Source organism: Arsukibacterium sp., assembly GCF_018402695.1.
Lineage (GTDB): Bacteria > Pseudomonadota > Gammaproteobacteria > Enterobacterales > Alteromonadaceae > Alishewanella.
Genome location: NZ_JAGYIM010000011.1, coordinates 288358 through 346028, shown reverse-complemented (window position 1 = coordinate 346028; position 57671 = coordinate 288358). Strand labels below are relative to the sequence as shown.

Annotated in this window: 57 protein-coding genes, 1 other RNA gene and 2 pseudogenes (2 of these 60 only partly in view); 20 read left to right on the top strand and 40 right to left on the bottom strand. The window is 50.1% G+C overall.

Annotated features, from left to right (window positions below):
* The 9 genes and pseudogenes from KG631_RS06400 to KG631_RS06355 all read right to left on the bottom strand — a co-directional run.
* Positions 1-128, bottom strand: partial view of an altronate dehydratase family protein gene (locus KG631_RS06400; RefSeq protein WP_365868309.1) — the 5' portion only. The gene continues 1348 nt to the left of window position 1, outside the view; only the first 128 of its 1476 coding nucleotides appear in the window; it begins with the start codon at positions 126-128; its stop codon lies beyond the left edge, outside the window.
* Between the two features lie 332 nt (positions 129-460).
* Positions 461-1807 carry a glycoside hydrolase family 28 protein gene (locus KG631_RS06395; RefSeq protein WP_213996879.1) on the bottom strand — a complete coding sequence of 449 codons (1347 nt, stop codon included), beginning with the start codon at positions 1805-1807 and terminating at the stop codon, positions 461-463.
* 258 nt (positions 1808-2065) lie between these two features.
* On the bottom strand, positions 2066-3106 hold the full coding sequence (locus KG631_RS06390; protein WP_213996877.1) for a LacI family DNA-binding transcriptional regulator: 1041 nt from the start codon (positions 3104-3106) through the stop codon (positions 2066-2068).
* Between the two features lie 10 nt (positions 3107-3116).
* A complete protein-coding gene (locus KG631_RS06385) occupies positions 3117-3902 on the bottom strand; it encodes an IclR family transcriptional regulator (protein WP_213996874.1) in 786 nt (261 codons plus the stop codon).
* 24 nt (positions 3903-3926) lie between these two features.
* Positions 3927-5221, bottom strand: a pseudogene (locus tag KG631_RS06375) (TRAP transporter large permease).
* Positions 5221-5721: a TRAP transporter small permease gene (locus tag KG631_RS06370; protein ID WP_213996867.1), complete on the bottom strand. Its 501-nt coding sequence runs from the start codon at positions 5719-5721 to the stop codon at positions 5221-5223. Before KG631_RS06370 ends, KG631_RS06375 begins: the two are co-directional and overlap by 1 nt.
* Entirely contained in the window at positions 5714-6724 is a 1011-nt protein-coding gene (locus tag KG631_RS06365) for a TRAP transporter substrate-binding protein (protein WP_213996865.1), read from the bottom strand. The genes KG631_RS06370 and KG631_RS06365 overlap by 8 nt, the downstream gene beginning before the upstream one ends.
* A 91-nt stretch (positions 6725-6815) precedes the next feature.
* Positions 6816-7658, bottom strand: coding sequence for a 5-dehydro-4-deoxy-D-glucuronate isomerase (gene kduI / locus KG631_RS06360; RefSeq protein WP_213996859.1), 843 nt, complete (start codon positions 7656-7658; stop codon positions 6816-6818).
* A gap of 26 nt (positions 7659-7684) precedes the next feature.
* Entirely contained in the window at positions 7685-8443 is a 759-nt protein-coding gene (locus tag KG631_RS06355; protein ID WP_213996858.1) for an SDR family oxidoreductase, read from the bottom strand.
* Positions 8444-8863: 420 nt separating this feature from the next.
* Between KG631_RS06355 and KG631_RS06350 the strand changes: the two genes are divergently transcribed.
* From KG631_RS06350 to KG631_RS06340, 3 genes are all read left to right on the top strand, one after another.
* A complete protein-coding gene (locus tag KG631_RS06350; RefSeq protein WP_213996855.1) occupies positions 8864-11647 on the top strand; it encodes a TonB-dependent receptor in 2784 nt (927 codons plus the stop codon).
* Between the two features lie 157 nt (positions 11648-11804).
* Entirely contained in the window at positions 11805-14291 is a 2487-nt protein-coding gene (locus KG631_RS06345) for a glycoside hydrolase family 88 protein (RefSeq protein ID WP_213996852.1), read from the top strand.
* A 3-nt stretch (positions 14292-14294) separates the two neighbouring features.
* Complete coding sequence (locus KG631_RS06340) at positions 14295-15056, top strand: rhamnogalacturonan acetylesterase (RefSeq protein WP_213996848.1); 762 nt, start codon at positions 14295-14297, stop codon at positions 15054-15056.
* A gap of 47 nt (positions 15057-15103) precedes the next feature.
* Here KG631_RS06340 and grpE read toward each other — a convergent pair whose 3' ends face one another.
* Positions 15104-15697: a nucleotide exchange factor GrpE gene (gene grpE / locus KG631_RS06335; protein WP_213996844.1), complete on the bottom strand. Its 594-nt coding sequence runs from the start codon at positions 15695-15697 to the stop codon at positions 15104-15106.
* 29 nt (positions 15698-15726) lie between these two features.
* Positions 15727-16755: a heat-inducible transcriptional repressor HrcA gene (gene hrcA, locus KG631_RS06330; protein WP_213996838.1), complete on the bottom strand. Its 1029-nt coding sequence runs from the start codon at positions 16753-16755 to the stop codon at positions 15727-15729.
* Positions 16756-16901: 146 nt separating this feature from the next.
* On the opposite strand from hrcA, the gene nadK reads away from it, so the two are divergent.
* The 3 genes from nadK to bamE all read left to right on the top strand — a co-directional run bounded on the left by nadK (position 16902) and on the right by bamE (position 19987).
* Complete coding sequence (gene nadK, locus KG631_RS06325; RefSeq protein WP_213996834.1) at positions 16902-17783, top strand: NAD(+) kinase; 882 nt, start codon at positions 16902-16904, stop codon at positions 17781-17783.
* A gap of 112 nt (positions 17784-17895) precedes the next feature.
* Positions 17896-19569 carry a DNA repair protein RecN gene (gene recN / locus KG631_RS06320; protein ID WP_213996826.1) on the top strand — a complete coding sequence of 558 codons (1674 nt, stop codon included), beginning with the start codon at positions 17896-17898 and terminating at the stop codon, positions 19567-19569.
* 67 nt (positions 19570-19636) lie between these two features.
* Positions 19637-19987 (top strand): outer membrane protein assembly factor BamE, encoded by a 351-nt coding sequence (bamE, locus tag KG631_RS06315; protein ID WP_213996825.1) that lies wholly within the window; start codon positions 19637-19639, stop codon positions 19985-19987.
* Between the two features lie 139 nt (positions 19988-20126).
* On the opposite strand, the gene KG631_RS06310 is transcribed toward bamE, so the two are convergent.
* Together KG631_RS06310 and KG631_RS06305 are read right to left on the bottom strand one after the other, a co-directional pair.
* Positions 20127-20459 carry an RnfH family protein gene (locus KG631_RS06310; protein ID WP_213996819.1) on the bottom strand — a complete coding sequence of 111 codons (333 nt, stop codon included), beginning with the start codon at positions 20457-20459 and terminating at the stop codon, positions 20127-20129.
* Complete coding sequence (locus tag KG631_RS06305) at positions 20452-20895, bottom strand: type II toxin-antitoxin system RatA family toxin (protein ID WP_213996815.1); 444 nt, start codon at positions 20893-20895, stop codon at positions 20452-20454. The genes KG631_RS06310 and KG631_RS06305 overlap by 8 nt, the downstream gene beginning before the upstream one ends.
* A 127-nt stretch (positions 20896-21022) precedes the next feature.
* On the opposite strand from KG631_RS06305, the gene smpB reads away from it, so the two are divergent.
* The 4 genes from smpB to KG631_RS06285 all read left to right on the top strand — a co-directional run bounded on the left by smpB (position 21023) and on the right by KG631_RS06285 (position 22819).
* On the top strand, positions 21023-21505 hold the full coding sequence (smpB, locus tag KG631_RS06300; protein WP_213996813.1) for an SsrA-binding protein SmpB: 483 nt from the start codon (positions 21023-21025) through the stop codon (positions 21503-21505).
* Between the two features lie 171 nt (positions 21506-21676).
* Positions 21677-22037: a transfer-messenger RNA gene (gene ssrA, locus KG631_RS06295) on the top strand.
* Between the two features lie 143 nt (positions 22038-22180).
* The gene (gene vapB, locus KG631_RS06290; RefSeq protein ID WP_213996811.1) at positions 22181-22414 is read left to right on the top strand and encodes a type II toxin-antitoxin system VapB family antitoxin; all 234 of its coding nucleotides are present in this window, start codon (positions 22181-22183) and stop codon (positions 22412-22414) included.
* Positions 22415-22819 (top strand): type II toxin-antitoxin system VapC family toxin, encoded by a 405-nt coding sequence (locus tag KG631_RS06285; RefSeq protein ID WP_213996806.1) that lies wholly within the window; start codon positions 22415-22417, stop codon positions 22817-22819.
* Between the two features lie 36 nt (positions 22820-22855).
* On the opposite strand, the gene arfB is transcribed toward KG631_RS06285, so the two are convergent.
* Positions 22856-23275: an alternative ribosome rescue aminoacyl-tRNA hydrolase ArfB gene (gene arfB, locus KG631_RS06280; protein ID WP_213996805.1), complete on the bottom strand. Its 420-nt coding sequence runs from the start codon at positions 23273-23275 to the stop codon at positions 22856-22858.
* 331 nt (positions 23276-23606) lie between these two features.
* On the opposite strand from arfB, the gene KG631_RS06275 reads away from it, so the two are divergent.
* Together KG631_RS06275 and KG631_RS06270 are read left to right on the top strand one after the other, a co-directional pair.
* Positions 23607-24449, top strand: coding sequence for a PEP-CTERM/exosortase system-associated acyltransferase (locus tag KG631_RS06275; RefSeq protein ID WP_213996799.1), 843 nt, complete (start codon positions 23607-23609; stop codon positions 24447-24449).
* 43 nt (positions 24450-24492) lie between these two features.
* Positions 24493-25461 (top strand): metal-dependent hydrolase, encoded by a 969-nt coding sequence (locus tag KG631_RS06270; RefSeq protein WP_213996797.1) that lies wholly within the window; start codon positions 24493-24495, stop codon positions 25459-25461.
* A gap of 28 nt (positions 25462-25489) precedes the next feature.
* Here KG631_RS06270 and KG631_RS06265 read toward each other — a convergent pair whose 3' ends face one another.
* Complete coding sequence (locus KG631_RS06265) at positions 25490-26746, bottom strand: ABC transporter permease (RefSeq protein WP_213996791.1); 1257 nt, start codon at positions 26744-26746, stop codon at positions 25490-25492.
* Positions 26737-27450 (bottom strand): ABC transporter ATP-binding protein, encoded by a 714-nt coding sequence (locus KG631_RS06260; protein WP_213996788.1) that lies wholly within the window; start codon positions 27448-27450, stop codon positions 26737-26739. Before KG631_RS06260 ends, KG631_RS06265 begins: the two co-directional genes overlap by 10 nt.
* 57 nt (positions 27451-27507) lie before the next feature.
* Between KG631_RS06260 and KG631_RS06255 the strand changes: the two genes are divergently transcribed.
* Positions 27508-28053, top strand: a complete 546-nt coding sequence (locus KG631_RS06255; protein ID WP_213996785.1) for a DUF3299 domain-containing protein — start codon at positions 27508-27510, stop codon at positions 28051-28053.
* 82 nt (positions 28054-28135) lie between these two features.
* Here KG631_RS06255 and KG631_RS06250 read toward each other — a convergent pair whose 3' ends face one another.
* Positions 28136-28762 carry a DUF2796 domain-containing protein gene (locus tag KG631_RS06250; protein WP_213996783.1) on the bottom strand — a complete coding sequence of 209 codons (627 nt, stop codon included), beginning with the start codon at positions 28760-28762 and terminating at the stop codon, positions 28136-28138.
* 147 nt (positions 28763-28909) lie between these two features.
* Between KG631_RS06250 and KG631_RS06245 the strand changes: the two genes are divergently transcribed.
* The 3 genes from KG631_RS06245 to KG631_RS06235 are packed head-to-tail and all read left to right on the top strand — an operon-like array spanning position 28910 to position 33345.
* Positions 28910-30436, top strand: coding sequence for a cryptochrome/photolyase family protein (locus KG631_RS06245; RefSeq protein WP_213996778.1), 1527 nt, complete (start codon positions 28910-28912; stop codon positions 30434-30436).
* Positions 30433-31827: a DASH family cryptochrome gene (locus tag KG631_RS06240; RefSeq protein WP_213996772.1), complete on the top strand. Its 1395-nt coding sequence runs from the start codon at positions 30433-30435 to the stop codon at positions 31825-31827. Before KG631_RS06245 ends, KG631_RS06240 begins: the two co-directional genes overlap by 4 nt.
* A gap of 6 nt (positions 31828-31833) precedes the next feature.
* Complete coding sequence (locus KG631_RS06235; RefSeq protein WP_213996768.1) at positions 31834-33345, top strand: deoxyribodipyrimidine photo-lyase; 1512 nt, start codon at positions 31834-31836, stop codon at positions 33343-33345.
* A gap of 18 nt (positions 33346-33363) precedes the next feature.
* On the opposite strand, the gene glnB is transcribed toward KG631_RS06235, so the two are convergent.
* On the bottom strand, positions 33364-33702 hold the full coding sequence (gene glnB, locus KG631_RS06230; protein ID WP_213996766.1) for a nitrogen regulatory protein P-II: 339 nt from the start codon (positions 33700-33702) through the stop codon (positions 33364-33366).
* Between the two features lie 145 nt (positions 33703-33847).
* Between glnB and nadE the strand changes: the two genes are divergently transcribed.
* Both nadE and KG631_RS06220 read left to right on the top strand, forming a co-directional pair.
* On the top strand, positions 33848-34672 hold the full coding sequence (gene nadE, locus KG631_RS06225) for an ammonia-dependent NAD(+) synthetase (RefSeq protein WP_213996763.1): 825 nt from the start codon (positions 33848-33850) through the stop codon (positions 34670-34672).
* Positions 34673-34819: 147 nt separating this feature from the next.
* Positions 34820-35329 (top strand): GspH/FimT family pseudopilin, encoded by a 510-nt coding sequence (locus tag KG631_RS06220; RefSeq protein ID WP_213996758.1) that lies wholly within the window; start codon positions 34820-34822, stop codon positions 35327-35329.
* Here KG631_RS06220 and KG631_RS06215 read toward each other — a convergent pair.
* The 19 genes and pseudogenes from KG631_RS06215 to murJ all read right to left on the bottom strand — a co-directional run bounded on the left by KG631_RS06215 (position 35326) and on the right by murJ (position 54585).
* Positions 35326-35778 (bottom strand): type IV pilin protein, encoded by a 453-nt coding sequence (locus tag KG631_RS06215; RefSeq protein ID WP_301003635.1) that lies wholly within the window; start codon positions 35776-35778, stop codon positions 35326-35328. The genes KG631_RS06220 and KG631_RS06215 overlap by 4 nt on opposite strands.
* Positions 35778-36956 (bottom strand): hypothetical protein, encoded by a 1179-nt coding sequence (locus tag KG631_RS06210; protein WP_213996752.1) that lies wholly within the window; start codon positions 36954-36956, stop codon positions 35778-35780. Before KG631_RS06210 ends, KG631_RS06215 begins: the two co-directional genes overlap by 1 nt.
* Positions 36946-37329 carry a hypothetical protein gene (locus KG631_RS06205; protein WP_213996749.1) on the bottom strand — a complete coding sequence of 128 codons (384 nt, stop codon included), beginning with the start codon at positions 37327-37329 and terminating at the stop codon, positions 36946-36948. Before KG631_RS06205 ends, KG631_RS06210 begins: the two co-directional genes overlap by 11 nt.
* An 87-nt stretch (positions 37330-37416) precedes the next feature.
* A complete protein-coding gene (locus KG631_RS06200; protein ID WP_213996747.1) occupies positions 37417-38367 on the bottom strand; it encodes a PilW family protein in 951 nt (316 codons plus the stop codon).
* A 2-nt stretch (positions 38368-38369) separates the two neighbouring features.
* A complete protein-coding gene (gene pilV / locus KG631_RS06195) occupies positions 38370-38873 on the bottom strand; it encodes a type IV pilus modification protein PilV (protein WP_213996742.1) in 504 nt (167 codons plus the stop codon).
* Positions 38874-38950: 77 nt separating this feature from the next.
* Positions 38951-39358, bottom strand: coding sequence for a type IV pilin protein (locus KG631_RS06190; protein WP_213996740.1), 408 nt, complete (start codon positions 39356-39358; stop codon positions 38951-38953).
* Between the two features lie 8 nt (positions 39359-39366).
* The gene (locus KG631_RS06185) at positions 39367-42807 is read right to left on the bottom strand and encodes a PilC/PilY family type IV pilus protein (RefSeq protein ID WP_213996738.1); all 3441 of its coding nucleotides are present in this window, start codon (positions 42805-42807) and stop codon (positions 39367-39369) included.
* 10 nt (positions 42808-42817) lie between these two features.
* Positions 42818-43336, bottom strand: a complete 519-nt coding sequence (locus KG631_RS06180; RefSeq protein WP_213996735.1) for a PilX N-terminal domain-containing pilus assembly protein — start codon at positions 43334-43336, stop codon at positions 42818-42820.
* Entirely contained in the window at positions 43314-44294 is a 981-nt protein-coding gene (locus KG631_RS06175) for a prepilin-type N-terminal cleavage/methylation domain-containing protein (RefSeq protein ID WP_213996733.1), read from the bottom strand. The genes KG631_RS06180 and KG631_RS06175 overlap by 23 nt, the downstream gene beginning before the upstream one ends.
* Positions 44291-44707 carry a type IV pilus modification protein PilV gene (gene pilV, locus KG631_RS06170; RefSeq protein WP_213996731.1) on the bottom strand — a complete coding sequence of 139 codons (417 nt, stop codon included), beginning with the start codon at positions 44705-44707 and terminating at the stop codon, positions 44291-44293. Before pilV (KG631_RS06170) ends, KG631_RS06175 begins: the two co-directional genes overlap by 4 nt.
* A gap of 14 nt (positions 44708-44721) precedes the next feature.
* Positions 44722-45339: a GspH/FimT family pseudopilin gene (locus tag KG631_RS06165; protein WP_213996729.1), complete on the bottom strand. Its 618-nt coding sequence runs from the start codon at positions 45337-45339 to the stop codon at positions 44722-44724.
* Positions 45340-45483: 144 nt separating this feature from the next.
* Positions 45484-46206: a LytTR family DNA-binding domain-containing protein gene (locus tag KG631_RS06160; RefSeq protein WP_213996728.1), complete on the bottom strand. Its 723-nt coding sequence runs from the start codon at positions 46204-46206 to the stop codon at positions 45484-45486.
* On the bottom strand, positions 46203-47243 hold the full coding sequence (locus KG631_RS06155) for a histidine kinase (protein WP_213996726.1): 1041 nt from the start codon (positions 47241-47243) through the stop codon (positions 46203-46205). Before KG631_RS06155 ends, KG631_RS06160 begins: the two co-directional genes overlap by 4 nt.
* 43 nt (positions 47244-47286) lie before the next feature.
* Entirely contained in the window at positions 47287-48216 is a 930-nt protein-coding gene (gene ispH / locus KG631_RS06150; protein ID WP_213996723.1) for a 4-hydroxy-3-methylbut-2-enyl diphosphate reductase, read from the bottom strand.
* 4 nt (positions 48217-48220) lie between these two features.
* Positions 48221-48658: an FKBP-type peptidyl-prolyl cis-trans isomerase gene (gene fkpB, locus KG631_RS06145; RefSeq protein ID WP_213996720.1), complete on the bottom strand. Its 438-nt coding sequence runs from the start codon at positions 48656-48658 to the stop codon at positions 48221-48223.
* Complete coding sequence (gene lspA / locus KG631_RS06140; protein WP_301003634.1) at positions 48655-49155, bottom strand: signal peptidase II; 501 nt, start codon at positions 49153-49155, stop codon at positions 48655-48657. Before lspA ends, fkpB begins: the two co-directional genes overlap by 4 nt.
* Positions 49155-51982 (bottom strand): annotated as a pseudogene (ileS, locus tag KG631_RS06135) (isoleucine--tRNA ligase). The gene lspA and the pseudogene ileS overlap by 1 nt, the downstream one beginning before the upstream one ends.
* Before the next feature lie 23 nt (positions 51983-52005).
* Positions 52006-52956, bottom strand: coding sequence for a bifunctional riboflavin kinase/FAD synthetase (ribF, locus tag KG631_RS06130; protein WP_213996719.1), 951 nt, complete (start codon positions 52954-52956; stop codon positions 52006-52008).
* A 54-nt stretch (positions 52957-53010) separates the two neighbouring features.
* Positions 53011-54585, bottom strand: a complete 1575-nt coding sequence (gene murJ, locus KG631_RS06125; protein WP_213996718.1) for a murein biosynthesis integral membrane protein MurJ — start codon at positions 54583-54585, stop codon at positions 53011-53013.
* 175 nt (positions 54586-54760) lie between these two features.
* Between murJ and rpsT the strand changes: the two genes are divergently transcribed.
* Entirely contained in the window at positions 54761-55030 is a 270-nt protein-coding gene (gene rpsT, locus KG631_RS06120; RefSeq protein ID WP_097111893.1) for a 30S ribosomal protein S20, read from the top strand.
* 61 nt (positions 55031-55091) lie between these two features.
* On the opposite strand, the gene KG631_RS06115 is transcribed toward rpsT, so the two are convergent.
* Both KG631_RS06115 and KG631_RS06110 read right to left on the bottom strand, forming a co-directional pair.
* A complete protein-coding gene (locus KG631_RS06115; protein WP_212682410.1) occupies positions 55092-55391 on the bottom strand; it encodes a metalloregulator ArsR/SmtB family transcription factor in 300 nt (99 codons plus the stop codon).
* Between the two features lie 127 nt (positions 55392-55518).
* On the bottom strand, positions 55519-55896 hold the full coding sequence (locus KG631_RS06110) for a response regulator (RefSeq protein ID WP_213996715.1): 378 nt from the start codon (positions 55894-55896) through the stop codon (positions 55519-55521).
* A 151-nt stretch (positions 55897-56047) separates the two neighbouring features.
* Here KG631_RS06110 and KG631_RS06105 point away from each other — a divergent pair, with 151 nt between their 5' ends.
* The gene (locus KG631_RS06105) at positions 56048-57388 is read left to right on the top strand and encodes a M20/M25/M40 family metallo-hydrolase (RefSeq protein ID WP_213996712.1); all 1341 of its coding nucleotides are present in this window, start codon (positions 56048-56050) and stop codon (positions 57386-57388) included.
* 8 nt (positions 57389-57396) lie between these two features.
* Here KG631_RS06105 and KG631_RS06100 read toward each other — a convergent pair whose 3' ends face one another.
* Positions 57397-57671, bottom strand: partial view of a hypothetical protein gene (locus KG631_RS06100; RefSeq protein ID WP_213996705.1) — the 3' portion only. Its footprint extends 100 nt past the window's final position; 275 of the gene's 375 nt are visible here — the last part of the coding sequence; its start codon lies off the right edge, out of view — the gene reads right to left on this strand; its stop codon occupies positions 57397-57399.

Sequence of the window (57671 nt, the reverse complement as noted above, 5' to 3'; positions counted from 1 at the left end):
GCCGTCAGGGCCACTTTATGGCCGGCCGTTACGTCTTGTTTGGCCGTGATATGCTGATAAGGCGCAGCCAGCGTGGCGCCGCTTGCCAGCGATTGCAACGCCACTAACACATTGTCGCGCGGGTGCACCTGCAACAGCCTGCAACTGCTCGCCGATATCGGCCGGGGTATCCAGCGTGGTACTGCAACCTGGTTTTTGCTCTGTGCTCATAATTCAGCCTATCTCTGTTTTGTCTAGCGGTGGCAAACTGTGATTAAAAAACGCTCGAGTTGCTCGAGCCGACTGCACCAGCGTGAAACTCAGGTCTTGCCCTAAACCGAACGCCGTTGATCAGCCACTGGACTGCCGGAAATCGGAGCCTACAGGGATGTATTCACGGCGTGTTGCTGTGGGCAAACCGGTTGCCGCCCCACCAAATACATCGAAATCAATAAAAATCATAACTTTAGTTCCTGGCCATTTAACGTGACATCGACCTGATCGATCTGCGCCACATTTTCCAGCACGCCAATACTGGTTGTCTGGTTAAACTGCACATTGTGCAAGCTGACCCCGCTGATTGGTGCCCGCTCAAAACCGCGTAACAAAAAAGCGCGCTCTGCCTTTTGCACCCGTAAATTACTGATATGCAAATTCTTTCACCTGCGGCAAGATACTGACCGGCATCGCCTTCTTCATAGAAGAAGTTAATCACGATGGCATCTGTTACTTCGCCAATTTCAATATCGCGGATATAGATATTTTCAATTAAGCCACCACGCACCGAATTGGTTTTAATCCGGATGCCGCGGTCTAAATCAGGGCTGCTCATCCGGCAGCGCCTGGCGAAAATATTACGGGCGCCACCGGAGATTTCACTGCCCAGTACCACGCCACCATGACCAGCGCGCATCATGCAATCCTGAATAACCACATTTTGCACCGGCGTCGCCAGGCGGCGACCATCGTTATTGCGGCCGGATTTCAGGGCAATACAATCATCGCCGGTATCGAACAGGCAGTTTTCAATCAGCACCCTGTTACAGGACTCCGGGTTGCAGCCATCAGAATTCGGGCCATGACTAACGCAATTCACGCCGCGTACAATCACATCCTCAGACAATACCGGATTAATTAACCAAAACGGTGAGTTACGGATAGTCACGTTCTCAATCAACACCCGCTTGCAGCGATACGGTTGAATAAAGGGCGGCCGTAAATAATTTTCTGCAAATAACCGTTCGCTCACCGGCGCGCCTGCCTCGGCCATCTCAAACAGCGGGGTGCGGGTATTGGCCTGATCGATAGTCGGATCAAGCTGCCAGGGAGTATGTTTCCATTTGCCTTTCCAGGGCCACCACTGGCTGTTGGAGCCGTTACCCTCCAGGATCCCCTGCCCTGTTATGCCAATATTTTCCTGCTCAAAGGCATAGATAAGTGGCGAGTAGCCCATCAGCTCCACCCCTTCCCAGCGGGTCAGCACGTAAGGCATATAATGACTGGCATCGGTATAAAACGACAACACGGCATTTTGCTGCAGATGTAAGTTCACATTAGACATTAAATGGACAGCACCGGTTTCAAAACGACCTGCTGGCACTACTACCCGGCCGCCGCCGGCACTATTACAGGCCGTAATTGCTGCCTTGATGGCGCTGGTATTGTCAAAACCGTTGTCAGCTTTCGCCCCATAGCTGGTAATTAGAAAGTCACGTGTCGGAAACGCAGTTGGGGCGATGCTGGCAATAATAGCATCGGCTTGTTGCCACTGTTTTTCATCGTCATTGTTAACATTATCATTTTGTCCATCAGCAGCTGATAAAGCCATGCCTGAACACCCCTGCAGAGATAATAATGATAAGCCGGCGCTTGCCAGACCAAGGGTTTTCAAGTGTAGGCGCTTACGCGGATTTATCATCTGTTTCTCCTGTTTTGGCCATGCCGGTAACCATTAAAATGGCTTACCGATAATGCTGCTACAACTATAATAACTATTTTGCCACCGGTGGCAAGTAAAACACCAAATTTTTTGCCATCGGTAGCAAAATAATCGGAGCATGCTATTAAGTGCCTGCCCCAGGGTAAATTATTCGGGTTGCGAAGGGGTTGCAACCCGGGCCGTTGATTCCCGCACCACCAACGTTGGCGCCACTTTGGCAGCGACATTGCTGGCCGCTTTGTCGTTATTTTCAATCGACATAATCATTTTACTGGTGGCCAGCAGGGCCATTTGCCGCACTGGCCGGCGGATAGTGGTTAGCGCCGGGATCACCCGCGAGGCCAGCATATTGTCATCGAAGCCGGCAACCGACAATTGCTCCGGCACTTTGATGCCCATACTATGCGCTACCTTTAGCACGCCGGCAGCCATCTGGTCATTGTTGGCAAAAATGGCCGTGGGTTTATTCTCGGCTTGCAGCAATTGGCGGGCACATTCAATACCAGTCTCATAGGTGTTATTGCCTTCGATAATCCGCTGCGGCTCAATTTTAATCCCATAGGCTGACAGCCCTAACTGAAAGCCTTCCATCCGCTCGGTAGACGATTTATAACGCTGGGGACCACTGATAAAGGCAATTTTTTCATGGCCTAACTGAGCAAAATAACGCGCCATCTCTGCTGCTGCGGCTCTGTCATCCGATACCACTATATGCTTCGGTTCATCCAGAGCCACGGAGCTCAACCGTACATAAGGGCTGCCAGAATCTTTCAGCGCCTGCGCTAGCGTTTCTGACTCCGATACCGGCGGCAGCACTATCACCCCGTCTAACTTTGAGCGCTGCATAAAGCGCAAACAGTCTTGCACCAGCGATTCGCTGCGATAACGACACGGGTGCACCACCAACTCATAACCGAGGTTAGAGCACACTTCCAGCACCCCGCGCTGGACATCATCTAAGTACAGCGCGTCGGGGTTGTCATAAATCAGCCCCAGCAAATAAGAGCGGCTGGATGCCAACCCCCGGGCCTGGGTATTTGGCGAGTATTTTAAATCGCTTATTACCTTTTCTACCCGCAAGCGGGTGCCGTCGCCAACGCTGAGCGAGCCATTAATCACCCTTGATACCGTGCGTTTTGATACGCCGGCAATCCGGGCAACATCGTTTATGGTGGCTTGTTTTTGCATACTTCTCATCTTAATGACCACTGACGTTACCGGCCAGCAATTGCGGCCGGTAGGTGCTAAGTGCAATATCAATGGCAGTTTGTTTTAAGGCAGCAATAATAGCAGTGATTGGCTGTTTACCAAACACCGCGAGCGGCCCGGTGACGCCAACGGCCGCTACCACCTGACCTTGCTCGTTGCGAACGGGTGCCGCCAGACAGCGCACATCGTTGTGATATTCCATTTCATCTGCAGCATAGCCGCGGGCCAGTACCCTTTGCAACTCACTTTGCAGTTGTGGCAGTTCGGTGATGCTTCGTTTCGTCAGGCTGGCAAAGCGCCCGGCTTGCGCCAGTTCAGCCAATTGATCCAGATAGTGATGCGCCAGAAATACTTTACCGGCCGCTGAGCAATTGAACACAGCAACTGTGCCTGGCCGGGCCGCCAGACGCAATGGGTTAGGGCTGTCACATACCTCAACTAACAGCGCGCCTTCTGAGTGCGGTAACGCCAGATGACTGCTTAACCCCGTTTTTAACGCCAGTTGCTGTAAACAAGGCAGGGCTTGCTGCGACAAGCGCTGTGAGCTCAGCACATTAATGCCTAATTTAAAAAGTTGGGCACCCACCTGATAGCGTTTGCCCTGCTTTGCCAGTACCCGTTCCTGACAAAGGGTTTGCAGGATCCGAAACGCCGTTGTCCTCGGCAGGGACAACCCCTGCTCCAACTCAGTTAAACTTAAACCCTGTTCAGATTCGCTGACCAGACTGATAATACGACAGGCATTGGCCAGATTTGGAATAACATAGCTTACCATCGGTATTCTCCTGTACAGCAGTTATTAAAAACCAAACTGGGCCGGCAACCATTCGCTGATTGCCGGAATATAGGTTACCAGCATCAGTACGACAAACATCGCCAGATAAAGCGGCATCAGTGGTTTAATAATGGCTTCAATCCTGGTTTTAGCGATGGCACAGCTGACAAATAACACACTACCCACCGGCGGGGACACCAGACCAATTGACAGATTAAGCACCATCATAATGCCAAAATGCAGTGGGCTCATGCCCAGCTCTACCGCAACCGGCAGAAATATCGGGTAAAAATCAGTACCGCCGGTGTCATGTCCATAAAGGCGCCTACCAGCAATAAAATCAGGTTGATCATCAGTAAAATAAGCAGCGGGTTTTCACTGATTGTCAGCATGGCGGCACTAATCGCTTGCGGAATTTGCTCATAAGACAAAATCCACGACATGGCTGATGAAGTAGCAATTAATGCCATAACAATGGCTGTTGTTTCTGCTGCTTTCATCAGTACTGCCGGCAACTCAGAGGTTTTAACTTCCCGGTAGATACCCACGGCCAAAATCAGCGAATACACCACGGCGATAGCGCCCGCTTCGGTCGCGGTAAAAATACCGCTGATAATGCCGCCGATAACCAGAAAGATCATAAATAGACTGGGGACAGCAGCAGCAATTTTTTGCACCACTAATTTTAACGGTAACCTTGCCCCTACCGGGTAGCCTTTTATTTTGGCGTAGCCAGCGCAGACAATCATCAGCGCAATACCCAGTAAAATGCCCGGCAGGTAGCCGGCAATAAATAATGCGGCTATCGATACCCCGCCACTGGCAATGGCGTATACAATTAAAATATTACTGGGCGGAATTAACATACCGGTTGTGGCTGCAGCGGCCGTCACCGCCGCGCTGTAATTGACATCGTAACCCTGCTTTTTCATTTCCGGCAGCATAAAACTGCCAATGGCCGAGGTCGCGGCGACGGCCGAGCCGGAAATCGCTCCGAAAAACATACACGACACCACATTTACCAGTGCCAACCCGCCCGGCAGCATGCCAATTAAGGCCATTGCACATTCAATTAAGCGTTTGGCAATGCCGCCGCGGCCCATAATTAAGCCCGACAAAATAAAGAACGGGATCGCCAGTAAGGCAAAGCTGTTGATACCTCCCGCCATCCGCTGCGCCATAGTGGTTACGGCCGGCATAAAGTCGACACTGAGCAAGATGGTGGCCAGAGTGGCCAGGCCAATACAAAACGAGATTGGTACGTTTAACAGCAATAAGCCAAAAAATACCACTAACAATACTAATACGGCTAATTCCATTAGTGCACTCCCTTAACAACCGGCAAGCGTTGGTTGGTGGCCAGCGCATAAAGCTGACACACCCCATAAAATGCTATCAGTACGCCGGATAACGGAATAGCCAGGTAGATATAAGCCATTTTAATATCCAGCGCGGCCGACATCTGATTCAGCTGATAGGTCAGCCGCACCAGATTGCCGCCTCCCACCACCATTACCGCGACCGCAAAAGATGCCACTGCCGCAGTCAGCACAATGGCTACCCGTTTGCGCCCTGCCGGGCTGAACTTCTGGGTAACAATATCCAGCCCCAGATGGACACCGGTGCGATACGCAAAGGCAGCGCCAATCATGCCGATCCAGATCAGTAAGGTACGGGATAACTCTTCAGTCATGGAGCTGGGTGCATTCAGGACAAAGCGTGATACCACCTGCCAGCACACGACCAGCACGATAGTGGCCATCAAAAACGCCAGAAACCATTTCAGCGCGTTATCAATAAGCTGCATAAACTTAATCATTCTCTGCCTCCGACGTTTCAGCTAAGGCGGCAATTTGCTGCAGCACCGGGCCAATTTCAGTTTGCTGTAAACTTTGATGAAACGGCTTTACGGCATCTCGAAACGGTTGTTTATCCGGGTATATCACTTTTACGCCGGCGGCTTTTACTGCAGCCAGTGCCTGATCTGACGCCTCGGCCCAGGCCTCACGCTGGTAGACTACTGAATCATCGGCAGCTTGCTGCAACCATTGCTGTTGCTGCGCCGTTAAGCCCTGCCACACCGCCAGACTGACAATCATCACATCCGGTACGGCGGTATGTTCATCCAGGGTGTAAAACTTACTCAGCTCATAATGACGGGATAAATAAAAGCTCGGCGGATTGTTTTCGGCGCCGTCAACTACCCCCTGCTGCAATGCGGTGTAGAGCTCACCCCAGTCAACCGGCGTCGCGGCGCCACCTAAAGCTTCAACCATCCGCACCGCGGTCTGACTGGCCAGTACCCGGAATTTTTTACCGCGTAAATCGGCCGGGCTGTTAATTTCAGTATTGGTGGAATAAAAACTACGACTGCCGGCATCGTAATAACCCAGGCCACGCAAGCGGGCCGGCTCCAGATCCGTTAATAACTGCTGGCCGGTCGGGCTTTCCAGCACCCGCCATAAATGGGCATTGTCGTTAAAAATATAAGGCACACTAAATACGCGCATTTGCGGTACAAAGCTTTCTACCGAACTGGCCGATACCTTGGTCATCGCCAGGCTGCCAATCTGCAGCAGTTCAATCAGTTCACGTTCGTTACCCAGCTGGCCGCCGCTGTAGATTTCCACTTGCATACTGCCATCTGAATAGTGCTGCAGCCGCTCGCCCATCAACACCATGGCCTTATGCACCACATGCTCCTGATCCAGCGTATGGGCCAGACGCAGCGTGACATGCTCCTGCTGCGGCTGACAACCACTGAGCCAGATACTGGCCAGCAGCATCAGGCTCATCGTGGCCTGGCGGGTCATTATTTTCATATTTCGTCCTGTCCTGTTGCCAAGCATGGCATGTCTTGTTGCATGCCTTACTCAATAAAATATCGCGGCATCAATACCGCAGCCGCCGCGCTTACTTCATCGCGCTGGCCGGAAATTTATCCATATCGTGATAATCGAGGTTTTCACCTGCCATCCCCCAGATAAAAGCATAATTGCTGGTGCCACAACCGCTGTGAATAGACCAGGCCGGCGATACGACAGCTTGCTCGTTGGCAACCCAGATATGCCGGGTTTGCTCTGGCTGGCCCATAAAATGGCAAACCCGTTGCTCTTCATCCAGATTAAAATAAAAATAGGCTTCCATTCGCCGATCATGCTGATGCGCCGGCATGGTATTCCAGACACTGCCAGGCTTCAGCACCGTTAAGCCCATTTGTAACTGGCAGGTTTCCACCACATCGTTGATCATCAGTTGGTGAATAGCCCGTTCATTAGAGGTTTGCAATGAGCCCATTTGCAGTACAGTGCAATTATCCATGGTCAGATGTTTGGTTGGAAAAGCGTGGTGCGCGGGCGCAGAATTCAGATAGAACTTCGCCGGCGTGCCCGCATCAGCGCTGTGAAACATGACGTCGCGGGCGCCCATACCAATATAGAGCGCCTCAGTATTTTTTAGCTGGTAACGCGTACCATCAACGCTGACTGTACCGGTTCCACCAACGTTAATAATACCGAGCTCACGCCGCTTTAAAAAATACTCTGCCTTAAGCTGCTCTGGCGCCGACAGTTGCACCGGGCCTGCCACCGGCACTGCGCTGCCAACAATAACCCGCTCGTAGTGGGTGTAACACAACACCAGCTTGTCAGCCTGCATCAGGTTGTCGACCAGAAAATGCTGCCGCAGCTGGTCAGTATCGTAATGTTTTACATCGTCCGGATGGGTCGGGTAACGGCTTTCATATAATGTTGTCATAGTAACCTCATAAAATTATTAAAAATTCAGCGGGCCAGCCAGCCACCATCAACAGCCAGAACATGGCCATTAACGTAATCGCTGGCGCCGGACGCCAGAAATACCGCGGCGCCGGCTAAATCTTCCGGCTCACCCCAGCGCGCTGCCGGAATACGGGCGGTAATGGCCGCATTGCGCTCGGTATCAGCCTGTAACGCAGCTGTGTTGTCAGTACGAAAATAGCCCGGGGCAATCGCATTAACCTGAATGTTATGTTGGGCCCACTCGTTGGCCAGCGCCTTTGTTACGCCGGCAATGGCATGTTTGCTGGCCGTATAGGCCGGTACAGTGATGCCGCCGCTATAGGAAAGCATCGAGGCAATGTTAATAATTTTGCCCCGTTTACGTGCGATCATTGCCGCGCCAATGCGCTGACTTAATAAAAACGCCGCATCTACGTTTACCGCCATGACCTTATGCCATTCGTTCATGGGGAACTGATGAGCCGGCGCCCGGAAAATAGTGCCGCCGCAATTCACCAGAATATCAATCTGGCCGATTGCCATGGCATCTTTTGCTAATTGCTCAACTGCCTGCTCATCAGTTAAGTCAGCCGCCAGCGCAGTGGGTTTACCGCCAGCAGCAACGATTTTTTGCAGGGTGTCCTGACAACCACCGGCTGCAGAGCTGGTACAAATCAGTTCAGCGCCCGCCTCTGCCAGCGCCACAGCTATGGCCTGACCTAAACCACGACTCGCCCCCGTCACCAGTGCCCGTTGCCCCGCCAGGGAAAATAATGCTGTCATCGCTGCCTCCTTTTTTAAAATTAACCGATATAGGGTGGCTATTTGCCAGCACATTTTTGCTGACCACCGGCGCCAAATTGTTCATATATGGAACAGCGCAAAAAAATAAAGCAACCCACACATTTTTTAAAAAACAATAACTTAACTAAATCTGACGGCCGTTTGTTACAATTTAGGCTGATTTTATTTAAAGCATTAATTGACAGATTTTAGTTGATGGTGTTAGCTTTTTGCCATCGGTGGCACAAAATTGCAAGCTTTTTTTGCCACCGGTAGACAAAGCGCAGACTCAGTATAGAAACGAATAACGAATTAAACAAATCAACAGGTAGCAAACTGGTTTGCTCCTGAATAAATCTAAAAATGCCGGGCATGACTCAGGCTAAGATAACAAGACAAATCAGGACGAGGTGAACACAAATGGCTTATCGCAACACGCAATTTCGCCCTACCAAACTGGTACGGGCACTGACACTGGCAGGTATGGCAACACTGCTGAGCGCATCCCCATCGCTGCTGGCCCAGCAAACTGACGAAGAGGTTGCTGAACAGGCGTCGGAAGAACAGATTGAGGTGATTTCGGTAGTAGGCAGCTTCCGCGGCAGCCTGGCCAGTGCACTAAATCAGAAGCGCTTTGCTACCGGTGCTACCGACACCATTAAGGCGGAAGATATTGCTGATTTTCCTGATCTTAACTTAGCAGAATCATTGCAACGCTTACCCGGCGTGGCCATCAGCCGGGTCGCCGGGGAAGGCCGGCAAATTTCCGTCCGTGGGTTAGGCCCGGATTTCACCCGGGTGCGGATCAACGGTATGGAAGCACAGTCTACGAGTGGTGGTACCGATGCCATTGGTGGTGCCAACCGCGGCCGCGGGTTTGATTTTAATACTTTTTCGTCCGATTTGTTCAGCGAACTCACTGTGCGTAAAACGGCCTCGGCTAACGTTGAAGAAGGGTCATTAGGCGCCACAGTAGACTTACGCACTGCCCGGCCGTTTGATTACGACGCCATGACCTTTGCTGCCAACGTGCAGGCAGGTTATAACGATTTATCAGAAGAAGTTGACCCCAAAGCCTCTTTTTTGTTTAGTAATTTTAATGACGACAGCACCTTTGGCTATTTAATTTCTGCGGCGTTTTCAGAACGGAATATTATTGATGAAGGCGCCAGTACGGTGCGCTGGAATAACATCAATGACTTTGGCAGTTATCAGGGCGATGCCGAAGCGCCGGAATTGCAAGCCATTAATGATGGCTTCCGGCCGCGCTTGCCGCGCTACGATTCATACACCCACAATGTAAAGCGTACCGGTGTAGCGGCGGCCTTTGAGTACCGGCCAACTATGGAAACCCGCTTCAATTTGGATGTGCTGTATTCAAAAGATGATTCAAGCCGGAATGAAGTGTTTACCCAGGGTATTTTAAATAATAATGCGATTGGCGCAGGGATGAATGTGCTAGATTATGAAATAGATAACACCAACACCGTTACCTATGCCTCGTTTGAGAACGCCGTGGTGCGTAATGAAAACCGCTATGATGAATTATCTACCGACTTTATCCAGTTTACCTTGTCGGCTCAGCACCAACTCACTGATGATCTGAAAATTGACGGCATGATTGGCCGTGCAAAATCAGAGTTTGATAACCCAATTCAAACCACTGTGGTGATGGAAAAACAAGGTGTTGATTTTAGCTACGATTATCGCGGTGGCAAGCGCGCTGGGCCAGAATTACTATTTGGCAGCAATGTTTACGATAGTGAAAACTGGATAATAAACAGCGTCCGGTTACGGCCACTGGGCGCAGAAAATACCTTTGATAACGCTGCGCTCAATTTAGAATATGCTTTAAATGACAGCATGACTTTACGCAGCGGTGTGCACTATAAAAACTTTGAATTTGAAACCCGAGAAGCTCGTCTCTCCCGGGAAGGTGGCCTGGCAGGTACCAATGACGTCATTATGCCAAGCGAATTGATCATGCCATACGACTCTGGCCTGGGTTCACAGGGGGCCTGGCTGGTACCTGATTTAAACGCGTTTGCTGCTGCCTATGACATCTACAGTAATTCAGGTGACTTTGCCGTCAGCGTGGATAACCGCCGGGCAGATAACTACTCAGCAGAAGAAAAAACGTTAGGTGCCTACCTGCAGTTGGCCTTTGATACTGAAGTAGGCAATACCATTATTCGTGGTGATGTCGGCGGCCGTTATGTACGTACCGATCAGTCATCTACTGCCTGGGCAACTATTGGCGGCACGCCGGAGCTGGTGACCGCCGAGCATGATTACAACGAGTTCCTGCCGTCATTAAACCTGGTATTTGAACCCATGGACGATGTCATTGTTCGTTTTGGTTATGCCGAGGTTATGGCTCGGGCCGGCCTTGGCAGTATCCGGCCGAATGTCTCTGTGTCTGCATCAGGGGGATCACGTAGCGTTAACGGTGGTAATCCAACGCTGGAACCCACCAAAGCGAAGACTTACGACTTAGGCCTTGAGCTGTATTTCGATAATGAATCGCTGTTAGGTGTTGCAGTATTTCGCAAGGAAATTGACAGCTATGTCCAGGGACTGCGCGAAACCAAACCGTTCACCGAAACCGGCTTACCTATTCAGGCTGCTATTGATGCCTGTACTGCCGGCCCGGGTTATGGCGCAGAATTTGGATGTACTGAAAATGACGAATGGCAAACTAATACCCCGCTAAATGGTCCGGGTGGCGATTTATATGGTTTTGAAATTCAGTACCAGATGCCGTTTACCTTCCTGCCTGAATTCTGGGACCGGTTTGGTTTTATTGGTAACTTTACCTACGTTAAAGCGCAGCTGGATTATGTTAACGCCGACGGCCAGGTATTAGTAACCCGCGATTTACAGGGCTTGTCACAAAATACCCATAGTGCCACCCTGTACTATGAAGACGAAAAATTCAGTGCCCGGGTGTCAATGGCCTACCGTGATAAGTACTTAACCAATGCACTGGGTCGCGATAACAATATTATGGAAGGAACCAATGCGACCCGGAATGTTGATGCCGCATTATCGTATCAGTTAACTGATCAGTGGAAAGTCAGCTTCGAAGCCCTTAACTTAACGGATGAAGTTGATGATCAATGGGTAGACGACAGTGGTAATCGCTTAACTTACTACCATGGTACCGGCCGGCAGTACTATCTGGGCGCCCAGTACAAGTTCTAGCGCTTCGCAGCAGGCCTCAGTGGCCTGCTTTTTTTCTCCCGCTGACCTCCCCCAGTGAAGTTGTCACAGGAGGTATGGTCGCTTAGTACCTTCGCGAGCCAGGGACGGCCCGATTTTTTCTGACGGATCTCCGAGTTTATTAAACAGGTTTATTATTGTGAACAAGCGTATTCGATATTCATTGGTTGCAGTGTCTATGGCAGTATTGGCGGGCTGCTCCCCCTCTGCGCCTCTGACCACACAACAAGCCGTACCAGACAATAGTAACGATGCCGGAACAGCCGACACCATCGCCAACCTGCAGCTGGCCAACCCATCTGCGTTTGACCGCACGCAGACCCTGTACCTGCCTTTTGCTGATTTAGGCCTGACTTCAGCTGATGCCCAGACTCTGGTTGCGACCGTCAATGATCAGGCTGTGCCATCACAACTGATTGACCGTAATGGTGACGGTCAGGCAGAGACATTGGCTGTTCAGTTAGCTTTAGCCGCAGCCAGCCGCCAAAATCTGACTATCAGCAGCGACCCGGCATTGTTCAGCAGCAGCAACTGGCCCGCCCGCACTCAGGCGGAGATCTCGCATAAAGTGGGCGGCGAATGGCAAGAGGCTAAATATATTGGCGGCACTTTCCAGAATGTAACTGAACTGACACCACCTGCTCAGTATACCGATCATTCAGAGTGGATCCGCTATGAGGGCCCGGGGATCGAATCAGATAAAGTCGGCTACCGGATTTATCTGGACTGGCGCAATGGCTTTGATATTTTCGGTAAAAAAACAACTGAACTGGTGCTGCAGAATGTCGGCCAGGATGGCTATCAGTCTTACCATGAACAGGCCGACTGGGGCATGGATATTTTAAAAGTGGGTAAATCGCTGGGCGCCGGTGGCTACGGTTACTGGGATGGTGAACAGGTGCAGTTGGTGTCTGACGTTGGTCAGCACACGGCTAAAGTTATTGAAAATGGCCACTTATACTCCGCCTTGCAAATTCACTATAAAGACTGGCAAATTGCCGGTAAAACGTTAAATTTAACCGCTGATTTAAGCATGACTGCGGGCAGCCGCCTGGTGCATACCCGGCTTAACCTGACTGAAACCCTGGATAATATTGCCATTGGTTTAGTTAAGCTGCCGGATACCAAACTGCTGCAAGGCGAAGTAGAAATAACCGGCCATGCCTGGACCTACCTTGCCACCTGGGGTAAGCAGAGTTTATCGGGCGCTGATAGCAAGCTGGGTATGGCACTACTGTTCAAACGCGGCCAGTTACTCAACCAAACTGAGGACAATAACAGCCATGTAGCGGTGATGCGGCCGGCGGGTACCGAACTGGAGTATTATTTTCTGGCGGCCTGGGATGGTGAACCAGACGGCATCAACAGCGAAGCAGAGTTTGTCCGCTATCTGGAACAACAGGCTGAAATGCTGACGTTAACCCCCAGACAAACCCTGAAAACTACCCTGGGTGCAACTCAGAAAGCCGGCCCTTTGACAGCAGAAACGGCGTTAAACTGGAGTGAGCGGTTAGCACAAAGCGAAATGACCCGGCAAACACCCTTTTATGCCTACGGTGGCTGGGATTACGAGCGCAAACGCCCAAGCAAATGGGAATACACTACCGGTTTGCAACTGCAAGCCTATGATGAGCTGCTGCAACTACGGCCAAACCCAGCGTGGCAACAAGTACTGAGTGAGGTTATCGACTCTTTTATTACTGCTGATGGCGATATTCGTACCTATAAAATCAGCAATTACAACATTGACAGTTTAAACACCGGCAATATGTTACTGCGTGAATATCAGCGCAACCCTAAGCCGCATTATAAGCAGGCGCTGGATTTGTTGCGGCAGCAGCTTACTGAACACCCCCGCACCAGTGAAGGCGCCTTCTGGCACAAAAAAATCTACCCGCATCAGTTGTGGCTGGATGGAGTCTATATGGGTATGCCCTTTCTGGCCGCTTACAGCAAAGCCTTTGAACAGGGTCATGCATATGAGGAGGTGGTAAAGGAATTTACCATCAGCCGTGACAAGCTGCGTGACCCTGCTACCGGCCTGTACTATCACGCCTGGGATGAAGCAAAACAGCAAAACTGGGCAGACAAAGATACCGGCCTGGCCAGCCAGTTCTGGGGCCGGGGCTTAGGATGGCTGGCCATGGCGCTGGTCGATGTACTGGAGATTATTCCCGAACAAGAAACTGCTTTACGCCAACCACTGTTGGATATGACCGCTGAACTGGCCGAAGCACTGGTGAAGGTGCAGGATAGCAAAACCGGTGTCTGGTATCAGATCCTCGACAAGCCTGACGCCCCAGGTAACTATTTAGAGTCATCGGCCAGCGGCATGTTTACCTACTTTTTTGCCAAAGGTGTTAATAATGGCTATCTCGATCCACGCTATAAAGCGACGGCGTTGCAAGCCTACCAGGGCCTGGTCGATGAATTTATTCTGGTACACCCGGATGACAGCATCAGCCTGGTTAATACCGTGCAGGTTGCAGGGCTGGGCTTTGGCCGTGATGGCAGCTATGACTACTATATGAGCGAACCGCTGTTTCGCAATGACGCCAAAGCGAACGGCCCTTTTATTATGGCCGGAGTGCAGATAGCCAAATTACTCGAGAGCGGGCAGGAATAACCCATGTTAATCAGAATTCTTTGCAGCCTTTGCCTGAGTATCAGCCTGCTACTGCCGTTGCAGGCCACTGAACTTAAACCTGTTAAGCTGCATTTGGTCGGTGACTCAACCATGTCAAATAAACCGAACCTGGCCTATCCTGAGCGCGGTTGGGGGCAATTGCTGCCGCAATTTGTAACGCCGCAACTTACTGTGGTTAACCATGCGGCTAATGGCCGCAGCACCCGTCGTTTTTTAAACGAGGGCCGCTGGCAGTTACTGTTAAGCGAGCTGGCTAAGGGCGACTATGTGCTGATCCAGTTTGGTCACAATGATTCGAAACAATCGGATCCGGCCCGGTATGCCGCTGCCGATACTGATTACCAGCACTTTTTGCAGCAGTTTATTGCCGATGTGCGCGAACGGGGCGCCACCCCGATGCTGGCCAGCTCAATTTGCCGGCGCAACTTTGCCGAGGATGGCAGCTTAAAACGCGACCTGGCCGATTACGCCAAAGCGGCAGCGAAAGTTGCTGCCGAGTCTGAAGTGAGTTTTTTTGATTTACAGCAGCACAGCTGTGGCTTGTGGCAGCAATTGGGCAAAACAGCCGCTCAGCCCTACTTTATTCAGGTACCGGCAGACTTATACGCCAAGTTTCCCGACGGCACCAGCGACAATACTCACCTGACTTTACAAGGTGCCAGCAAAATGGCGCAGTTCTTTGTGCGTGATTTGAAGGCGCAGCAGCACCCATTAGCCGCTTATGTTTATCGGGAACTGTTGTAGTTGATAAAAAAACCGGCTTTCGCCGGTTTTTTATTAACTAGATCATATTATTCCGGGGCCTTTGACACACCGACCATCGCCGGGCGCAATAAACGACCATTTAATTCATAGCCTTTCTGCATCACAAACGTCACGGTATTAGGCGCAACATCTGCCGATGGCTGAATGGTCATTGCCTGATGTAAATCCGGGTTAAACGGCTCACCTTGCGGGTCAATTTGCTGCACACCATATTTGGCAACAGTATCCAGAAAGCTCTTCATGGTCAGCTCTACGCCTTCAATAATTCCGGTAAAAGCTTCATCTTCCCGGTTAATAAAGGCCAGAGCCCGCTCCAGATTATCCACTACCGGTAACAAATCACCGGCAAATTTCTCCAGAGCAAATTTGTGCGCTTTTTCAACGTCCTGACTGGCCCGGCGGCGGGCATTTTCGGCATCTGCTTTAATTCGCAGCATTAAATCCTGTTGATCGGCCAGTTTTGCCTTGGCTTCAGCCAGCTCGGTTTCCAGTTTAGAAATTACCGCCTGCTCACCTGACAACTCAACCGTATCCGCCTGGTCATTGGCCGTATTTTCCTGCACCGGGTTGTCCTGTTTGCTTTCTTCAGCCTGCTCGTTCGGCTTTGCTTGCTCTGTCATGCTAACTACTCCAAATGAAAGTAGGTCTATTATGGGGATGGATTCTGGCGATTCAAGTTTAAATTTAAGCGATGGGCACAAGCTTCCACTAATGGTACCAACCGGGCATAATTCATCCGTCTTGGCCCTAGCAACGCAATAAACCGGTGTGGCTGGGTTTGATACCGCTGACTGATCACACTGACCGGTGCTAACTCGACAAAGCCGGACTCTTTACCCAGAATTAATTTCGGATGCTCATCGGTCGTCACTTTCTGCAACAAGTTAATTAAGCCAGCGGGTTGCTCCAGCATCTGAAACACCTGTTGTAACGCTGGATTATGCTGATATTCGGGACTTAATAATAACTGGTGTTGACCGAAAATCAGCGGTTGATGCTGCAAAAACTCATCCAGACTCAGTTGCCCGAGCACACTATTTATTAATAGCTGGCTGCAGCCGGTTTCATTTTTCGCGATACTGGCGAGGCGGGCAATACCATCCTGCCACTGGCCGTTTGCCAGCGCTGCATTTAGCAAACACAGCACTTTGCCAAGGGTCGTACTATCGATACTTTGCGCGCAGTCGAGCACCCGGTGCAGAATGTCGCCGTCTTCATCAACTACCACCAATAACAAGCGGTCACTGGCCAGACGCACCAGATCAATTTGCCTGACTTCCCGGCCACTGGCTTTAGGCGCACTGATAATAGCAACGCAGCCTGTCAGGTTAGTCAGTAGTTGGCCGGCTTGCTGACACAATAACGAGACCGGCAGGGTGGGTACCAGCCGACGCTGAATTTCTGCCTGCCAACGACCACTAAGCGGCTGCATGGTCAGCATTTTATCAATAAATAAGCGGATGCCGCTGGTAGTGGGTACCCGGCCGGCAGAAGTATGAGGAGAGCGGATAAACCCCTGTTGTTCCAGTTGCACCATGGTATTGCGTACCGTTGCTGAGCTGACATCCAGCGCCTGATTCTCGGCGATCAACTTGCTGGAGACAGGCAAGCCGTCAGCCAGATATTGCTCAACAATCAGCTTTAAGATCAGCTCTGCCCTGCTTAGCGTTACCGCCATACTGCGTAATACCTTATTCAGTGTTGGCTATTGATCTGGGGGCAAAAGCGGCAATATCAAGTTGATAAATCACTAAAATAGCCCAGAGACTGGTCGCGAACCCATGGGGCCGCTATACTGGCCAGATGCCAGCCAGGAACCGCAATATGAGTCATGCTTTTACTAAAATTGGCCTGATTGGAAAACCCAATCATCAGGGAGCCAACCACACTCTGGTCAGTCTGTATCATTTCCTTTGTGCCAAAGGTCTGGACGTCTTTGTGGAAGAGCGGGTTGCTCAGTCCTTAGGGCTGGCCGACGCTAAAATTCTCGACCTGGTCGACCTTGGCAAGACCTGCGACCTGGCCATAGTGGTAGGTGGTGATGGTAATATGCTGGGCGCTGCGCGGGTGCTGGCACGGTTTGATGTGGCAGTACTTGGCGTAAATCGCGGTAATTTAGGCTTTTTAACCGATTTAGCCCCGGAGTTCTTCGAGCAGCCGCTGTCCGATGTGCTGGATGGCCACTTTGTCACTGAGAAAAGAAACTTACTGGAAATATCGGTACATCGTCACGGCAGTATAAAAAGCAGCAACAGCGCAGTAAATGAAGCGGTGTTGCATGCCGACAAAGTGGCGCATATGATTGAGTTTGAAGCGTATATTAACAATGAATTTGTTTACAGTCAGCGCTCAGATGGCTTAATTATCAGTACGCCTACCGGCTCCACTGCCTATTCGTTATCCGGTGGCGGACCTATTCTAACCCCGGATTTAGACGCCATGTGTCTGGTACCGATGTTTCCACATACGTTAAGCAGCCGGCCACTTGTTGTGTCCGGCACTAGCGAAATTTGCCTGAAGGTAGCCGACAGCAACGATGCCCACCTGCAAATCAGCTGCGACAGCCATGTCATACTGGCGGTGATGCCCGGCGACGAGATATATATTCGCAAACATCCTACGCCATTGCGCCTGGTGCACCCGCCCGGATACAGCTACTACCATGTACTGCGTAATAAACTCGGCTGGGGCGCCAAACTGTATTAGTCTCTGGCTATTGTTTAAAAATCAGGCTTGCAAAACCTCCAATTACTGTATAAATTTACACTGTAACTAAACACAGTATTTATGGTAACTATTTTTTGACGGGAGTCATCGCATGCTAAGCCACCTTCATATCAGCAACTTTGCTATCGTGCGGGCACTGGAAATAGACTGGCAAACAGGTATGTCGACCATCACCGGCGAAACCGGTGCGGGTAAGTCTATTGCCATTGATGCGCTGTCGCTGTGTTTAGGCGAGCGCGCCGACGCCACTGTGGTGCGCCCGGGTGCCGATAAAGCGGACATTGTGGCCACTTTTGACATTGCCACCTTGCCTCAGGCTCAGCACTGGCTGGAACAACAAGACCTGGCAATGGGCAATGAATGTATCGTGCGCCGGGTAATCAATAATGAAGGCCGCTCCCGTGGTTATATTAATGGTGTGCAGGTGCCTGCTCAGCAATTAAAAGCCCTTGGCCAGTACCTGCTGAGTATTCATGGTCAGCATGCCCACCAACAACTGTTAAAACCGGATTATCAACGCCAGCTTCTCGATGCTTTTGCCGATAATGCGCCGCTGCGCAGTAAGCTGAAGCAATGTTATCAGCAATGGCAAACCCTGAAGCAGGAATATCAGCAATTACAACAAAGCCAGCAACAACGTGATGCCCAGCGCCAATTACTGGAATATCAGGTGGCAGAGCTGGATCAATTTGCGCCCTTAACCGACGAATTCAGCCAATTAGAAGCAGAGCAAAGTCGGTTAAGCCACGGCCAGACCCTGTTAAGCCAAAGCCAGCAATGTATAGAGCAGCTGTACGACAGCGATGAAGGCTCTATTTACCAGGCACTGGCCACAGTTAACCAGCAACTTGAACAACTATGTCAGCTCGACAACAGTTTAAGCCCGCTACAGCAAATGCTGGCGGATGCGCTGATGCAAACCGAAGAGGCCAGCCGCGAGCTGCGCCGCTATGCTGACAAAGTTGAACTGGACCCCGAGCGATTACAGGAAATAGATGAGCGGATGGGCCAATGGCTTAATTTAAGCCGCAAGCATCAGGTTACCTTTGAGCAGCTGCCTGAATTCCACCAACAGCTGGCTGGCCAGCTGGCAGAGCTGACCGGCAACGACCAGCGTTTGGTGCAGCTGGAAGCCGAGCTGACTGAAGCGGAACAACACTATCAGCATTTAGCGACCGAGTTAAACCAGCAACGTCAGCATGCTGCCAGTAAGCTAAGTGGGTTAATAGCCAATAGTATGCATGAGCTCAGCATGGCAAATTCGCGCTTTGAGATTAATGTCCAGGCTCAGAGCTTAGAGCAAGCCAGCAGCCACGGCTGGGACCAAATCAGTTTTACTGTATCCACCAACCCCGGTCAGCCACTGCAACCTCTGGCGAAAGTGGCCTCTGGCGGCGAGTTGTCGCGAATTAGTTTAGCGGTGCAGGTTATTCTGGCCGACAAAATTACCACCCCTACCCTGATTTTTGATGAAGTCGATGTCGGGATAAGTGGCCCTGTCGCTGCTGGCGTCGGTAAGTTGTTACGGCAATTAGGTGAAAGTACGCAAATTATTTGTGTTACGCATTTACCGCAAGTTGCCAGCCAGGGCCATCAGCAACTGTTTGTAGAAAAGTATACCGATGGCCAGGCAACAGAAACCCGGATGCGCCTGTTAAACGATGAACAACGGATTGGCGAAATAGCCCGGCTGCTTGCCGGTGAAAATATCAGTGCCAGTGCGCTGGCCAATGCCCGCGAACTTTTATGTGCTCCGGCAGTCTGAAAGAAGATTTTTCAGCAAGGCTGTCATAGGGTATGATAGCTGCAACCGGATTTAACAGACGAAAATGATGAAAACAGTAGTACAAATTTTAGTAGTAATTGGCCTGCTGGCCAGCTTAAGTGCCTGCTCTAACGTGATATACCGGATTGATGTGCCACAGGGTAATTTTCTGGAGCAAAAAGACATTGATAAACTGCGGGTAGCAATGACTAAAGAGCAGGTGAAGTTTGTACTGGGCAGCCCGGTGGCAGAAAACGCCTTTGACAACGATACCTGGCATTATTTTTATTCTTTAAAAGGTGGCCGTGGTAATAACTTTGAAAAACAACTGATTGTTGAATTCAAAGACAATAAATTACAGGATATTTCAGGCGACTTTGAGAAATCTGAAGATTTTAATACCCCGCTGGATATCTGATAAATCGCCATTACAAAGCTTACGCAAGAATCGGTTTACCCTAAAACGACCGTTGAAGCCCTGGACGGGCGTAAACGAGGCCCCATGGATGGGTTTACGACGTGTCGTTGTGGGTAAACTGATTCGTTAGCCACTCCTATTAATGTTCCTGCTTACGCCCACCGGTAACTTTATCTGCCCGCCCTTCTTCTTTGGCTTTCTCGGCCCGGCGACGGCGTAAGTCTTTCGGATCCGCGATCAGCGGCCGGTAAATTTCAATTCTGTCCCCTTCTTGCACCAGCTCGTCTGGTTTTACCGGCCGGCTCCAGACCCCTACTTTCTGCTGGCTTAAATCGATATCCGGATATTGTTGCAAAATACCTGACTGCTCAATTACCTGCCGCACAGTGCTCCCCGGCAGCACCGACAGCGTCAGCAAGCTTTGCTGCTGAGGCAATGCATAAGCCACTTCTACCGTTAATTGCTCAGCCATTATTTGCTCCATAGACCACTTTGGCTCTTTGGGTAAAGGCGTTAACCATCGCCGCAGTCAGTTCCGAGAACACCTTACCAAAAGCAAACTGCACCAGCCTGCTGGAGAACTCAAACTCTAAACGCAACATCACTTTGCAAGAGTGCTCGTTCAGCGGGGTAAAGTGCCAGCCGCCCTGTAAACGCTTAAAAGGCCCGTCCACTAACTGCATATCAATCCGCTCATGCGGGTACAAAATATTACGTGTGGTAAAAGATTGGCCAATGCCCGCCTTGGAAACCTGCAACTTCGCCACCATCTCCTTATCTGTCTGGCTTAAAATGTCTGCAGAAGTGCAGCCAGGCAGAAATTGTGGGTAATCTGGTACGGCATTAACCAGGTCAAACATTTGTTGCGCACTGTAAAAAACCAAGGCACTGCGCTCAATTTGTGGCATACTCACTCCCCTTAAAACTCGCTGCTGATTGTAACAGAATAACGCGGGGCAACAAGGCCGGTAAGCACGGCCCCATCGGGATCCAGAGCAGCGTACCCGGTCAGCGCGTTAGCAAAAATAGCGAATTATGAGCAAAAAAAAACCAACTAAAAATACCAACGGCACTATCGCAATCAATAAAAAAGCCCGCCACGAATATTTTCTGGAAGACAGATACGAGGCCGGCATCAGTTTGCAAGGCTGGGAAGTTAAAAGTATCCGCGAAGGTAAAGTTAACCTGTCTGACGCCTACGTAATTCTGAAAGACGGTGAAGCTTACTTATTTGGCGCGCAGATTCAGGCGTTAAAAAGCGCCTCCAGCCATGTGATTTGCGACCCGGATCGCAGTCGAAAACTGCTGCTGAATAAACGCGAACTAAATAAGCTGATAGGATTAAAAGAGCGCGATGGTTACACCCTTATCGCCACCGCCATGTACTGGAAAGCCTGCTGGGTGAAAGTCGAGTTTCATTTAGCCAAGGGTAAAAAGCAGCATGACAAGCGCGATGATATTAAAGACCGCGACTGGTCACGTGAAAAAGAACGGATGATGAAACACAGTAAGCGTTAATTTTTTGTCTGGCCTTGAAACTAACAAGGCGTGTCACCATCTAATGAGGGTGACAGTTAGAAAGTAAGACCGGCAATTGAATGCACTGCAACATTTTGCTCCTTGTTATAAGCAGATAGCAGGCGTACAATAGCCAAACACTGAGAGTGTAAGTGTTAAACCAAAGAATTCGGGGCTGATACTGGATTCGACGGGATTCACGAACTCCTAGGTGCATGCCGAGGTGCGGTAGGCCTCGTAAAAAAACCGCAAAAAACTAGTCGCAAACGACGAAAACTACGCACTCGCTGCTTAATAGGCAGTAGAGAGCTCTTCCCCTCACGCATGTCTGTAAGCTGAGACTCTGGAAGATCACCCCTAACAGAATCGCGTCGCGTCTTCGCCTGGAGACAACACGTTAAAACCAATCAGGCTCGCCCGACGATAGCCTGCCATTCGGCGCTCATAGGGTTAACTAAATGAATGTGCTAAGCATGTAGTACCGAAGATGTAGGTTTTTCGGACGGGGGTTCAACTCCCCCCAGCTCCACCACACAAACCAAAAGGCCAGCGCAAGCTGGCTTTTTGGTTTTCTGCTTCAAATAACATTTATCAGGCTGAAAAACCAGCAGTATATACATTGAGTATCTACCACTGCGGAGCTATACTTTCGATATGCAAATGTGGAGGTGAATAATGGATACCGGAACAGTTTTTAAGAACAATAGTACGCAAGCCGTGCGGTTGCCGGTTGAAGCGCGCTTTCCTGACACCGTCAAAAAAGTAGCGGTAAGGGTAGTAGGTAAAGATCGGATCTTAACACCAGTGGAAAACAGCTGGGATTCATTCTTCCTGCAAAGTGCGCCTGTTACCGATGATTTTATGACTGAACGCGCATCACAAGAGCAACAAGAGCGGGAAGCGTTGTGAATGCTTAAATACATGCTGGATACCAATATTTGTATTTACGTAATAAAGCGCCGCCCGCTTGAAGTACTGGAAACCTTTAATAAATATGCTGGTTTAATGTGTATTAGCAGTATTACCTATGCTGAACTTTGCCATGGCGTAGAGAAAAGCACTAAACCAGAACAAAACCGCTCTGCTGTGGAAGACTTTGTATCACGATTAGTTATTGTGCCATATGATGAAAAAGCCGCGCAGCATTATGGTGATATTCGTGCTGAGCTGGAAAAAGCTGGCACCACAATAGGCGTGAACGACCTGCACATTGGCGGCCATGCCAGAAGTGAAGGACTAAGTCTGGTTACCAATAACTTAATTGAATTCAAGCGGATAGCCGGGCTAAGGCTGGAGAACTGGCTTAACCCTTAAAGTCGAAGAATGTACACCGTCTAATAAATCTGTTGTTTATACGTCCGGCTTGCCCTGGCGCAGCGCCTTAGTTTTACCTCGCTGCTTTTTGCCTTCTAACCGCCGTTGCTTGCTGCCGTAGGTAGGTTTGGTTGCTACCCGCTTTTTTTGCACCTTGGCTACCGACTGTACCAGCTCGATAAATTGGGCCAATGCCAGTTCGCGATTCATTTCCTGACTACGGCTTTGCTGACATTTAATGATTACTTTACCGCTCTTGGTAATGCGGTGATCACTGCGGTTCAGCAACCGCTGTTTATAAAAGTCTGGAAGTGAAGACGCGCTAATGTCGAAAATAATTTGCACGGCGGTGGCGACTTTATTAACATGCTGACCACCGGCCCCTGACGCGCGGATAAACTGCCACTCCAGTTCGTTGTCTTCAATACTTACACTACCCGATATTGTAATTGCCACACTTTTCCTGCCATTTTTAGCTTAAATTGCCGTTTTATGAACTTAAGCTTAATTTATCGACTCAGTAGTGATAAAAAAGTTTAAAAAATTAACAACTGTAAAATCAAGTTATTAGTAAATTATTATCTTTTATTGGAACAAAACAGCTTAATTCTGGTTTGACCCATTGCAATCTGATCTGCATAGTAAATGCGCCTGAGCACCTTTAGCACAATGACGTGCGCCCTTACTTTAGCATGGACGGTTATGTCTTATCAGGCTAAGCACAAAAAACATATACCGTAACTTTATTCGATAGGTTAGTCAGTACTATCATCTTTAGGGCATAACGATGACACTGTTGAATCCGACATTGCGCCAGCCGGAGCAAAACGCTTTTGTGCCGGCAATATCCGCTGAAAAGCCAGCAAAAGAGTTAAACTTATCCGATTTCAGCGCTTATTTTCGGGCTTCTCAAGCTATTAGCCATCAAGAAAAGAATAAAGTGTTCAGGTTACGTCACAAAGTTTATTGTGAAGAACTTAGTTTCGAGCCACCGCGACCGTCGGGGCTGGAGCAAGACGATTTTGACCGGCGCGCCCTGCACTGCAGCCTGGCAGAAGCCAACAGCAACGAAATTGCCGGCACGGTGCGGTTGATCCATTGCGAGCAAGACCCCGGCCCGTTGCCTATCGAAAAATACTTTGCCGGCCGCTTTACTGCCCCCCATTTAACCCCGGCGTGTTTTCCACGCCAGCATGTTTGCGAAATTTCCCGTTTGGCCGTCGCAGCACAATTCCGGCGCAGAATTAAAGATACTGCAGCTAAAGACTTACCCGCACTAAGCAGCTCGTCACGACCCTTTAACCGTTTTATTGCCATTGGCCTGTACCTGATGGCGACAGCAATGTGTCTGGAAAAAGGCTATTACCATGGCTTCGTTACGATTGAACCCAGCCTGGCCAGAATACTGCAACGCATTGGCATAAACTTTAACCAAATTGGTGAAGCAATCGATTTTAACGGCAAACGGGCACCGTACTATCTGGATGCCCGGGAAGTGGTCGCCAATCTGTTACCAGAGTACCGAGATTTAATGCAGCGATTAAGTAGTCAGCTGTTAACCGAACCAGAATTAGTTGCTGCAAGCCGGCAAATGACCTCAAAAACTAATTTACAATGGGCTATAGCCTGATATGTTGCGTAACTGAATTATTATTAATTAACAGTTAGCTGCTATGGATTCGTTGAGTCAGATTTGCCTTGGGGCAGGTGTTGCCACCTTAGTTATGGGCAACAAGGTGCCGGTTAAACACGCGGTACTATGGGGTGCAGTGGCAGGAACCCTGCCCGATTTAGACGTGTTGTTTGACGCTGGTGATGCTATTGCCAATATGGTCAGCCACCGGGCAAACTCGCATGCCCTGTTTTATCTGGCACTATTCAGTCCACTGCTGGCCTGGTTAATATCGGCGCTTCACCGTCAGACAACTTTGTTCTTCCAATGGTGGCTGGCAATTGGCTTGGTACTGATTACCCACCCCTTGTTAGATGTGATGACAATTTATGGTACCCGCCTGGGCTTACCGTTCACCGATACGCCATTTGGCATTGGCAGTATTTTCATTATTGACCCTTTATATACCCTGCCGCTGTTATTTGCGCTGATTATAGCGCTGGCACGGCCAACGTGGAGTATCGGGGCTGCAGCCAGTGGTCTGGGGCTATCATCGGTTTATTTAATATGGAGTGTCAGTGCTCAGCAATCGATAACCTCAGTAGTAGAGGCTGAATTGCCGGTGCCGACAGCAGAAGCAGTTTTAGTTACCCCTACGCCTTTTAATACCATATTGTGGCGGGTGCTGATCATGACTGAACAGGGGTATTATGAAGGTTTTTATAGTGTATTAAACCGCAGCGCGGCCATTGAATATCAGTTTTTCCCACAAAGTGCCCGCTTAAAACAGCAATATGCAGAGCACCCCGACATAGCCCGAATTGCCGCCTTCAGCCATGGCTTTTATAGTTTAGCGCCGCAGGATGATAAACTTGTGCTGACTGATTTACGGATGGGCCTGCGCCAGAATTATGCCTTTAACTTTCTGGTAACGCCTGATGCCACTGCCCCGGCAAAAGCACTGCCCAGAGCCTATGATATGGGCACTACCGTGCGCTGGATCCAGCGACAGCTGGATGCCAGTGAGTAGCTGCCAGCGGGCAACTACTCATCTGATGTTATAACCGGATGGCCAGACCATCGCTTAGCGCACGCCGGTACGCCGTATACGCCGGGATGCAGGCCAGCAAGGCGCTTATCAGCAATACTGCCCCGGCCCAATACAGACTTTGCACGCTAAACGGGTTGATATTGATAAACAGACCATAACTGCCGGCCAACATATCCTGCAACGCCCACAAGGTTACGACCAGCGTTACAGCTGCTGCCAGCAATGCCAATATTGTGAGTAACAACACCTCAAGCTGAATTAATACAAACAAATACCACGGATGCGCCCCCACCGCACGCAGAATGGCCATTTCCCGCTGCCGCTCTTTCATTGATGCCAGTAAGGTGGTCATCATGCCAGTCAAACCGGCAACCAGTACCAATAAGGTAATCAGCAATAACAGGTTTTCTACCATACTGAGCATTTGCCATAATTCGGCCAGCGCAACACCTGGCAAAATCGCTGACAAGGCTTCTCCTTTAAACTCATTAATTTGCCGCTGCACCACAAAAGTTGCCATTCTGGAGTCAAGCCCGACCATAAAAGCAGTGATAGCTTTGGGGGTCAGGTCCTGTTGTAGGGCCTGTTCAGCACTGATTTTACGTCCTGGCATCGGTGCACCCTGCTGCCAGTCAAGATGAATAGCTTCAATACCTTCCAGGCTAACATGAACCGTCTGGTCTAACGGGGTACCGGTTGGCGCCAGAATACCGGTTACTGTAAAGGGTTTATCTTTATGTTCGCTGAAACTGACTGCACCCACGCCATGCGCCAGGGTGATCTGGTCACCCAGTTGATAGCCCAGCTTGGTCGCTACCTCTGCGCCCAATACCGTATCATAGACATCATTAAACGGCTGGCCTTCGCTGAACTGTAATGCTTGCTGATTGGCATAGCGATAATGGGTAAAGTAATCAGTGTTAGTGCCAAGTACCCGATAACCACGGTGAGAATCGCCCAGCGCCATGGGAATAGTCCAGCTTATTTGCGGATGCTTGCTAATGCGCTGGTACGTCGCCCAGCTGACGTTGGCAGTTGCATTGCCAATCCGGAACACCGAGTACAGTAATAAATTCAGCTGGCCGGAGCGGGCGCCAACTATTAAGTCGGTACCGGAAATAGTACTGGTAAAGCTCTGGCGGGCTTCTTTGCGTAAATGATCAATACCAAATAACAGCACCAGGCTTATTGTCAACGACAATAGTGTCATTATTGCGGTACCACGCCGGTTCCACAAGCTCTGTCTAGCAAGTTTTAACAACATGGCTGTACTCCTTGCGCCAGATTCTGCATATCCAGCTGCAGGCTGAAATAGCGGCGTAAACCAGCGTCATGGCTGACAAAAATCACAGTAGTCTGACAGGCATTGGCCTGCTCCAGTAATACCTGCATAAAACTGTCCCGGTTATCAGCGTCCAGCGCCGAAGTGGGCTCATCGGCAATAAGTAATGCCGGCCGGGTTAACAGGGCACGCGCGATAGCCACCCGTTGCTGTTGCCCGACGCTTAATGCCGAGGCCTGCTTAGCAATTAACTCAGCCTCCAGGCCCAGGCTCTGTAACAATTCTTTGGCGCGTTGTTCGCTTTGCTTTTTATCCAAGCCAGCAAAATGGCCACTTATCAGCACGTTATCCAGTACCGACAAATAAGAAATCAGGTTAAGCTGCTGAAATACAACACCAATATTTTTGGCCCGCAGAGTATCGCGTTTTGCTGGCGACAGGCTGCTAAAAGGCTCACCACCTAGTTTAATCTCTCCCTGTTTAGGCGTAATAATACCTGCCAGCAAATTAAGCAGTGTCGTTTTGCCACTGCCTGACGCGCCTTTAATGAATAAATGCTGACCTTGCTGCAAAGTAAGTTCCGGCAAACTAAGTTGCCAGGCTGCGGTCTGATAGAAGAACACGACATTTTTGAGCTCAATGGCAGGAATTTTCGGCTTGTCGGTCACAGGTTTAATCCCGGTCATGTTATGATTGCTCCATTAATTGGCGTCTATTATGCAAAATTAAGAGGGTAAGCTCCAATGCTTAACAAGTTATCCGTTACGTTATCTATGCTATTGGTCGCAAGCTTTAGCATGTTACTAAATGCCAGCGACGTTAAAACCATTGAATGGACCGATTTAATGCCGGCGGAAGATTTGGCGGCATTACAAGCCATGCCTGAAGTACAGCATGATTACAGTCAACCGTCTCCGTTTGATAATAACTACAACGGTGACGACCCAGCCGCCGGGCAATGGGAGCAGATTTTACAGTCTGCCAAAGTAAAAGAAGAATTTAATAACACCAAGGTACGCATTCCCGGTTTTATCGTACCATTAGAGTTTGACGACGAGCAAAATGTCACCAGTTTTTTTCTGGTGCCTTACTTTGGCGCTTGTATCCATGTCCCGCCACCACCACCTAATCAGATTATTTTTGTCAGTGGCGCCAAGAATCTTAAAGCCGATATGATTTACTCACCGTTCTGGATCAGCGGCACCATCACCACCCAAGCTATGAGCCACGATTTAGCGAATGCGGCTTACAGTTTGAAGGCGGATTCGGTGGAAGAGTATACCTACTGATTTAAGCTGAATGTTAAACGAAAGCCCCCGGCTACCAAATGGATAGCGGGGGCTTTTAAATTTATAAAATGCATAGGGCGTGTTAAAAACTGACCGTGTTACTGGCCAAACTCAGTTCTGTTGCACCCTGCTGACCATTTATTACCCATTGCACTGTTATTTTCTGCACACTTGGCACCAGATTAAATAAATTGACGGTCATTTCATTTAAGCGGGCCGGTTGCTGACAAATTAAACCGATGTTGGCGTAAAAATCGCTATGGGTGCTGCTAACCTCTGCCGTTAAATCTGTATTGGCATCGGCCTCAGCGAGATCACAGCCCGCTTGCGGATTAATCTCAAACCATTTCCCCTCACGCAGGACATTCAACGCAGCGTTAATTTCCTGGCGCTGCTCGCTGGTTTTCGGGGCGTGTTCAAAGCCGACGATATTGTAAGCAGCCGATTGCAGTGCCACCATGGCTTCGTTACCTTCAAGGATCACCGTTAACATGGCCTCACCATGGACATGGGTGCCCGGGTTACTAAACTCATCTTCTTCGTGCTCATGCTCATGCTCATGCTCATGCTCATGCTCATGCTCATGCTGTTCAGCATGTTTGTGGTCATGCTGCTGGGCGACAACAGGGGCGGAATTTAAAAAAATCGCCCCAATTGTTAACGCCGTAAAACAGCAGCTAACCGCTGCACCAACCCGTAAATTCATCATCTGTATGGTCCTTGTACTCTTACAATACTCGTTATCATACCTGCTTGATAAGCCAGTGCAATATCTGCAGCTACAACCGGTTAAATCGTTGATCTGCGCGCTACAGCACAGCGTACCACTGACTATTGTTACTATGAGTCAGGATTTATGGCCAAGCTTATCGTTATTTTAGGAGACCAGCTTAGCCCGGCGCTACCCGCGCTACGTGAAGCCAAAAGCGGTGACATTATATTACTGGCCGAAGTGCAGCAGGAAGCCAGTTACGTTAAGCACCACAAGCATAAAATTATTCTGCTGTTCAGCGCAATGCGCCATTTTGCAGAGGTGTTGCGCCAGCAACACTATCAGGTTATCTACCTGCAATATCAACACGGTTTTACGTCTGTTACCTCAGCGGTTGAACACAGCCTGCAACAACATCCCCAGTTAGACGGCATTATGTTGACGGAGTGTGGTGAGTATCGCTTACAGCAGGAAATAAACAGCTGGCAGCAAACATTCAAGTTACCGGTTGAGATACTGGAAGACGACCGTTTCTTGTGTAACGCAGCAATGTTTGCGCAGTGGGCTGATGGCCGCAAACAATTACGGATGGAATACTTTTATCGCGAGATGCGCCGCTACACCGGGCTACTGCTTGACAGCAAAAAGCAACCACTTGGCGGCCAGTGGAACTTTGACAAGGCCAACCGTAAAAGCCCGCCGGCAGACTTGAAGGCCATAGCACCACTGCAGTTTAAACCCGATGACATTACGCTTGAAGTCATAAAACTGGTTGCTGAGCATTTTGCCGGTAACCCGGGTTCAGCTGACAATTTTTGTTATGCGGTAACGGGTAAGCAAGCACGCCAGGCATTTAATCACTTTGTTAGCGAACAACTGGCCAGGTTCGGCGATTATCAGGATGCGATGGTACTCGACCAACCTTTCTTGTTTCACAGCATTTGTTCCATTTACCTCAATTGCGGTTTATTGGACGTGCGCTGGATGTGTCAGAAAGTAGAAGCCGCCCACAAACAGGACAAGGTTGCGATCAATGCTGCTGAGGGCTTTATTCGTCAACTTATCGGCTGGCGCGAGTACGTCAGGGGCTTGTACTGGTTATTGATGCCAGACTATAAATCCCGCAACTTTCTGAATGCGAAGCGCCCGCTGCCAGAGTACTACTGGCATGGCGACACCAAAATGCGCTGTATGCAACAAGCCATCAGCCATACCATGACCCATGCCTATTCTCACCATATACAGCGGCTGATGATAACCGGCAATTTCGCATTATTAGCCGGCCTTGATGTCACTGAAGTCACCGACTGGTATCTGGCCGTCTATGCTGATGCGTATGAATGGGTAGAATTGCCCAATACTCTGGGGATGGCGCTGTTTGCCGATGACGGGGTACTTGCCTCTAAACCCTATGCTGCCAGCGGCGCTTATATTAACCGGATGAGCAATTACTGCCAGCATTGTCATTATAAAGTTAAGGACAGCTTAGGCGACGACGCCTGCCCGTTTAACGTATTGTACTGGGATTTTTTAGCACGTAATGAGCAGAAGCTGGGTAGCAATGCCAGAATGCAACTGGCTTATAAAAACTGGCATAACAAAGCACCGGAGCAACAACAGGCGTTACGCGAACAAGCAGCGGACTACCTGATAAAGCTGGAGCAATTATGACCTGTCTGGTGCTGCTAGATCAGGCGTTACGCCTGCATGATAACCCCTTACTTTGGTACGGTGCTGCAGCTGACAACTCAGCAGATAGCCAACCATTGGTGGCGGTGGTTTGCCTGGATAAGTCGGCTTTTTTTGATCAGCAGTATGGTATGGCCCGTGCCAGTTTACTCAGGCTGCAACAGCAACTGCAACTTATTGCCGACACTGAGCAGGCGCTCGGTCGTTTCAATATTGGTCTGGTTACCTTATTTGGTGAACCGGAAGCGGAAATAAGCCATTTAGCAGGGCTTTTGCAAGCCAGCCAGATTATTGCAGCTACCCCAACCGGTTATCGTGAGCAGCAAACCCTCGAAAAACTTGGCCGGCGCTTTCCTGTTACCAGCGTTGATGTGAATAGCTTATTAGGCATTGCACCGTTAATGCCTGAGCTCGACAATCTGCCAGACAGTTTCAGTGCGTTTCGAAAACAGCGCGAACCCATGTTGCAGGTAGCCCCAGCCCTGGCCCAGTATCAACCACAACCCAGTCAACACTGGCTGACGCCTGCAGAAACCAGGGTGTTTTCTGAAAACTTTCGTCAGTTAGCGCCCTTTAGCCAACCAACGCTACAACCCGGTAGCAGTGAGCACCACGCATTACAGCGGTTGGATGATTACATCTGGCAGCAGCAAGCCATTAGTTATTACAAGCAAAGCCGTAATAGCCTGTTTGGCGATTATTATGCCAGCAAGTTCTCGGCGCCACTGGCAACCGGTTGCCTGTCGGTCCGCTATTGCTGGCAGCAGATCCTGGATTACGAGCAGCAGATAGCAGCAAATGAATCTACCTACTGGCTGAAGTTTGAACTACTGTGGCGGGAGTTCTTCCGCTGGCAATTCCGCAAATATAGCAAAGCCTGGTTTAGCCGGAATGCCATTAAAGGACCATTGGATTTTAGTCCGCCTGCGCTGACAGTTGCAAAGCAACTCCACTTTAAAAACTGGTGTGCCGGTGCAACCGGGGTTCCTTTTATTGACGCCAATATGCGCCTGCTTAACACGACCGGCTTAATGAGCAATCGGGGCCGCCAGAATGTTGCCAGCTTTCTTATTCATGATTTAGGTGTCGACTGGCGCCTCGGTGCCGCCTATTTTGAGCAGCGCTTGCTGGATTACGACGTTGCCAGCAATTGGGGTAACTGGGCGTACATTGCCGGCAGCGGCAACAGTGGTGAGCGTCAGTTTAACGTCATTAAGCAAGCACTGAGTTATGACCCGGACGGTGACTTTGTCCGTGCCATGCTGCCAGAACTGACGGCGCATGACCGGTCAATTCACCAGCCTGCGGCTGAGGTTAAGGTACCAGCACACTGGCAAAGCTGGCTGGCTAAACTCACTGATAAAAAGCCGTAACCTCAGATGACCAGCCTGGTATGGTTTAAACGTGACTTGCGGCTGCAGGACCACCAGCCTTTATGGCATGCTGCCCGGCAAGGTGCAGTGTTACCGGTGTATATTATTGAGCCCGATTACTGGCAACAACCTGATGTATCGCTGCGTCACTGGCAATATCTGAGCCCCGCACTGCGTCAGCTCAACCAACAGCTAAGCGCTTTGGGGCAGCCATTGCTGGTGGTAAAAGGAGCAGCGACCACAGTACTGCGGCAACTTTGCCAGCAATATGCAGTTACCGGCGTATTCAGCCATGAAGAAACCGGTAACCTGTGGACCTATCAGCGAGACCTTGCCGTGGGCCGTTTGCTGCAAAACCTGCACATACCCTGGCAGCAATACCGGCAATTTGCAGTATTTCGTAAACTGGCTAACCGGGAAAACTGGTTTGAACTGGCAAATAGCTGGCTTAAATCACCACTGTGCCCTACCCCGGACTCATTGCCCTGGCTGACCGCAACGCCCGACAATTTGGCTAGTCTGACGCCCCGGCGTGGTCATGACCTGCCGCCAATAACTAAGCTGCAACAGCCAGCACAACCGGCGGCTATCTTCAACCATTTTATTGACGAACGCAGCCGGAATTACCGGCAACATATATCGCTACCGGCGAAAGCCAGTAGTAGCTGCTCCAGGCTAAGCCCTTGCATCAGCTACGGTCAGCTAAGTTTGCGCCAGCTACAGCAGCAAAGTTTGCTGGCATTAAAACAGCAAGCCAATCTTCGGCATAAACAAGGGTTACAGGCATTCTTTAGCCGTTTGCGCTGGCATTGTCACTTTATTCAGAAACTGGAAGATGAGCCGGCCATTGAATTTTTTAATATGCACCGCGGCTTTGATGGCATGCGCGAAGCGGACTTTAAGCCAACGCTGTTTAGTGCCTGGCAACATGGCCAGACGGGCTATCCACTGATCGATGCCGCCATGAGATGTTTACTGGCCACCGGCTGGCTGCATTTTCGTGGCAGGGCAATGCTGGTGGCATTTGCGACTTATCATTTATGGCTGCACTGGCGGCCGGTCGCGCTGCATTTGGCCCAATGCTTTGTTGACTACGAGCCGGGCATTCATTACCCGCAAATTCAAATGCAGGCCGGCACTACCGGCATTAACCCTAACCGGATGTACAACCCGTTGAAGCAAAGTCAGCTAAAAGATCCAGACGGCCAGTTTATCCGCCAATGGCTGCCGGAACTGCGCCTGCTGCCAAACAGCTGGCTGCACAGCCCCTGGCTGATGCCAATGGCACTGCAGCAGCAATATGGCTGTGTTATAGGTCGGGATTACCCGGCACCCATTGTCGATTTGCACCACTCCCTGCAACAGGCCAGAGCGAAACTAAGCGACTGGTTACACAGTCAACCTGCAACCCGCTGGCAACAGCAGAAAAAGGCGGTAATAGCACGCCATGCCAGCCGCAAGCGGCCAGCAACGCGCAAAGCAGCTAAAAGCAGAGATCAGCTCAGCTTTGATTGGTAGGCTGGTTTTTCCACAGGACTAAATGGCTTCTTCATCTTCTTCGCCAGTCCGGATTCTGATAACCCGCTCGACTTCAAACACAAAAATTTTACCATCCCCAATCCGGCCAGTCTGGGCGGTTTTCATGATCGCTTCAACGCAGCGCTCGACCAACTCGTCCCCAACTACAATTTCCAGCTTAACCTTGGGTAGAAAATCGACCATGTATTCGGCGCCACGGTAGAGTTCAGTATGGCCCTTTTGCCGGCCAAAGCCTTTTACCTCAGTCACTGTCATACCCGTTATATTGATATCGGCCAGTGCCTCGCGCACATCATCCAGTTTAAAAGGCTTAATAATGGCTTCAATTTTTTTCATTACTATTTCCCAAGCTCAGGACCAGAAGATAGCGCCAGTATAATACATGCGCCTGCCAGCATCAGCTTTTTAGCGCTAATTAGTTGATCCTATTTCAGCCAGATACGTTAAGATATTGTCGACATAAACAGGAGGGCCAGACAACATGCAGCCAGAACAGATTATTGCCCAAATGCGGGTGTTACCAGAAATTGATCCCGCCTTTGAGATCAGCCGCCGGGTAAATTTTATTAAACAACAATTACGCGCTGCTGGCATGACCGGTCTGGTGTTAGGAATAAGCGGTGGCGTCGACTCCACCACTTGTGGCCGTCTGGCCCAGCTTGCCATTGATGAATTAAACCACGAACATGGCGGCGGCTATCAGTTTATCGCGGTGCGACTGCCTTACGGTAACCAGCGGGATGAAGATGAAGCGCAACTTGCCATAAGTTTTATCAAACCGAGTAAAGCCGTCAGTGTTAATATAAAGTCGGCTGCTGATGCCTTACATCAGGGCACGCTGGCGGCACTTGCCAGCGACAGCGCTATCAGTGACGCCAAAGCCGATTTTGCCAAAGGGAATGTTAAAGCCCGCTGTCGGATGATGGTGCAATACCATATTGCCGCGCTTAACAATGCCCTGGTGCTGGGCACTGATCATTCGGCAGAAAATATCACCGGTTTTTATACTAAATGGGGTGATGGTGCCTGTGATTTAGCGCCATTATTTGGTCTAAGTAAACGGCAGGTTCGGGCAATTGCCGCCAGCCTTGGCGCCCCACAGCTGTTAGTGGCTAAAACCCCAACGGCCGATTTGGAATGCCTGAGCCCGCAAAAGGCAGATGAAGCGGCACTGGGTTTAACCTATGAGCAAATTGATGATTTTCTGGAAGGAAAAGCGGTAGCCGCTGACGTGACAGAGCGCTTAATTAATATCTACCTGAAGACCCAGCACAAACGTGAGCCTATTCCAACAATCTACGACTAACCAGGGTTTTACCCGCCAGCCTGCGATTTACCCTATACAGTGACGCCAGCCTACGCTGGCGCCAACTCAAAACGCACTTTTAAATACACTTTTTAAATATATTTACTACACTTTAGTTACTTTTTAAAAGTTGCAAGGAGTGCAGTTATGAAGCGGCATCAGACCCAGTCAGGACTTACCTTACTCGAATTAATATTAGGGCTGGCCATTATGGCTATTCTGCTGCAAATTGCCTTACCGGCGATGGCAGAGCTGATTAATAAGCAGCGGGCCGAAAGTTATATGCAGCAGTTTAGCCGCCACCTCGGTTATGCCAGGATCCAGGCAGCAAACAGTCAGCAGCCGGTAAGACTGTGTCCGCTGTCAGGCACCGAATGCCAGAGTGACTGGCGCACGTATCCATTGGTACTAAGTTTACTAAATCCACATAATGATACTGAATTTATATTGCGGCAGATACCACCGGTATTCAGCCAACACCAGTTAAAATATAACCGCAGCCAGCTACAGTTTCGGCGTGATGGCAGTTTAAATGCACTGGAAAATGGCACCTTTTATTACTGCCCACAACCCTCCTTTACCTGGCATTACAAACTAGTGCTAAACCAGGCCGGTCGCAATCGCCTGACCTTTCATCATGCACCCTGTCCGGATTAATCCCAGCAAAATAACGACGATGGCAGGCTGTAATTGCGCCGGCCGGTGTGATCAAGCGTAAAGACCAGACAGTCCCGGTCAGCAGTTTGGGGCCCTTGTGCCAACGCTGTCAGCTCAAAGCTGTTAGCATCAGTCAGAATAACCTGCAATTTGTAGCGACCACTGGCAGTAGTGCCATCTGCTTGCGTCCCCAGCAGCGTCAGGTTATCGGTGTAGCGCCCATAATCTGCCAGTTGTTGCTCCTGAATATTCGCAGCACTCAACAGTATCCGGCTGGCCTCGGCGCGATGTGTTTTTAGTACATATTGCTGATAGGCGGGATAGGCAATAGCGCTGAGTATGCCCACAATTGCGACTGCAACCATCAGCTCAATTAACGTAAAACCTTGCCGGCTAATTGGCAGCCCGCGCCGGGTCATTACCTTATGCCGAATTGTCACAAAGGTCATCAGTGAGCTCCTGTTTCCTGGCGATAGGTTGCCAGGTTCAGCCAGCGCGGAAACTGATCAAGCTGCAACTGTTCAGTACAATCCGGACAGGCCGGCGAAATCATCCGTAAGTCAGCCAGAACCAGCTGTTGTTCCTCAATATTATCTAACACCAGGGCAGCAGAGCCATCAGCTTGTTGTTGCAGTTTTAACTGCCCTTCACCATTTAGCAGCCGAAAACGACGCTGGGTATAAACCAGGCCGGCGCTGTGCAACTGCATTGCCACCAAACTGTGTTCAGCAGCTTGGTCGGCGCAGGCAACTGCGCTAAAGTCGCTGGTAGCCACTGCGCTATAAATAACCCCGCCAACCACTTTAGGAGGCTGAGTAAGCTGGCCGGATAACCGAACCCACCAACCGGCACTGTCAACTATCGCCAACCACTGTGCGTTACTTAAACCAGTCTCCCGCTCGTCTTCAGTTAACAGCGTGCGGTCAACTAGCGTAGCAAAGTCTATTGGCGCGGTCTCAGCAAAAACGTTGGGGATCTTCATTGCAACCAGGGCATCTTCGCCGCTGCTGATACTGCGGGCAATCAGCAGCACGATTTTATGCCGGCTTGGCACCCCATCCGGACGAAGCGGTAACGGCAACCTGACGTCGATAACGCCGGCGCTTGCGATAAATCGCCAGTCGCTGTGCGTTAAGTCTGCCAATAGCCACGATCCACCAAAACCGGTGGCTGCAATAGGAGTTAACCAAACCCGGCCTTTGAAGTCAGTACTGATAAGTTGGTCAACAATACCGTCATAGTCACTGTCCAACGGCTCAGGACTGGCATAAAATGGAGCGGCCACACCTGAACTGTCCGGTAGGGGCCAGGTGTGCAATGCGTCCAGCGCGACCGAACTGTCAGGTGGATACAAAGCCAGCTGGCCAGCGTCGTCACGGTCGTTATGATGCAAAAACCGCTGTAGCGGCCCGGAGCTCGTGCTTGCTTTTAATTGCAATTCGCGTGGCTCTGCCGGCTGACGCCAGCACTCAGGCGTGGCTGCCAGTACACTAAAACAAAACACCGCAGCGGCCAGCATGCTCAGCAGCAATGAAGCGATTAAAGGTCCAAACTTTACCAGCGGACCCGGCGGATTAGCTGTATTGGGTTTTGACTCCACCTCACTTTTTAATCTTTTACTCCGCATCCAGCACCTCGCCATCGATAAGTTGCTGACGCACTAACATACTGCTGTAGCTGGCAGCAAAACGGCTGTCATCAGACAGCAGGCTGGTCGCCAGCGTTAGCAGGTCACATTTTATCAGTGAGTCAGACCAGACGGCATAACTGGCCGGGCAGCGGCTTATAATAGTAAAATCAGCCTCACTGCTGGTACTGGTAGCGTCACTCACCGAGTTCAGGTGCAACGCTAACGCCCGTTGCTCAAACAGCAGTTGTCGCTGCGCAGCCTGCGCCGATTTCATACTCATTTGGCTGATAAATAAATTTGCACTGACAATTAACAACATGACCAGCAGAAATATTAAAGCGCTTATCAGCGCCATACCGCTCTGTCGCATACAACCTCCCTGTTTCAGGTAGTATTTATGTAATTGAAGTAACTGCGCTTCGTTTGTTAAAGAATGGCCTGCCCCACTTTGTTGTCGCTAAAAGGTGGCATTATTAAAGTAGACACTGCCGGCCAGCATCAAACGCCGGTAGTGATCATCAGGAGCCTCAAAGCGGCTGGCCCCCATCTGATACGTCAGCTGGTTAATATATTGCGGATCGGGCACGGTACTGCGCAACAAAATATAAAACCGGATACTGACAATATGACCACGTTGTTGTTGCCAGTGCTCGTCGCTCATTTGCGCGGTAGGCAACATATAGTTCAGTCGGCCATCAAGATTGGTATCGATGCCAAATTCAAAATGCAGCCGCTCAACACCATCAATCACCGAGTCTGTCGCTATCCTGGCGGCACCACTGGCCGAACGCACCAGTCTCTTACGCATTAATACCGGTACCATCTGGTCATCAACACGCTGATTCTTAATATAAAATACTAAATGCTGATAAGGATAAAATACGCTGTCAGCAGCAAGACCTGCGCTGTCCTGATTGATAAAACGGCTCTGCTGCCAGTCGGGCGCCAGGTAAAACCGATTGGGTCGCAGTTCATCCCGGCTAACCGCCAGACCCATTGCCCGTTTCAACTGCAGTATTTCGCTGTCAGGGGCCAGTGCTGTCAGACAATTCAGCTGACGACCGGGGGCTGCAACTTTGGCATACAAGCTGGCAAACACTGCACCTGCAGCCGGAAAACTGCCACTGTCGATACCGTCCTCAACGCAGTCAGGTGCTGGTGGTGCAATATCAACCGCTGCACCGCTAACATCACTCAGGCTAACCCCACCCCAAAACCCGGTATTCTGTAATTCGTTATGTAACAGGTTAAGCGCCAGCTGACCATTCTGTTGTAATTGTGCCAACTGCTGACTTTGCCGCGACGATGCTGTCAGGCTGGCAAAAATCTGGACCGTAAAACCCAGCAGTAACAACCCCAGCACCATGGCAATTAACAGTTCTACCAGAGAAAAGCCGCGACTAGCCATCTTCAGGGAACCCGTGCTGTTAGCGCCAGGCCAGAGCGTCCCGCCCCGGGTTCACAACCAATGCTCGCCGCACTATCTGCATTGGCCCGTTGTTGCCAGCCGGCCTGTAACTGCAGGTTATCATCAGCAAACTGCAGACAAAATTGCGGCGCAAATAAAGGCGCCGCGGCCCCGGATGCCAGGCTGTTCTGCCACAGTTGCTGCCAGCGCCCCAGCTGATAATCGCGAAGTTCGGTAGCTGAGCATAAGACGTCAGCGGAGCAATCAGGTAGCTCAGCCAGGCTGTCAGAGTTAAGTTCCAGCGTAAAAGGGGGGTGGTTATTAAGCGTGGCCGCAAGCTCCTGCACTAATGTCGCACTGAGCGCGACAGCGGTGGTTCGTTGAGTGGCGTCAATAACATATTGTAAAGCAAGCGTTTGCCCGGCCAATACGCCAAGCAAACCCAGTTTTAAAATCAGTAGGGTGATTAAAACTTCCAGCAGACTCAAGCCGCGTTGTAACTGCATATCCGTATGCCATAGCTAATTTACTTAACTATAAAGTTACAACAATATTTCAAAAGATCAAATTTTAATCAGTTTATTTACCAACAACGCTGGACATCAGCCACTGCGAAACCGCCATTGGCCCCCCGGCGCCCTGCCTGGTTAAGGGTTAGGGTACCGCAACCATCGTCTGCCTGAGCGCCAGTAGGAACAGCGCTAAGGATAAAAGTACGATCAGCAACGCCTGTCAGGCTAAACGTATAACGATTGTCTACATCATCCATACATTGCATTGCGGGCATCACGATACCGTCATAAGAAAAGGCCGCGGTATAACCACGCTCCATAAACTGCGCTTGTTCCATCAGGCAGGCAGCTGCCGCAGCGCGATTAGTGCGCTGCACATAGGCCTGATAAGACGGATAGGCTATAGCAGCGAGAATACCCACTATCGCCACCACCACCATTAATTCTATCAGGGTAATACCTTGTTGTTGTTTTTTCATAATACGACTCATTGATTAGTTAGTTCGCGCCAGGATACCCGGCCCCGCAGTACTTCTGGTGCTACCGTTACATCAGCAATCCGGGTATCGGCTAAACCAACAACCATTTTGTCTTCAAAAAAGACTGGTTCACTGGGCATACCATCGAAGCGGACTGCGGTTACCGGAACCACTTCATCATCTACCGTTAACCCGTCTTCGCTATCGACAACACCATCATTATTGCGGTCGAAGAATAAATAACTTAGGCGACTGCCGGTATAGGGGCTGACTGACATAACCCAGCCACTGCCTTGCGGGTTACAATCGTTGTCACCCGGAGTAATAGTATTTATCACTAAGCTATTGCCCACCAGCTGTGGCCGGTTAACTATCCGCTCCCTGGCATCACCTAAATCGATATACCAGCCGCGCAGGCCTAACATATCATAGGGTGCACCAGGTTCAATCACCCGGGCATTATCTTCCTGCGCAATAATATCGCGTGGCTTTAAATCTGCTCTACCATTAATTACCACGCCATCACGTATGCCATACCAGCTGTTAGGATCACTTAGCAATGGGTCTTCACTGGATAACATTTTGCCGGTGCCAAAGAATATCCATAAATGGCCGGTTTCCGGTTGCGCAGACAACGAGATACCGCCGGTTATTGCCTGAGCATCCCCTGCCGCATCAGTCGCCGTAAATAACGGCTCGCCACTGTAGGCTACGCCCCAGTCTGAAGTATTTGTCGAAGATAAATCAAATTTCCAGATATTACCCATAATATCGCCAGCAAAGAACCAGTCGGTATTACCATCGCCGGTGGCATCCCAGCCTTCTACCTGACCTAAGCCGTTCGGAGAGTCACTGGTTGTTTCCAGCCTTTTCAACACTTCGCCATTGGCAAGATCAATGACCAACAAACCGGCTTTATTAGTGCTGTTGTTGTAACCATAGCCTGCCACTATGACCCATTTACCGTTGTTCAGCCGGGCCACAACCGGTTTATTAGTGGTGATTCCAAGCTCAGGAAAACGTTTATCCCAGCGCACTTTATCAACCGCAGTTGTAGATGCTAATGCACCAGGGTCAGTAACATCAATGGCAAATAAACTGTCGCCACCCCGGCCTAATGAACCCACTAATATGGAACGCCAGGCGCTATCTATATAGGCATCAAATACCACTGATGAGCCATCAACGTAATATTTGTGCTGATATTCAGGATCCGCATAAGATTCCAGATCAGCCTCTTCAGTCAGAATCTGGCGTGGAATATACGCCATAATCTCAGTGCCGTTAGTGCCGTTAAACGCATGCAACATACCGTCATTTGCACCCACATATACTACTGGTTCCCGCTCAGCATTGCTGGTTAAAAATGTCCGGTAACTGCTGGCACCATCCCAGTTATAGCGTTGATAATTGCGATTTACCGGCGCCTCAACATATAGCGGCGACGAATTCGCAATATCGCCCAGTAAACTTACCCGCCGGCGAAACTGGGCGCTGTCTCCTGCTTCCAGCTCTTGATCACCACGCAGATAATCAATCAGGTCATCTTTGCCACGTAAGGCATTGGCACTACCATCAGCATTAACATTTGTTGGCGTAAACTCGGCGGCCAGTCCGCTGGTCTTGCCAAACAGGATTTTACGACTATTCCAGACAGGAAAGTTCGACTGCCATACCGGGGTATTTACATCATCAATATTAAATGATTTAAGTGAGCCACTCCATTCACCAGAATTAAAGCTACCCTGATAAACAAAATTATCGGCTTGCATCGAGGTGGTGGTGCCAGCGAGGTTCGAGGCTGATGCAACGCGGTCAATGATCGCAGTAAGCGTTCGCTCAAGTTTCAAGGCAAAATCATCCGGTTTGTCGGCAGTAAAAAAACCGCCACGACCATTAACAGAAGCATGTAGCAGGTCGTCAATTTTGGCTCGATTCTTTTCGGCTGTTGTGCCTGAAAATGGACTAGACCAACTTATAGTGGCACCACTATTAATTGCAGCAAAGGCATCATCCGGTTCTTCATTACCAATAACACCTAAACCTACACCAAAGGTTACCATATGCTGCCAGAATGCCGGGTTAATTGTGCTGGACGGTACCCGGTTATCTAAATCAGTACGTAAATCTTTTTTCCAGTATTTCATAGCAACGTCAGCCAGCGTTGTGCTATAGCCATCGCTAAATGGCGCTACCGGAGCGTAAGTGTAGTCAGCACCGGTATCCCCTTCCGGCCGGAGGATGGTACTTCCAGCATTGCCGTCCTGATTACCAACCCCTGACACTGTATCACCATCCGACCAGTAGCCATCGGTCATAAGGATAGTAAAGCTTTGCCGACAGGAAATATGATCAACTGGTGCTTCACTGCCTGAACCCGGATTAACTCCCCAGGGGCCTTGACTATCGGTTCTCGAATAATATTTCCCAGCAGCATCTAATGCCGTAACTAATGGCGTGCCGGCAGCCGGGATGTCTCGATTATATAAATCAGTATAAAAATTTGACTTAGCACTATCTTTAAATTCCCGCACACCACGCACTATCACCTTGGTGTCAGCGGCGCCGTCTATGGTGGAATTACCTTTATTCAACGCGCCAAAACCTACCCGCATTTTTTCTGACTGGCCAACAAAAGCCCGGCCTATGCCCGCCCGGCTGGTTAAAATCCGTGAACGATGATAGGTATACCAGTTGGCAAAGTTCTGAATTTCCTGGCTGTAGGTACATGAGCCAGCAGTACAATCGGTCCTGCTGGCCCGGCCATGACCACTATAGCTGGCAATTGCAGGCTTAATTTCAACCTTAGTGTAGTTATCCCAAACCCAGTCCCCGCCGCCATTATGATAAAAATAAGTTGCCGGCCAGAAGTTTCTATTTGTTTCAGAACTCTCTACAGTACATCCGCCGGTACTGCTGGTACAACGCACCCAGCGACTTCCGTTGTAATTGTTATTAGTGACAGTCAGATTACGGGCATTAGAATTAACATCGCCAGACGGGCAGCTACCTGTCTGCATAGGATTATGCCAGGCACAAGTTGGTGTGGCATTCGGCATGGTGGTGCCGTCTGCTTTGACCCAGGGTTTATAGGTAACACTTGGGTCGTAATAACTTTTATTCATCTGGGCCGAGCGGGCAAAAGCGTTATAAGGCTGGCCATCCTGCACAGTAGGGACTCTGTTGTCATAATCACTAGAACCGTAAACGTCATCTGTCCTGGGGAATATATAGCGGGCACTAGCTAAAATTGCTTCATCAGGTAATAGCTCAAAATGCATTGAACCTGAATCATCAATAATAAACATAATATTCGGCGGCACTGAGCTGCCTGTTTGCAGTGGCGTTTGGGCAATTTCAATTGCCGCATGGGCTACTGCAGAGCCAAATAACATACTGGCCACAAATGTAAACTTAACTGGCAGCATTTTTGAGCTTAATGATTTCATAGTTACTTCCTCAGCGACGCCAGATAGTTTGTAAGGTTACTTCAGCCCGGCCCGGTGTTGCCGGAACCCGGGCGGTAATCCGGAAAGTCGGTTGTAAGCACCCTACCGGTGGCGTGGTAGCCCTATCGCAGTTGGGTGGGAATGCCCAGTCACCCATATATTCAACAATATAATTAGCCGGATTAGCCAACCCGGTATTCATTGGTGGTGCACCTAACCAGGTTACCGGTACACCCGGCGCCCAACGATCAGCCTGAGCCGGATCAGGAATATCATAAAACCCGGCGTTATTAATCAGCGCCACCGGGCCACCGGGCAGCGGCGCATTTTCTAATATGCGCTCTGCCACCAATAACGCAGCTTCCGCCTGCTGCAAGGCAAGCTGACGGTCATGCAAATTACCGGTCATTTGTTCCTGCACTGTGGTGCGTTTCATATTACTGACAGCTAGCAATGTTATCGCCAGCAGCAACAGTAAACTGACGACTAAGGCGACGCCTTGTTGTTTAGAATATAACTTGTGCACCATTACCCCCTAACCTGTTGCGGAGCGACACCAGAAAACTGATATTTCGGACATTGTCGGGCACTTCAAGCCCGCGCATTACAGCATCATCAAGTTGCACAGTGACATTTACCGCGATAATCCGGCCCCAGTTATTACCAGCAGTAACCTCTGCCGCGGTTTCAAAATTCATGGTAACCCCGTTTAAAAAAGCCATTTGCATATCATCTACCCCAAACAGCACTTCTTCACTCACCTGAGTATCACCTATTAACGATGCCCGGTATAACGAATGGACAGCACCGTCATCCTGGCTCGGCGCAACAAACCAGGCTATTGATTCAAAGCGCATAAGCATAGCGTTGTTAGTAAAGCCCCGGGTTGGAGCAGTCCCGGGAACCCAAGGGGAAATGAAACCCAGATTAGTATCTGCATTTAAGCCGCCTAAAGCATGGGTTATCGTATCTCCGACTGCAGTCGTTACCTGAAAAATACTGGCGGCATTTTCATCACAGGCGATGGCTATCTCACCGGCATCAACCACCGAGTTAGCATTTAGTATAAAGGTGGAGCCATCATAATTACTGATTGAGTTACTGTTGCCAGCGGCGAACATAACCCGTAATGCCTGAGTATCATTTTTGGGTGCCAGACCGTTAATAGCCGGTGCTGGCGCTGCCATGCCAAAAATACCTGAACCATTACGCCAGTCTGCCCAGGCCGGCCGCACCCCATCGATTGCGATAATATTGGCCGCCCAGGGGGAGTTATTGCAACCAGAGAAACCCGCATTGCGAATATCCTGCGACATTAACTGAAAACTCAGTCTGGCGGTATTTTGCAGTTCACTTAACGCCATATTGGCCCGACTAGTCGCCTGATTGGCAATAAAAACCCCAATTACCCCACCCAGCACCAGTAAACCCAGCACCATGGCGATCATTAATTCAACCAGTGAAAAACCCTGCTGCTTAATTTTCATGGCATTACCTGCGTTACTATTTCATTCTCAGCATCTAACCGTTCGTCACCCCAGCTGATCGTCACGGTATAGCGATCTTCATCCCAGCTTACTACCGGACAGGCATCCTGCCGGGTGGCGGCTTTTACGTCCAGTACCCAACCCGCGGTGCCAAGATCTGTGCTGCCGACACAGTCACTAAAAGCATAATTACCCAGCCGGGCCTGCTCGGGATTGGCTCTTAGCAATTCAGCAAGCGTATCGGTTAAAATGACGGCCATAGTGCGCTCCAGTGAGCTGTTGGTATTGCGCATGCTGGATGTTTGTAGCGCTGCAACCCCTAACAGGCCAATGCCCAGCACTAACACTGAAACGAGCACTTCCAACAGCGATACACCTTGTTGTTTTTTTAAACCTAACGGATGTTTTCTCATCGTGAACACCTTAATCAAACCGGATTGGCCGGCGCTGGACAACTGTCTGCCACATTATTACTGACCACGCGGGTGCGGCCGCCTGAGCGCAATTCAATGTCCCGACTGTTAGGATCAGTCTGGCTGCTGGGCAGGCAAACCCGCAACACACCATTTAATGCAGTATTAGCACTGCCGCTGCGGATTAACCCCTGTGGACTGAACCGAATGGCACTGCCGGTACTGTCAAACGTTGCCTCTACCACACTGCTACTTGTAAGAACGGTTAAATTTGACGATAACATCAAACCGGTAGCAATTGGCGTGGCGTCAATAGTGCCTCGCACCAGCCAACCCTGCCAGCCCGCTGCCGGTGCTGCAGAGCAAGTAGCGCCATCAGCAGAGTGACAGAAAATCATGCTCTGATTTTGCTTTATGGCTTCTGTCCTGGCTAAAATAAGACCGGCCAGCAGATCGTTAGCCTGCGCGGTAAGCCGGTTCCCATTTACCAGGCTAGCAAAGCTAGGCACGGCTACCGTTAGCACAATAGCCAGCACGGCCACTGTCACCATTAGCTCAATCAGGGTAAAACCACGTTGCCTGCCAGTCTGTAAGTGCGGGTTTTGCCTGCTATATGTAACCACTAATGCCATAGTGTTTTCCATTTTAGGGTTATTAAATAAGTAAAAACTTTTTTGTTAGCGTCACCCTAGCAAAACAACAGGGCTATGCCCATGCTGACACCGACTAAAGGCTTTTTCAGCCGATAAACGGTATAAGCCATTTCGCGGACAGCGCTAACCCAAATTAAGCTTTAATGCCTGTCTTACCTGACTAAGCGCCCGGCGACTGACTTCCAGCCGGTCGTCCAGCCCGGTTAATTCGATATAGTGCCTGCCATCGGGTGCAGCGCGAAGTGCACTGAAATACTGTTTGTTAATCAGGGTACTGCGGTGAATTCGCACCAGTTGCTCCGGAAAACGTTGTTGCAGCTGACTTAATGTATGCTCCAGCAGCGCCTCACCCTCAGCAAATACCATCCGCACGTATTTACTGTCCGCGCTGAAGTATTGTACTTTGCTCAAACTGATTTGCCGGGTAGCCGAACCAAGCTGATAACTTATCACTTGATCTTTTGCCGGCGCCCGTTCCAGATGAGCCCGGGTGCGATTGCCCAATCTGGCGAGCGCCGTCGTCAGCCGCTCAGCAGAAACTGGCTTTAAGATATAGTCGGCCGGGCATACCTGATAGGCATCCAGCGCATGTTGCGGGTGGGCAGTCACAAAAATTATCGCCGGTGGCAGCGGCTCGCTGGCCAGCTTAGCAGCCAGCTCCAGGCCATCGCCACCGGGCATCGCAATATCCAGCAACAACACATCAGGTTGCAGCTGCTGATACATCGCCAGCGCCTGCTGGCTGTTCTGCGCTTCACCAACACAACTGAATTCTGCGACAGCAGCAAGTAGCCGTTTAAGTCGGGCGCGGGCCAGCGGCTCGTCATCTACAATAAGTACTTTCATCCGTTAGCGCCAGGCTGGGTTTTCGGTAGCACCAGTTTAACCCGGAATTTACCATCGACAATACTGCGGTTTAAACTGGCACCGTCCCCAAAATACAGCTGTAATCGTTGCCGTATATTGGCCAGGGCCACCCCATTGCTGCGGCTTTTATCCAGCGCTGGAGCGAATGGATTACTGATAAGTATGGTCACAGACTGGCTGCTGCTAATAAGCTCAATATCGATGCTGCCACCGTGTTGGCAGCTTTCAATACCATGGCGTACCGCATTTTCCAGTAGTGGTTGAATAGTCAGCGCCGGCACCTGCAACTTGGGGATAGTGGTTGGCAGTTGCCAGTGTTGCTGCATCCGTTCCCCAATCCGCCATTGCTCCAATGCCAGGTATTGCCGGGCCAGCGTTAACTCCTCAGCCAGACTGATTTGCTCACCGGCATGCATTGCCGCCCGGAATAAATCGGCCAGATTTAGCAGGGCCTGTTCAGCAGCCTGACTATCTTGCTGCGTTAACTCTGCGGCGGTGTTGAGACTATTGAACAGAAAATGTGGTTGGATCCGCGCCTGTAACGCGCCCAATTCAGCCCGGCTTTGCGCCGCAAGTTGCTGGTTGCGCTCGGCGTGCATCAGGCCCAGCTGAATGGCCATCAGCCCGACAACCAGTGCAATCATCAGATTAGCCAGAATAAAATGCAGAAAACTTTGAGACAGTAATACACCGGCATCGTGCAGCCAGAGCCACGCCAGGCAACTGATAAGTGCAGTGGTTAGAAAAAGTAACAGCAGGCAACTTGCTGCAATGGTTAAGGGCTTTTGCCGGCTCAACAACGGCCGCAATTTGCAGTAACCATATCCGGATAACAAGGCTATCCAGTACACAAACAAACTGATCAGGCCCAAACGCTGCCAGGGGCTTTCCAGCGTACCTGGTGCAAACGCCAGTAGAATGGCCACAGCCTGCGCCAGCACCAGCACCCTGAGCGCCATCCTGCCGTGACACAGATCAGGTAGCGGGTAAGGTGTTGCATTTGCTGCTCTGTTCACCTTAACTCCTCAGCCGCTACTCACTTAGTGCTTAAGCCATTGTTTAGCGCAGTTCAGCTGGAATAGCGAATACCACGTTTTCCGGCCGGCCCGGGTTTTCATTTACCGTGCGGCCCCCCCACATCTGCAGCTGCGCAACCACTTGCTGCACCAGCACCTCAGGCGCGGATGCCCCTGCAGTAACCCCTACCGCTTTTACGTTTTCCAGCCAACTTTGCTGAATATCATTGGCGGTATCAATTAAATACGCAGTAGAACCCATTTTTTCAGCCAGCTCACGCAAGCGGTTTGAGTTACTGCTGTTTTTGGCCCCTACCACCAGCAATAAATCGGCTTTTGACGCTAAATCACGTACCGCGTCCTGCCGGTTTTGGGTGGCATAACAAATATCGTCTTTACGTGGGCCGTCAATATCGGGAAAACGCTGACGCAGCGCCGTAATTACATCGGCAGTGTCATCCACTGACAACGTAGTCTGGCTGGAATAACATAACTGGGCCGGATTCTTCACCTGCAACCTTGCTACATCTTCCACTGATTCCACCAGGTAGATACCGCCCTCCGGGTTATCGTACTGGCCCATGGTACCTTCGACTTCCGGATGACCGGCATGGCCAATTAAAATACATTCAATGCCTTTGCGGCTGGCCCGGGTCACTTCCATATGCACTTTGGTCACCAGCGGACAGGTCGCATCAAACACTTTTAAACCGCGCTGCTTCGCGTTCTCCCGCACAGCCTGTGATACCCCGTGCGCGCTGAAAATCACGATATTGCCATCGGGCACTTCATTCAGCTCATCCACAAATACTGCACCACTGCGACGCAGGCCATCAACCACAAACTTGTTGTGAACGACTTCGTGCCGCACATAAATGGGATGCTCATAGAGTTCCAGCGCCCTCTCAACGATACTGATGGCCCGGTCAACCCCGGCACAAAAACCACGCGGATTGGCTAGTAAAATATCCATTGGTTCAGCTCACTTTTACAATTTCGACGTTAAACGTCAGCGTTTGTCCGGCCAGCGGATGGTTAAAATCAACGGTGACAGAATCTCCAACTACATCTCGCACCAAACCGGGCAGTTCTGAGCCATCTGGCATGGCAAAGCCAATTATGCTGCCTACTTTTGCCGGGGCATCACTGGAAAACTTACTGCGATCAACATAGTAAATATTGTCCGGATTGGGCATGCCGTAGGCGTCCTGCGGATCGAGGGTGAAGGTCTTTTTACTGCCTTCCGCCATGCCCATTAAATGGGCTTCAAACGCCGGTGAAATACTATGATCACCCATTTGCAGCTTAGCCGGTTTATTGTGCACCCGGGTACTTTCTGCCGCACTGCCATCGGTCAGAGTAATATCAAAATGAAACAGCACGGTACTGTTCGCGCCAATTTGAGCTTTCGTCATGCTTTAACCTCTGGTTTACTGCTAAAACTATCCCAAATTAACAACACTGCGCCAATAAAAATTACTGAGTCTGCCAAATTAAACACCGGGTAACTCCAGTCTTTATAAAACACGTGCAGCATATCGATGACATAACCGTAAATAACCCGGTCAATTAAATTACCAATGGCGCCGGCTAATACCAATGCCAATGCCAGACTAAGCTTTTGCTGTGCCCGGCCAACCCTGCTTAGCCAAATGGCAATGACAATACTAATTACCACGGCAATTCCGGTAAAAAACCAGCGTTGCCAGCCACCGGCGTTACTTAAAAAAGAAAACGCCGCGCCTCTGTTGTAAACATGAGCCAGCTCAAAAACGGGTAACAATGGAATGCTACCCTGATAAGGAATAGCATGCAAAACCCACTGTTTTGAGGCTTGATCCAGCATAATAAATAACAATATCAGCCACCACCAGTGCCAGCCGGTTTCTTTTAGCAACCGCAGCAACCACATCAGGCAAACTTCCTTTGCTCGCCGCTACCGGCGACATTACTGACACAGCGTAAACAGATACCCGGGTGGGCAGCATCGGCACCAACATCATGCCGGTGGTGCCAGCAACGTTCGCATTTAGCAGCAGCTGACGCCGTTACCAGTACTTTTAAGCCGGCAATATCAGTGGCAACCGCTTGCTCTGGTGCCGGTTCACTGCTTACCTGCGCGGTAGAGGTAATTAAGGCAAAACGCAACTCATCACCCAGTTTACTCAGGGCTTCTGCCAGTTCAGGGCCGGCATACAATGTAACTTCAGCCTGCAACGAGGCACCAATTCTGTCCTCGCGCCGCGCCGCTTCCAGCACTTTATTAACTTCATCCCGTACCTGCAGCACCTGCTGCCAGTAGCTATCGTCAAACTGACCGGCCGGAACGGTAGCGAGCACGTCATACCAGACATCTGTAAATACATATTTACTGCGCTCGCCTGGCAATGCCTGCCATATTTCCTGGGCAGTAAAGCTCATAATTGGTGCCATCCAGCGCACCATGGCCTCAGCGATATGATACAAGGCAGTCTGGCACGACTTACGGGCGATACTGTTCTGATGCGCGGTATACTGGCGGTCTTTAATCACGTCTAAGTAAAAGCTACCCAGCTCAATAGTACAGAAATTCATTAGTTTCTGGCTGACCTGGTGGAACTGATAGTTGTCATAGGCGTCAACAATTTCCTGCTGCAATTTGGCAGCACGGCTGACCATCCATAAATCCAGCTCAACCATTTCACTAAACGGTACCCGATCCGTTGCCGGATTAAAGCCATTCAGGTTTGCCAGCAAAAAGCGCGCAGTATTGCGAATACGCCGGTATTTGTCGGCGGCCCGGTTCAGAATTTCATCTGATACCGTCATCTCAGAGGTGTAGTCCGCTGTGGCGACCCATAACCGCAAAATATCCGCGCCCAGTTTGTTCATGACGTCCTGTGGTGACACCACATTGCCTAGTGACTTAGACATTTTGCGGCCTTCACCGTCGACGGTAAAACCATGCGTCAGCACCTGACGATACGGGGCATGGGTTTTACTGGCAACGCCGGTCATTAACGATGACATAAACCAGCCCCGGTGCTGATCCGACCCTTCCAGATATAGATCAGCCTGTTTGGCATGATTAAACTCCGGACGCTGATCCACCACAAAGGCATGGGTTACCCCAGAGTCAAACCAGACATCCAGGGTATCACTTACTTTTACGTACTGATCTGCATCAGCACCCAGTAACTCGCTGGCCTCTAAATCAAACCAGGCCTGAATACCGCCCTGCTCAACTTTCTTCGCGACTTGCTCCAGCAAGGCCTGGGTATCCGGGTGCAAGGCGCCGGTATCTTTGTCAACAAACAGCGCAATGGGTACGCCCCAGGTACGCTGGCGTGAAATACACCAGTCCGGGCGGCCGGCTACCATTTTTTCGATGCGCTGCTGCCCCAATCCGGGATCCAGCGGGTGTGGCTGATTTCAGCCAGCGATTTCTGCCGTAAGCCCTGTTTATCCATACTGATAAACCACTGTGGCGTCGCCCGGAAAATTATCGGCGTTTTATGGCGCCAGCAATGTGGGTAGCTATGTTTATAGGCTTTGTGCACCAGTAAGGCGCCGGCGACTTTTAACGCCTCAACCACACTGTCGTTGGCCTTAAACACATGCTGACCGGCAAACAGCGGCGTGTCTGGCAGGTAAACACCATTAGCGCCAACCGGGTTGGCGACTTCCAGACCATATTGCTTGCCGACCACAAAGTCTTCCTGGCCATGGCCTGGTGCGGTATGCACACAGCCGGTGCCTGATTCTGTAGTAACATGCTCACCTAAAATAACCGGCACGCTGAAGTCATAAAGCGGATGGCGCAACTGGGCCAGCTCCAACGCCTCACCTTTGCAAAAACCGAGCGCATGGTAGTGTTCGATATTGGCTCTGGCCATCACGTCAGTAACCAGATCGGTGGCGATAATTAACCGCTCCGGGCCATTCGGGCCCTGCTCAACCTGCACCAGGCTGTAATCCAGTTTGGCATTAACCGCCACCGCCCGGTTCGCCGGAATAGTCCAGGGGGTGGTGGTCCAGATCACGACCGATACCGGGCCCTGGCCACGATGTTGCTCCGGGTGATCAAATTTATCCACCAGCTGCTCATCGACCAGCTTAAAGCGCACATCAATCGCCGGTGAGACTTTGTCCTGATACTCAACTTCAGCTTCAGCCAGGGCTGAGCCACAGTCTGTACACCAGTGCACCGGTTTAAAACCCTGCTGCAAATGACCGTTGTCGATGATCCGGCCCAGCACCCGGATGATATTGGCTTCAGAGCTAAAATCCATGGTCCGGTACGGATTATCCCAATCGCCTAACACGCCCAGGCGGACAAAGTCGGTTTTCTGGGCTTCAATCTGGCTCTGGGCATAGTCACGACAGTGCTGCCGGAATTGTGCCACCGTCAGCTTGGTGCCAGGCTTACCATGTTTTTTTTCTACCACCAGCTCAATCGGCAGGCCATGACAATCCCAGCCAGGTACATAAGGGGCATCGAAATCTGACAGTGTTTTTGCTTTAACAATGATGTCTTTCAGAATCTTATTAACAGCATGACCAATATGAATATTGCCATTGGCATAGGGAGGGCCATCGTGCAGAATAAAACTTTGTTTACCTTTTTTAGCCTGACGAATTTGCTGATACAGGCCATCCGCCGTCCACTCTGCCAGCATTTTCGGCTCGCGCTGAGCCAGATTACCACGCATGGCAAAGGCCGTTTCAGGCAGGTTAAGGGTATGCTTATAATCGCTCATCCGTTTTATTCCGTTTTAAAAAGTTAGCGTACGCTGCTGGCCGTTATAGCCAGGCGACTAAAATACGTTTTGGCAGCATGCATATCTGCCGTAATTTGTTGTTGCAACGCGGTTAAATCGGCAAAGCGCTGCTCGCTCCGCAACTTATGCCGCAAGGTTACTGCAATCTGGCTGCCGTATAAATCAGCTTTAAAATCGAAAAGGTGTGCTTCAAGTTGCTCACGCTGGCCCTGCACCGTTGGCCGGTTACCAATATTTGCCACGCCCTGAAAGCTGCCGTATTTTGTTTCAGCGGTAATGGCGTAAACCCCATGAACCGGTAACTTGCGCCGATACAACCAAACATTTGCCGTTGGAAATCCTAAATCCCGGCCCAGTTTGCGGCCATGCCGCACCCGGCCGGTAAGGGTAAATGGCCGGCCAAGCATCGTCTCAGCTGCGGCTAAATCATCATGTTGCAACGCCTGGCGGATCAGGGTGCTGCTGACCCGCTGCTGACCCAGCATTAAGCTGGACGTGCTGGTTAAGCCAAACTGATAGCGCTCGGCAGCCAGAGCCAGCATGGCAAAATCTCCGGCGCGGTTATTACCAAACCTGAAATCGTCACCGACAATCAGTTGCTGCACACCCAGTTGTTTCAGCAACAGCTGCTCAATAAATATCTCAGGCTGCATAGCCGCAAAGCGCGGGTTAAAGCCAACACACAGTAAGCGGTCAATCCCCAATCGTGCTAACGCGTTATACTTTTCCCGAAAACGGCTTAAGCGGGCTGGCGCAGCGCTACCGGCAAATAGCTCCAGTGGCTGTGGTTCAAACACCATCACACAGGACGGTAATTTCAACTGCGCGGCAATGGCCTGCACTTTTTGTAACACAGCCTGATGCCCCAAATGGACACCATCAAAATTACCGATGGTCAACACGCAGCCATGATGCTGAGGTTGAATATTGTGTAAGCCGCGAATTAACTCCATGCCTGCCTTAAGGTTGCCGCTACTGCATATAAACGTGGCATTATAACCACTAACTTAATTGCTTTCAGCAACAGTTTGCACTCGAAAATCGGATAATCGCACCCCAAGCAACCATAACATGGCAAAATAGCTGACAATACCCAGCACACACAATAATGCCAGACGAATAACCTGGGTCCAGAAATCCAGCGCCAGCCAGACAGTAAACGCCGGACTTAACCAATACAAGCCGCCGGCCATCAGGCAACTGGCCAGGACAATTTTTGCCAGAAATATCCAGCTGCTTTTACTAACCTGAAAGACCCCTGCCAACGCCAGGCCCCGGTAAAGTAAAAATGCATTTAAACTGGCTGACATCGCCGTGGCCAATGCCAGGCCGACATAACTGAGCCAGGGTGCCAACATTAAATTCAATACCATATTGGCTATCATGGCAATGATACCGATCCGAACCGGCGTTTTAATATCCTGCCGGGCATAAAAACCGGGCGCCAATACTTTAATCAGCATAAAACTCAGCAAGCCGGTGGCATAGGCCATCAAACTGTATGACACCATCATCACGTCTTGCTGGCTGAATTCGCCGCGCATAAATAGCAGCATAATAATTGGTTTGGCCAGGACAATAAGCGCGGCCATTGCCGGCAAGCCGAACATCGCCACAAACCGGATAGCCCAGTCCAGGGTGTGCCGGAACCTGGCGCCACTGGCAGTGGCATGGTGGCGTGACAAATTAGGTAAAATGACTGTCGCTATCGCAATACCAAACAAGCCCAGTGGAAACTCGATCAGTCGGTCAGAATAGTACAGCCAGCTTACTGCGCCGGTTAATAAAAAAGAGGCTATCACCGTATCCAGCAGTAAATTTATCTGGCTAACCGATACCCCAAACAATGCCGGTAACATCAAGGTACGGATTTTTTTGACATTAGGGTCGCGCCAGCCCCATTTTGGCAGCACCAGTAACCCGGCTTTCGCTAAGAACGGCAGTTGAAACAACAACTGCACGAGGCCGCCGATAAATACGCCCCAGGCCAACGCCATGGCCGGTTCACTCAGCTGCGGTGCCAGATACCAGGCCGAGCCAATGATGGCAATATTTAAAAATACCGGGGTAAATGCCGCCACGGCAAAGCGGTTGTATGTGTTAAGTACCGCGCCGCTAAGCGCCACCAGACTGATAAACCACAGATAAGGAAAAGTAATTTTTAACATCAGGCTGGCCAGCTCAAACTTATGGGCTTCAGGCCCGTCATTCAGCCACTCAATAAACCAGCCCATGCCGAATAGCAGAGCGATCAGCGGCGAGGCTAACACGCCAAATAAGGTGACCAACGTGACAATGACACCGAGGGTACCGGCTACTTTGGCAATCAACTCCCGCACAGCATCATCACCATGCTGGGCTTTTACTTCACTTAATACCGGAACAAAGGCTTGCGAGAAGGCACCTTCGGCAAATAAACGCCGTAAAAAGTTAGGAATACGGTTAGCGAAGAAAAATACGTCAGCAGCCGCCCCTGCGCCAACAAAGTTAGCCACCACCACATCACGGATTAAGCCTAACACCCGTGAAATCAGTGTCATAGCACTGACAATTAAGCCAGATTTTAATAGTTTCCCCGACACCCGCCACTCCTTTATTTGCGTCCGGGCTATTTTGGCCCGTTATCACTACCGATTACCAGTAGCTGCAACAATTTAATTACTGTACTTTCCCATTAAAGCATTTGACAACGGGCCATTAAATAGGCATATTATGCGGCCTTTAAAGAGTCCGGTTTTAGTTTTTAGGAGTGTTACCTTGGCTAACATTAAGTCTGCTAAGAAGCGCGCAATTCAATCAGAAAAACGTCGTCAGCAAAACGCCAGTCAACGTTCTATGATGCGTACTTTCATCAAGAAAACCTACGCAGCGGTATTAACTGCTGACGTAACCGCTTCAACTGAAGCGTTCAACAACATGGTACCTGTAATTGATCGTATGGCGGCTAAAGGCCTGATCCATAAGAACAAAGCAGCACGTCATAAAGCTCGTTTAAATGCGCATGTTAAGGCATTAAAAGCAGCTTAATTGATAGTATCCAACAAAAAAGCCAGCGCAAGCTGGCTTTTTTGTTGGTGTCGTTAATGTATCAGCTACAATACAATTTATGCATCAAAGCAATAAGTTGCTCCGCTTCATCACTGCTTAACCGATAATAGACAGTTTGCGCAACTTTACGGGTTTTCACCAGTTTATGCCGGCGCAGCAACGCCAGATGCTGAGACAGCGCAGACTGGCTTAAGTCGAGTTTGTCATTAATATCCCCAACCGACATTTCACCTTCCAGCAAGTGGCATAAAATTATTAAACGTCGCTCATTCGACACAGCTTTTAACAGTTTCACTGCTTGTGCTGAATTTTCCAGCATGTCATTCAAGTTCATTTTCATTTCTCTGGCTTTCTGTATTTGGCTGATTATTACCGATTAGACCAGAATGCGACAAGATAATCATTCTTGTTTAACAAGTTTAAACATTAAACGAACATTAAATAAGCAAAAAATCTAGTATTCACAGCTAATGCTGGAGGGACTGTACTAAATTACATATTCGTTTAGCCGAGAAGGGCTTTACTACAAAGGCATTAGCGCCACCGGCAATCGCATCCTTAAGATTTTCTACACTGGAGTAGGCAGACACCATAAATACCTGAGTCTGGTTATCCAGCTGTTTGAAACGCCTTAATAATACTTTGCCATTGATGTCTGGCAGCTGAATATCAAGAAAAACTAACTGAGGGTGAAAAGTGGCAAACAGCTGAGCCGCACTGGCACCATCCGCCGCTTCATATATAGTGGTAATACCAAGCTGCCCCAGGATCTGGCGCAAATATTCCCGAACGGTTCTGGTGTCGTCTACCAATAATGCGGACGTGTAAGAGTGTTGAGCTTGCATCCCTGAAGCCTTATTGTCGAAATTCCGTACCAAACTTTTTACCCGCAAGACTCATCCTGAGCACAATGCATTTCACCGCCCGCTGCTAGGGCGGGTATAAAAAACATGCTAGAGTCGAGATAATGTAACAATACTAAGGCAGAATGAAAAGATGAAATTGTGGCTAACAACAATAATTGCAGCAACAAGCTTTGCCATCAGCGGCAGCGCTCAGAGCAATGAGCTGGAACTGAATAACGATCTGGCCTATAAGCTGGTGGAGTCCCTTACCGTTGAAGTTGGCCCAAGGCTGGCAGGCAGCGAAGCTGACGCCCGTGCCGTCGCCTGGGCTGAGCAAAAATTTAACCAGTTAGGTTTTGATAAAGTATGGACTGAACCTTTTACCATGCAATACTGGGAGCGGGGCAATGCCAGTCTGCGGGTTGAAGCTCCCTTTAACCAGGCGCTGGTACTGACTGCGCTGGGAGGGTCCGTCGGCACCCCTTTTGACGGCATTACCAGCCAGGTAGTGATGTTCGATAACATGCAACAACTTCAGCAAGCTGATCCGGCTGAGGTTAAAGACAAAATCGTTTTTATCAATCAAGCCTTGCGCAAAGATATTCGTGGCAGCTTTTACGGCCAGGTTGTTGGTGCCAGAGCTCAGGGCGCCGTTGAAGCCGCTAAGCTGGGTGCCAAAGCTATTATTATCCGTTCAGTTGGTAGCAGTAATAACCGCTTTGCCCACACCGGTATTATGCGATATGCCGATGATGTGCCTCGGATCCCGGCAGCGGCTATCTCAGTACCTGACGCCCAGCAGCTGAGCAAAATGCTGGCTCTCCATCCTGAAACCAGTTTAAGTCTCAATATGAAAAATAACCTGCCGGGCGAAGTCACCAGCCATAATGTGATTGCTGAAATTACCGGCAGCAAACGTCCTGATGAAATAGTGCTGATTAGCGCACATATTGATTCCTGGGACGAAGGAACCGGCGCGCTGGATGATGGTGCCGGGGTCGGTGTAGTGATGGCAACCGCAGCCCTGTTGAAACAACACAAACCAGAGCGTACTATCCGGGTGGTTTTATTTGGTAATGAAGAAGGTGGCCTGATTGGTGCGCGTGCCTATGCTGCCCGCCACGCCGCTGCATTGAAAAACCATGTATTTGCCTCTGAGTCAGATTTTGGTGCTGGCCGGGTCTGGCGCTTTGATACCGGTTTTGGTGAACAGGCGTTGGCTTTTGGTTCAGACCTGCAACAACAACTTAAGCACCTGGGTATTGAAGCTGGCACTAATACCGCGTCTGGCGGGCCGGATGTTTCAGTATTAAAAGCCCTCGGCGTGCCGGTCGCCTCGTTGCAACAGGATGGTACTGATTACTTTGATTACCATCACACACCCAACGATACCCTGGATAAAATTGATCCGGCCGCACTGCAGCAGAATTTGCAAGCCTGGCTGATAATGACCCGGATCATTGCCAACAGTACGGTTGACTTAAGAGAGTAACGCTACAGTTAATTCAACAGCGCCGGGCGGTGCCGGCGCTGCATCGAGCGGGTAACCCACAACTGAATCCCAACGATCAGCAAAATAACCGCAGATGGGTAGTACAGCTGACTGAACGGTAGCACAAAAATAATCAGCGCCAACAGCAGGCAGGCAAAGGGCAGCAACTCATAACCCCAAAAAGGTACCGGGCCTTTTTTGCGCTCGGCAAAAACGTCATCTTCCCGCCGGTGCTCTGAGCGAATGATCCAGACTAACGCCCCCGCCAGGAACAATAATGCGC

Bases quoted from the DNA above. Each gene is read 5' to 3' on its own strand.
- KG631_RS06390 (WP_213996877.1), bottom strand. From the start codon at position 3,106: ATGCAAAAACAAGCCACCATAAACGATGTTGCCCGGATTGCCGGCGTA.
- KG631_RS06165 (WP_213996729.1), bottom strand. From the start codon at position 45,339: ATGGCATTAGTGGTTACATATAGCAGGCAAAACCCGCACTTACAGACT.
- KG631_RS06395 (WP_213996879.1), bottom strand. From the start codon at position 1,807: ATGGCTTTATCAGCTGCTGATGGACAAAATGATAATGTTAACAATGAC.
- KG631_RS06385 (WP_213996874.1), bottom strand. From the start codon at position 3,902: ATGGTAAGCTATGTTATTCCAAATCTGGCCAATGCCTGTCGTATTATC.
- KG631_RS06275 (WP_213996799.1), top strand. From the start codon at position 23,607: ATGACACTGTTGAATCCGACATTGCGCCAGCCGGAGCAAAACGCTTTT.
- KG631_RS06240 (WP_213996772.1), top strand. From the start codon at position 30,433: ATGACCTGTCTGGTGCTGCTAGATCAGGCGTTACGCCTGCATGATAAC.
- KG631_RS06160 (WP_213996728.1), bottom strand. From the start codon at position 46,206: ATGAAAGTACTTATTGTAGATGACGAGCCGCTGGCCCGCGCCCGACTT.
- KG631_RS06115 (WP_212682410.1), bottom strand. From the start codon at position 55,391: ATGAAAATGAACTTGAATGACATGCTGGAAAATTCAGCACAAGCAGTG.
- KG631_RS06180 (WP_213996735.1), bottom strand. From the start codon at position 43,336: ATGGTGCACAAGTTATATTCTAAACAACAAGGCGTCGCCTTAGTCGTC.
- bamE (WP_213996825.1), top strand. From the start codon at position 19,637: ATGAAAACAGTAGTACAAATTTTAGTAGTAATTGGCCTGCTGGCCAGC.
- KG631_RS06350 (WP_213996855.1), top strand. From the start codon at position 8,864: ATGGCTTATCGCAACACGCAATTTCGCCCTACCAAACTGGTACGGGCA.
- nadK (WP_213996834.1), top strand. From the start codon at position 16,902: ATGAGTCATGCTTTTACTAAAATTGGCCTGATTGGAAAACCCAATCAT.
- KG631_RS06305 (WP_213996815.1), bottom strand. From the start codon at position 20,895: ATGCCACAAATTGAGCGCAGTGCCTTGGTTTTTTACAGTGCGCAACAA.
- lspA (WP_301003634.1), bottom strand. From the start codon at position 49,155: ATGTGGTTGCTGCGGTTGCTAAAAGAAACCGGCTGGCACTGGTGGTGG.
- KG631_RS06210 (WP_213996752.1), bottom strand. From the start codon at position 36,956: ATGCGGAGTAAAAGATTAAAAAGTGAGGTGGAGTCAAAACCCAATACA.
- KG631_RS06235 (WP_213996768.1), top strand. From the start codon at position 31,834: ATGACCAGCCTGGTATGGTTTAAACGTGACTTGCGGCTGCAGGACCAC.
- KG631_RS06250 (WP_213996783.1), bottom strand. From the start codon at position 28,762: ATGATGAATTTACGGGTTGGTGCAGCGGTTAGCTGCTGTTTTACGGCG.
- grpE (WP_213996844.1), bottom strand. From the start codon at position 15,697: ATGACAGAGCAAGCAAAGCCGAACGAGCAGGCTGAAGAAAGCAAACAG.
- KG631_RS06185 (WP_213996738.1), bottom strand. From the start codon at position 42,807: ATGAAATCATTAAGCTCAAAAATGCTGCCAGTTAAGTTTACATTTGTG.
- KG631_RS06215 (WP_301003635.1), bottom strand. From the start codon at position 35,778: ATGACCTTTGTGACAATTCGGCATAAGGTAATGACCCGGCGCGGGCTG.
- hrcA (WP_213996838.1), bottom strand. From the start codon at position 16,755: ATGGCGGTAACGCTAAGCAGGGCAGAGCTGATCTTAAAGCTGATTGTT.
- KG631_RS06175 (WP_213996733.1), bottom strand. From the start codon at position 44,294: ATGAAAATTAAGCAGCAGGGTTTTTCACTGGTTGAATTAATGATCGCC.
- KG631_RS06255 (WP_213996785.1), top strand. From the start codon at position 27,508: ATGCTTAACAAGTTATCCGTTACGTTATCTATGCTATTGGTCGCAAGC.
- KG631_RS06190 (WP_213996740.1), bottom strand. From the start codon at position 39,358: ATGAAAAAACAACAACAAGGTATTACCCTGATAGAATTAATGGTGGTG.
- KG631_RS06310 (WP_213996819.1), bottom strand. From the start codon at position 20,459: ATGGCTGAGCAATTAACGGTAGAAGTGGCTTATGCATTGCCTCAGCAG.
- recN (WP_213996826.1), top strand. From the start codon at position 17,896: ATGCTAAGCCACCTTCATATCAGCAACTTTGCTATCGTGCGGGCACTG.
- ribF (WP_213996719.1), bottom strand. From the start codon at position 52,956: ATGGAGTTAATTCGCGGCTTACACAATATTCAACCTCAGCATCATGGC.
- KG631_RS06340 (WP_213996848.1), top strand. From the start codon at position 14,295: ATGTTAATCAGAATTCTTTGCAGCCTTTGCCTGAGTATCAGCCTGCTA.
- KG631_RS06205 (WP_213996749.1), bottom strand. From the start codon at position 37,329: ATGCGACAGAGCGGTATGGCGCTGATAAGCGCTTTAATATTTCTGCTG.
- ispH (WP_213996723.1), bottom strand. From the start codon at position 48,216: ATGGATATTTTACTAGCCAATCCGCGTGGTTTTTGTGCCGGGGTTGAC.
- KG631_RS06365 (WP_213996865.1), bottom strand. From the start codon at position 6,724: ATGAAAATAATGACCCGCCAGGCCACGATGAGCCTGATGCTGCTGGCC.
- KG631_RS06370 (WP_213996867.1), bottom strand. From the start codon at position 5,721: ATGATTAAGTTTATGCAGCTTATTGATAACGCGCTGAAATGGTTTCTG.
- KG631_RS06265 (WP_213996791.1), bottom strand. From the start codon at position 26,746: ATGTTGTTAAAACTTGCTAGACAGAGCTTGTGGAACCGGCGTGGTACC.
- kduI (WP_213996859.1), bottom strand. From the start codon at position 7,658: ATGACAACATTATATGAAAGCCGTTACCCGACCCATCCGGACGATGTA.
- KG631_RS06200 (WP_213996747.1), bottom strand. From the start codon at position 38,367: ATGGCTAGTCGCGGCTTTTCTCTGGTAGAACTGTTAATTGCCATGGTG.
- vapB (WP_213996811.1), top strand. From the start codon at position 22,181: ATGGATACCGGAACAGTTTTTAAGAACAATAGTACGCAAGCCGTGCGG.
- pilV (WP_213996731.1), bottom strand. From the start codon at position 44,707: ATGAGAAAACATCCGTTAGGTTTAAAAAAACAACAAGGTGTATCGCTG.
- KG631_RS06245 (WP_213996778.1), top strand. From the start codon at position 28,910: ATGGCCAAGCTTATCGTTATTTTAGGAGACCAGCTTAGCCCGGCGCTA.
- smpB (WP_213996813.1), top strand. From the start codon at position 21,023: ATGAGCAAAAAAAAACCAACTAAAAATACCAACGGCACTATCGCAATC.
- nadE (WP_213996763.1), top strand. From the start codon at position 33,848: ATGCAGCCAGAACAGATTATTGCCCAAATGCGGGTGTTACCAGAAATT.
- KG631_RS06110 (WP_213996715.1), bottom strand. From the start codon at position 55,896: ATGCAAGCTCAACACTCTTACACGTCCGCATTATTGGTAGACGACACC.
- pilV (WP_213996742.1), bottom strand. From the start codon at position 38,873: ATGCAGTTACAACGCGGCTTGAGTCTGCTGGAAGTTTTAATCACCCTA.
- KG631_RS06260 (WP_213996788.1), bottom strand. From the start codon at position 27,450: ATGACCGGGATTAAACCTGTGACCGACAAGCCGAAAATTCCTGCCATT.
- KG631_RS06270 (WP_213996797.1), top strand. From the start codon at position 24,493: ATGGATTCGTTGAGTCAGATTTGCCTTGGGGCAGGTGTTGCCACCTTA.
- KG631_RS06220 (WP_213996758.1), top strand. From the start codon at position 34,820: ATGAAGCGGCATCAGACCCAGTCAGGACTTACCTTACTCGAATTAATA.
- KG631_RS06105 (WP_213996712.1), top strand. From the start codon at position 56,048: ATGAAATTGTGGCTAACAACAATAATTGCAGCAACAAGCTTTGCCATC.
- KG631_RS06355 (WP_213996858.1), bottom strand. From the start codon at position 8,443: ATGACAGCATTATTTTCCCTGGCGGGGCAACGGGCACTGGTGACGGGG.
- fkpB (WP_213996720.1), bottom strand. From the start codon at position 48,658: ATGACGAAAGCTCAAATTGGCGCGAACAGTACCGTGCTGTTTCATTTT.
- KG631_RS06285 (WP_213996806.1), top strand. From the start codon at position 22,415: ATGCTTAAATACATGCTGGATACCAATATTTGTATTTACGTAATAAAG.
- glnB (WP_213996766.1), bottom strand. From the start codon at position 33,702: ATGAAAAAAATTGAAGCCATTATTAAGCCTTTTAAACTGGATGATGTG.